Source organism: Bacillus sp. SRB_8 (assembly GCF_003264205.1).
In the GTDB taxonomy this organism is placed as follows: Bacteria; Bacillota; Bacilli; order Bacillales; family Bacillaceae_G; genus Bacillus_A; species Bacillus_A mycoides.
Genome location: NZ_NADT01000018.1, coordinates 712,651 through 770,321, shown reverse-complemented (window position 1 = coordinate 770,321; position 57,671 = coordinate 712,651). Strand labels below are relative to the sequence as shown.

The window sequence follows — 57,671 nt, the reverse complement described above, 5'->3', positions numbered from 1 at the left end:
TAAGAATTCCACTAAGATCAATTATAATTATCGGGATCTGTTCAGCAGCTGTAATGCTCGTTTCCATGGGAATTGGACATATGATCGCGAAAATATTTTCACCTGTTATCGCAACGCGTATCGGCGGATTTGTTCTTATTGGAATAGGTATTTGGGTATTATATCAATTTTTTCGAAGTGATAAAAAAGAAGAACCGAAGCAAGAGGAGAAGGTTTGGAAACTAGAAATTGCTTCGCTAGGGTTAGTGATTCAAATTTTGCGGAAGCCGACTGTTGCGGATTTTGATAAATCAGGAACTATCTCTGCAGGAGAAGCGTTACTTCTTGGTATTGCTCTTTCTATAGATTCGTTTGGTGCTGGAATTGGTGCATCTTTATTAGGTTATGCACCCGCGATGATGGCGGCATTAGTCGCGGTTATGAGTTCTTTATTTTTATTTATTGGAATGAAGCTCGGTACGATTTTATCAAATATGAAATGGTTACAAAAATTTACATTTCTGCCTGGGGTATTACTCATTATTATTGGAATTTGGAAAATGTAAGTATGGGCGTGGAACATTAGTTTCGCGCCTTTAATATTGTGAGGAGGATTATTATGACAGTAGTAATTGGATTAACAGGAGGCATTGCAAGCGGAAAAAGTACGGTATCAGAAATGTTTCGTGAAATGAGTATACCGGTTATTGATGCAGATATTATTGCGCGAGAAGTTGTAGAACGAGGAAAACCGGCATATAACAAAATTGTAGAGGTGTTCGGAACGGAAGTGTTACAAAAAGATGGAGAGCTTGATCGACCAAAGCTTGGGAGTGTCGTTTTTTATAATGAAGAAAAACGATTGCAGTTAAACGAAATTGTTCATCCTGCAGTGCGTGAAGAAATGAATGCACAAAAGGAGATGTACATAAAAGAAAGTATGCAAGCGGTTGTGTTAGATATCCCTCTTTTGTTTGAAAGTAAATTAACAAATCTCGTTGATCGTGTTTTAGTTGTAGCAGTCACACCGAATACGCAATTGGAACGTTTAATGAAACGAAATAACTTTTCAGAAGAAGAAGCAACGGCTCGTATTCAATCTCAAATGCCATTAGAAGAAAAAGTAAAGAAGGCAGATGAGGTAATTTATAATGATGGCACAATTACTGGAACGAAAACACAATTAGCTTCTATTTTGAAAGAATGGAACATTATTGATTAAAAAATTGTGAAATTAATGAAAATGCTTAGTGACATATCTCCTTTTTGTGTTATACTATTATTGGGATTGGAGATAAATAGTATAACGCATTCAAGGGGGATAACATATTATGACTCGTGTGGCAATTAATGGATTTGGACGTATCGGGAGAATGGTATTTCGTCAAGCAATAAAAGAAAGCGCATTCAAAATTGTAGCAATAAATGCAAGCTATCCATCAGAAACGTTAGCGCATTTAATTAAATATGATACAGTTCATGGAAAGTTTGACGGAACAGTGGAAGCATTTGAAGATCACTTACTAGTTGATGGGAAAATGATTCGCCTTTTAAACAACCGCGATCCAAAGGAGTTGCCTTGGAAAGATCTAGGTGTTGAAGTTGTAATTGAAGCAACTGGTAAATTTAACTCGAAAGAAAAAGCAATTCTTCATGTTGAAGCTGGAGCGAAAAAAGTTATTTTAACAGCACCTGGTAAAAATGAAGATGTAACAATCGTAGTTGGTGTGAACGAAGACCAATTAGATATTACAAAGCATACTGTTATTTCAAATGCATCTTGTACAACAAACTGTTTAGCGCCTGTTGTAAAGGTGTTAGATGAGCAGTTCGGAATTGAAAACGGTTTAATGACAACTGTTCATGCTTATACAAATGACCAAAAAAATATTGATAACCCACATAAAGATTTAAGAAGAGCGCGTGCTTGCGGACAGTCTATCATTCCAACAACGACGGGTGCTGCAAAAGCGCTAGCAAAAGTTCTTCCACACTTAAACGGAAAACTTCATGGTATGGCACTTCGTGTACCAACACCAAACGTGTCTCTTGTTGACCTAGTAGTAGACGTAAAACGTGATGTAACAGTTGAAGATATTAATGAAGCGTTCAAAACTGTTGCAAACGGTGCATTAAAAGGAATTGTAGAATTCAGCGAAGAGCCTTTAGTGTCTATCGATTTTAATACAAATACACACTCAGCTATTATTGATGGTTTGTCTACAATGGTAATGGGTGATCGTAAAGTGAAAGTACTTGCTTGGTATGATAACGAGTGGGGCTACTCTCGTCGTGTTGTAGATCTTGTAACGTTAGTTGTTGATGAATTAGCGAAACAAAAAAATGTGCAACATATTTAAGTGAACGAGAGAGGGCAAGTGAAAATTTGCCCTCTTTTTTATTTTTTTCTGAAAAGGAAAAAAATTATATAAGTATATTTTTAAATAGTGGACATACCACGAAACGTTGGGATTACTGTATTCGTGAATCATTAATCTTTTTTAGGGAAAAGTAAAGAGGAAAATATGACAGAAAATCGAAAAAACTGTTGTTGCAAAATGAAAATAAACAAAGTATACTAACACTCGTAAACTTAAGAGCTGAGGTACGTAGTCACTACTTAAAGGGTTAGGACCTCTCTGGACTAACTTTCCCCCGTGGTAGTGGAGCAAGCCAAATTGCAAATTAGTTTTCAATTCGAACAGTTAGAATAAATTTACAAGGGGGAACTGTAGAATGGATACTATGGATACGATGGGTCGTCACGTGATTGCTGAACTTTGGGATTGCGATTTCGACAAGCTTAATGACATGCCGTATATTGAACAATTATTTGTGGATGCAGCACTAAGAGCTGGTGCTGAAGTACGTGAGGTTGCTTTTCATAAATTTGCACCGCAAGGTGTAAGTGGAGTAGTAATTATCTCGGAATCACATTTAACAATTCATAGCTTTCCGGAGCACGGTTACGCAAGTATTGATGTTTATACTTGTGGGGATCGTATTGATCCAAATGTTGCTGCAGAATATATTGCAGAAGGTTTAAACGCGAAAACGCGTGAGAGCATCGAGCTTCCTCGAGGCACTGGTAGCTTCGAAATTAAGCAGAGAGAAACAAAAGCTCTTTAAAAAAGAACATAATTGATTTAAAATGTAAAGAGGTGTATAATGCACCTCTTTTTTAGTTTATATAAAATAGGATCACGATATGTAATAACTTAGAGTGGTCATTGTAGAAGAATGAGTTATATAATATTGTATATATATTTTCACATGTAGGTGAGTAGCGAAAGAATAAAGATTATAGTGTAAAGGAGTGAATGAATTGCGTTGTCCATCCTGTTTTCATAATGGAACAAGAGTGTTAGATTCGCGTCCGGTAGACGAGGGGCGCTCTATTCGAAGAAGAAGAGAGTGTGAAAGTTGTTTAAGTCGCTTTACGACATTTGAAAGAGTAGAAGAATCACCTCTTATCGTTGTTAAAAAAGAAGGAACACGAGAAGAGTTTAATAAAGAGAAAATTTTACGCGGTTTAATTAAAGCGTGTGAAAAAAGACCTGTATCTTTAAGGCAGTTAGAGGAAGTAACACAAAGTGTGGAGCGTGAACTTCGTAACTTAGGTATATCAGAAGTGAAAAGTGATATGATTGGTGAAATTGTTATGGAAGAACTTCGTGATATTGATGATGTTGCTTACGTACGTTTTGCTTCTGTGTATCGTCAATTTAAAGATTTAAATGTATTTATTGAAGAATTAAAAGATATACTGCAAAAAGAGAGAGAGTAGAAGGAATCTCTTTATATACTGTAAGTAAACGAGATAAGAGAGCTAGAAGCGGAAGCTAATAGCTCTTTTTCGCTAATAAATTATATAATAAAGATAGAACGAGTGAAATGTAGGCTAGATTGGATGAGAGAAAGGAAAAGCAAGAATGGAAAAACAGTCATGGATGGAGCTATTGCCGATTGATCGTTATAAAGTAAGTGCGAAAGGGTTGTTACATAATTACGACCGGAAAGTATTAACGATGTTGTATCAGCCGTTAATAGGTAGTAGAGCTTTTAGCTTATACATGACACTATGGGGAGAGTTAGAGCAAGATCGTGTGTTTGGAAAAGAGAATACACATCACTCCCTTATGGTGACTATGCAAATGCAACTTCCTGAAATATATGGGGAACGAGTAAAGTTAGAAGCGATTGGTCTTTTAAATGTATATATTAAGAAAGAAAAAGATATTCGGATGTTTATATATGAATTGCAACCACCTTTATCTCCGAAGCAGTTTTTTGATGATATTGTTTTAAGTATCTTTTTATATAATCGCTTGAGTCGGACAAAATACAACCAAGTAAAGCAATATTTCTTAGAAGAAGAATTCGATTTTGCTTCTTATGAAAATGTTACGCGCTCCTTCAACGATATATTTGATTCGTTTAACCCAGGTCAGTTTGAATATGCGCAAGAAGAACTGCGTATCCCGAAAACGACAATTATGCCAAGTAACGAGAATGGGGATGCTCCGAAAGTTTGGAACGATTTCTTTGATTTCTCGTTATTTGTAGACGGACTATCAGCCCTTGTTCCTAAAAAGGCGATTACAGATCAAGTGAGAGAATGTGTTATTACACTCGCTTATGTGTACGGTGTGGATGTGTTATCGATGCAAAATATCGTTCTTGGCGCAGTGACAGAAGTGCAAACAATTGATATCGAAAGGCTTCGGAAGGGAGCACGCGATTGGTATCAATTCGAAAATGGTCAAGCGTTACCTGTATTAAGTGAAAGAGTGCAACCTCATGCTGCTCGTACAATGAAAGAGAAAGAGCCATCTACGCAAGAAGAGATGCTAATGAAACAGTTAGAGGAAATCTCGCCAAAACAACTATTGAAAGAGATTTCAGGCGGTGCAGAGGCGACGAAAGCGGACTTGCAAATCGTTGAGGATGTAATGATAAATCAAAAGTTAACGCCAGGGGTTGTGAATGTACTTATTTATTACGTTATGCTACGCTCAGATATGAAGCTTGCTAAAACGTATGTCGAGAAGATTGCTGGACATTGGGCGCGAAAAAAGGTCGGTACAGTAGGCGAGGCGATGGCGCTAGCGAAAGAAGAGAATCGTCAATATCAAGAGTGGGCTGAGACGAAGAAAAAAGGTCGTACAGCGAAGAAAACAGTGCGAAAAGAAATGGTGCCAGATTGGCTTAAAGAAGAGTCGAAAGAAGAAGAGAAAGAACCTGCAAAAAATGACGTAAGTGCGAAAAAAGATGCAAGTACGTTAGAAGATGAACGGAAACGATTAGAAGAAGTATTGAAAAAATATAAGCGTGATTAATAAAAGAAAATGAACGCTCTTTGAGGTGAGAAAATGGAGCATATTCAAAATTCATTTACGAAATTAATGGAAAATAAAAACTTTAAAAATAGATATGAAGTCTTAAAGGCAGAAGTGATGGCGCACCCTCGTGTGAAAGAATTTATAGACGAACATAAAGGTGAAGTAACGACTTCTATGATTGAACGAAGTCTTGTGAAGTTATATGAATATATTGGACAAAGTGTAGGGTGTGCGGATTGTCCAGATTTAGGGTCATGTAAAAATATGCTACAAGGATATGAGCCGAAGCTCGTCATTCAAGGTAAGATGATTGATATTCAATACGATCGTTGTATTAGAAAAGTAGCATATGATGAGAGAAAAAAATATGAAAAACTCGTTCAAAGTGTATATATGCCAGTTGACATTTTGCAGGCAACTATGGAAAATTTAGACCCTTCAGATTTAGATGCACGTATTGATGCAATAGGTGCAACGAATGAATTTTTAAACACATACGAACCAGGTAAAAAAGCACAAGGTTTATATTTGTACGGTAAATTTGGTGTAGGGAAAACGTATCTTTTAGGGGCAATTGCAAATGAGCTTGCGCGAAAGAAAATTAGTTCGATGCTCGTATACTTCCCTGAATTTTTACGTGAAATCAAAAGTTCGATTCAAGATAATTCGATTAGCGGAAAGATTGATGCTGTCAAACGTGTACAAGTATTAATGTTAGATGATATCGGGGCAGAAGCGATGTCAAGTTTTGTACGTGATGATGTACTCGGTGCAATCTTGCAATTCCGTATGTTGGAAAACTTACCGACGTTCTTTACATCTAACTTTGATTTCAAACAGTTGGAACATCATTTAACGTATACACAGCGCGGTGAAGCAGAAGAGATGAAAGCGGCCCGTATTATGGAACGAATTAAATATTTAGCGAAGCCAATCCCAATTGGCGGGAAAAATCGTCGTAATAAGTAAAGAGCGAGCTGAGAAGCTTGCTCTTTTTTATCCCGCTATTGGCGGGCAGTAAGACTCCCACCTCAAAATTCGGCTGTAAAGCAAAGAAGTTAGGTGGGAGCCCTGCTGCCCGTAAAAGCCCGATTGGTGCGGGCTAATAATCAGTGGAGGATGGACAAAACCTCCACTGATTAAAGTTTCACTTTATTTTAATCATTTTTTCAGAGTAGCTTGTATCATTTTTTTCTCCCTCCCTTAATATATATAAAATTAGCAAGCCATATCGAGTGGATGTTCTAACGATGGGAGATAGGTTTCTACTAAGAGTGAACTTCCATAGATCGGACTCTTATAGGATTTGTAACGTATAGATGCAATCCTTTAGAGCGGGGATAAAAGGGGGGACAAAAGTGATTGAAATTTGCTTCGAAGAAAAAAATGATGCTGTGTACGTATACAGACAACTAACGAAAAGAACAGAATCCTTATATAAGGAAACAAGTGTATATTTAAATGAACAAAAGGTTGTTATTCATATACCATTATGTGAATCAAATTATATTGAAAAGATTTTATTGCCAGTATTACTATATTTCATTATGAATGTGAAACAAAATGAATGGATTCATACCATTTTAAAGGAAAAGTTTTTTTATGAAGAACAAGAAGAGTGTCATCAAATATTGCATATGGCACATGAGATTTTAAAGGAAAGAAGAAAAGGAGTAGCTAGTGATTTAACACGTCAAAAATTTGAATCTTATATTGCGTCGTCTTTGAATGATTGGCTTTGTGATCCGCTCTCATTCTCGTTTTCATCATACGTTCGTTTTCGTCTTCGTACATATAGGGAAATGGTAACTAAGCTTGCTGAAGTTGCAATTGATGAGTATAAGATGGAGCAGGAATACCAAATATTCATTGAGACACTTCGCCAACAAGTAAGTAGCCGGAAATCACGTTTGTCCTGTGTACATCTTATTTTTGATGAAAGTTTTATTTTCTATGATGATAAAGGTAGGCGTTTAAAACAGGAGAAATTGGTTCAATATATAGATGAAGAATTATTAAAGAAACAGGATGTATATATCGATACGAAAGTAATTGCACCACTTCTTTCTATTTCGCCGAAAAAGATTTATTTATATACGAAAGAACAAGATCATAACATGATTGTTACTTTGCGAAATGTATTTCAGGAACGGGTCCAATTACATGGTTTGCATGAGTTTGAGCGCAATGTGAAAAATTTAAAAAATAAAGGTAACGCCCTTGATTTTCTAAGTTTTTGAGCATATAATTACCTACATAAATGAAATATATTGAAATGTCATGATGAGGACATGAGTAGTTATCTACGATTTTCAGAGAGGGAAGCCTTAGGGTGCGAGCTTCCTAGTACGGGATTATTACTTACCACCTCTAAACTTTAGCAGTGAACGTTTTTCTAGTAATTGCTAACGGACAACACCGTTATGTTGAACTTGAGCAATTAACAATAAGGTTAATTGGAACAAGGGTGGAACCACGAATTCAACACTCGTCCCTTTTTATGGGATGAGTGTTTTTTATTTTGAAAAAAAAGAGGAGTGACCAGTGATGGCAGATGTAGTTAAAATTACTTTCCCTGATGGAGCTGTGAAGGAGTTTCCAAAAGGAGTAACAACTGAAGAAATCGCAGCTTCTATTAGCCCAGGCTTAAAGAAAAAAGCTGTGGCTGGAAAATTAAACGATGAGATGATCGATCTTGTTACACCAATCGAAGAAGATGGTGCAGTTTCTATTATTACATTAGATTCTGAAGATGGCTTATATATTTTACGCCACTCAACAGCTCACCTTTTAGCACAAGCGTTAAAACGTTTATATAAAGATGTTAAGCTTGAGCTTGGCATTGGTCCAGTAATCGAAAATGGCTTCTACTACGATATTGATATGGAAGAAGCAATTACAGTTGAGGACTTCAAGAAAATCGAAAAAGAAATGCAAAAAATCGTGAACGAAAACTTAGAAATCGTTCGTCATGAAGTACCACGTGCAGAAGCACTTCGTCGCTTTGAAGAAATCGGCGATGAGTTAAAATTAGATTTAATTAACGATCTTCCAGAAGATGCAGTTATTTCAATTTATGAGCAAGGCGAATTCTTCGACCTATGCCGTGGTGTTCATCTTCCATCTACAGGGAAAATTAAAGTATTTAAATTATTAAGTGTTGCAGGTGCTTACTGGCGCGGCGACAGCAATAATAAAATGTTACAACGTATTTACGGTACTGCATTCGTTAAGAAAGCAGAATTAGATGAGCACTTACGTATGCTTGAAGAAGCGAAAGAGCGCGATCACCGTAAATTAGGTAAAGAGTTAAAACTATTTACTAATAGCCAAAAAGTAGGACAAGGGTTACCACTTTGGTTACCAAAAGGTGCAACAATTCGCCGTATTATCGAGCGTTACATCGTTGATAAAGAAGCAAGCTTAGGCTATGATCACGTATACACTCCAGTATTAGGAAGTAGAGAGCTTTATGAAACTTCTGGTCACTGGAACCATTACCGTGATGGCATGTTCCCATCAATGGAAATGGATAATGAAGAGTTAGTTCTTCGTCCAATGAACTGCCCTCACCATATGATGGTTTATAAAAATGATATTCACAGCTACCGTGAATTACCAATCCGTATTGCGGAACTTGGAACAATGCACCGCTATGAAATGTCTGGAGCATTATCTGGATTACAACGTGTACGCGGAATGACTTTAAATGATGCGCACATTTTCGTTCGTCCAGATCAAATTAAAGAAGAATTAAAACGTGTTGTAAACTTAACGTTAGAAGTGTACAAAGATTTTGGTTTAGAAAACTATTCATTCCGTCTATCTTATCGTGACCCAGCAGATACTAAAAAGTATTATGCTGATGATGAGATGTGGGAAAAAGCACAAGGTATGTTAAAAGAAGCTATGGATGAAATGGGTCTTGATTACTATGAAGCTGAAGGTGAAGCGGCATTCTATGGTCCGAAACTTGACGTTCAAGTTCGTACTGCTCTTGGAAAAGACGAAACACTTTCAACTGTACAATTAGACTTCTTACTTCCAGAACGCTTTGAATTAACTTACGTTGGTGAAGACGGTAAACAACATCGTCCAGTTGTAATTCACCGTGGTGTTGTATCAACTATGGAACGTTTCGTAGCCTTCTTAATTGAAGAATACAAAGGCGCATTCCCAACTTGGTTAGCTCCAGTTCAGGCGCAAGTAATTCCAGTTTCTCCGCAAGTACATTTAGACTATGCGAAGAAAGTACAAGATGAATTACGACGTGCTGGTATCCGTGTTGAATTAGACACTCGTGAAGAGAAAATTGGTTACAAAATCCGTGAAGCACAAATGCAAAAGATTCCGTACATGCTTGTAGTAGGTGACAATGAAGTTACTGAAAATGGCGTTAACGTACGTAAATATGGTGAACAAAAATCAGAAACAATCGCATTAGATGCGTTTGTTGACATGATTAAGGTAGAAGGAAAACGATAAGAAAGAGCCGCGGTATACCGCGGCTTTTTTATGTATTATAAAAAAGAAAATCTAGAAAAAATAACCAAACAATACTTATCATAAAAAAGTATTGCAAGTATGCTGGTTGTTTGTTACAATATTTCTTGTTGTTAGTAAAACACATCGCGTCTTCTTGACAGACGTCATGTCCTATGATAAACTCATCAAGGATAATAGAATATGGTTTTGACAAGTAGAAGCACCCGCTTCTCACCTGATGGACGCATTCGCAGTTAGCAGGTAAATGTATTTCTTACTAAAGATATTACAAGTGTGGGTGCCGTGTGCCCGCACTTTTTTTGTTCGGGTTCTACAATTGCAAAACGTATTCTAAGAAAACCTTGGAGGTGGCTTACTATTAGCAAGGATATGATGATTAACGAGCAAATTCGTGCACGTGAAGTACGCTTAGTTGGCGCAAACGGCGATCAACTTGGAATCAAGTCTCGTAATGACGCTTTAGACTTAGCTGCAGGTCTTAATCTTGATTTAGTATTGGTTGCTCCAAATGCGAAACCACCAGTATGCCGCATTATGGACTACGGTAAATTCCGCTTTGAGCAACAGAAGAAAGAAAAAGAACAGCGCAAAAATCAAAAAGTAATTAGCATGAAAGAAGTTCGTTTAAGTCCAACAATTGATGAACATGACTTTAACACAAAACTTCGTAATGCTGTCAAGTTTTTAGAGAAAGGCGACAAGGTTAAAGCGTCAATTCGCTTTAAAGGACGTGCCATTACTCATAAAGAAATCGGTCAACGTGTTTTAGATCGCTTCTCAGAAGCTTGTGCTGAAGTTAGTACAATTGAATCTAAGCCTAAAATGGAAGGACGTAGTATGTTCTTAGTTTTAGCACCGAAAAACGATAAGTAATAGATAGAGGAGGAAATACCTATGCCTAAACAAAAAACTCATCGCGGCGCTGCAAAGCGTTTCAAAAAGACTGGATCTGGTAAACTGAAGCGTTCTCACGCTTACACAAGCCATTTATTCGCTAACAAATCTACAAAAGCTAAACGTAAACTACGTAAAGCTGGTGTAGTTAGCGCTGGTGACTTCAAACGCATTCGTCAAATGCTTGACAACTTAAAATAAGTTCGGCTGATATATAGAACAAACTAGGAGGTAATATTATGCCAAGAGTAAAAGGTGGTACAGTTACTCGTCAACGTCGTAAAAAAGTTATAAAATTAGCAAAAGGTTACTACGGTTCTAAGAGTACATTATTTAAGGTTGCTAACCAACAGGTTATGAAATCTCTAATGTATGCATTCCGTGACCGTCGTCAAAAGAAACGTGACTTCCGTAAATTATGGATTACACGTATCAACGCAGCAGCTCGTATGAATGGTCTTTCTTACAGCCGCTTAATGCACGGTTTAAAAAATGCTGGCATCGAAGTTAACCGCAAGATGCTTGCTGACTTAGCTGTTCATGACGAAAAAGCTTTCGCTGAATTAGCAACAGTTGCAAAAAACAACATTAACTAATTGTTTAAAACCTTAGAAGATTTTCTTCTAAGGTTTTTTTATTTGTATTTATTGTAAAATCAGCCACTTATTATCGTTATTTCTTGCTCAAGTATATTAAGATGTGCTTGTAAGAATTTTTGTAACGATAACGTGGAGACTTTTACATGAAAGTAGGAAAGATTAACGGACGTGTCGTTATCGATATGACAAAATCAATATAAAAGCTATAGCGATATAAAAGAATATATATATAAAGTCAGGAGAATCCTCCTGACTTTTTTTATCCCGCATTAACGGGCAGTAAAACTCCCACCTCAAAATTCAGCTGGAGCAAAGAAGTTAGGTGGGAGATCAACTGCCCGTAAAAGCCCGATTGGTGAAGGCTAATAATAAGTGGGGATGAACAAAACCCCCCACTTATTAAAGTTTCACTTTATTTGAACTCATTCGTGAGAAGTGCATCTTTCCTAGCAGAAACGACACTGCTATAATGGAAAGATGATATGGAACTTTCATCAAGTGAACAATATATGAGTGATGATTGAAACGTATTTGCAAATTAAGGACAAGCTATCTTTATAAAGATGTAGGTAGCTGACTTGTTAATAAGAAACGAAAAATAATAATGAACTTTGAGATGAAACAACATTGTTGCGGAAAATGCGATGTTGGAGGAGGACAATAGAATGGACTTACTACAACTATTTAAATTACAAAAAGAATTAGATGACCGTATTGTGAAAGAACATGACTTACAACCGAAAAAATTGTTAAAAGAAAAAATGTTAGCTCTTCTTGTAGAAATTGGAGAACTTGCAAATGAAACACGTTGTTTTAAATATTGGAGCAATAAACCAGCTTCAGAACGTGAAGTAATATTAGAAGAATACGTAGATGGTTTACATTTTATTTTATCAATCGGAATCGATTTAGGAATTGATAAAAACTTCTTATTCTATAAATGTGCGCAAACGAATAAAACACAAGTGGAAATTTTCTTAGACACATATGCGAAAGTAATTCGTTTTACAGATCAACCTTCTATTACGAACTATATTGAACTATTTACAAGCTATCTTCGCCTTGGACAAGCGCTTGAATTTGAACAAGATGAAATTGAAAAAGCATATTTAGATAAAAATGAAGTAAATCATCAGCGTCAAACACAAGGATACTAATTTAATTTTTGAATATTTCAATTTCCTTTTGTATAATAAAGTGACTGAAGAAAAAGGAGGGTGTTGGCAATGATAAAATTAGACGAGACATTGACAATGCTAAAAGAATTAACAGACGCACGCGGTATTGCGGGTAACGAGCGCGAACCACGTGAAGTAATGAAGAAATATATTGAGCCGTTTGCAGATGAACTTTCTACTGACAATTTAGGAAGTTTAGTTGCGAAAAAAGTTGGGGAAGAAAACGGCCCGAAAATTATGGTTGCAGGTCATTTAGATGAAGTCGGCTTTATGATTACGCAAATTGATGACAAAGGCTTCCTTCGTTTCCAAACGGTGGGTGGCTGGTGGTCGCAAGTTATGCTTGCACAGCGCGTAACGATTGTAACGCGTAAAGGAGATGTAACAGGTGTAATTGGTTCAAAACCACCGCACATTTTACCTCCAGAAGCTCGTAAAAAGCCAGTTGAAATTAAAGACATGTTCATCGATATTGGTGCTTCTAGCCAAGAAGAAGCGATGGAGTGGGGCATCCGACCAGGGGATCAAGTTGTACCGTACTTCGAATTCCAAGTGATGAAGAATGAAAAGATGTTACTTGCAAAAGCATGGGATAACCGAATTGGTTGTGCAATTGCAATTGACGTATTAAAACAATTAAAAGATGAAAAGCATCCAAACGTTGTATACGGCGTTGGGACTGTACAAGAAGAAGTTGGTCTTCGTGGTGCGAAAACATCTGCAAACTATATTAAGCCAGATATCGCATTCGCAGTAGATGTAGGTATTGCTGGTGATACACCAGGTGTAACGGCAAAAGAAGCACAAAGTAAAATGGGTGATGGTCCGCAGATCATTCTATATGATGCTTCTGTTATTGGTCATACAGGTTTACGTGATTTCGTTGTTGATGTTGCGGATGAATTACAAATTCCATATCAGTATGATTCTGTAGCGGGCGGGGGAACGGACGCAGGAGCAATTCACATTTCTGTAAATGGTATCCCATCTATGGCAATTACGATTGCGACACGCTACATTCATTCTCATGCAGCGATGTTACATCGTGATGATTATGAAAACGCAGTGAAGTTAATTGTAGAAGTTATTAAACGTCTTGATAAAGAGGCTGTACATAACATTACATTTAATTAATAGAAAAAAGCGAAGGATAACCTCCTTCGCTTTTTCCATTTTTAAAACGGTCTTTCTAATCCTGCTGCAGTATGAGCTCCTAAAATAATTAAGCGAGTTAATTGCATTGCCATGAAATGTGGGGTATAAATCATGCCTCTTTTTAACCATGACATAATCATTCCGATATGAGCGCCTGTAACATAACTAATAAGAATATCACGAGGGACCATAAGGTCTTCATCATCTGGCTGGGAAATAGATAGGCTTAATGTTAAATGTGTTTGAATTGTTTTCATCATTTTATAAGAATAGTTTCCAGCTGCCTTATCGCCGAGCATAACGTTATAGAAATTAGTATTGTCTGCAATATGCTCAAACAAAGCTAAAAAAGTTGGATGCGGTGAATCAAAAGTGAGCTGAAAATCTTCTTTATTTCGATTTTGTGGTTTAATTACTGCAGCTAGTTTTTCTAACATTTCTTCTATGCTTTTTTCTAATAAATCATATTTATCATGGTAATGGCTATAAAATGTAGCACGATTTACAGGAGCGCGTTCCGCGATATGTTGCACAGTTACATTTTCGAAGCCCTTTTCGCCTACTAAAGCGACAAAAGCATCCTGTATGAGTTGTCTCGTTCGTTTTACACGTGGATCATTTGTATTTTTAATAGACATTTTTACTTCACCTCGTTTAATTTTTTAACCTTAAACAACACATGTATAGTGTAATGTTGTTTAAACAACATATAGGTTTAAATTGTTGGTTGTAGATTCGGGATAATTATTTATAATTATAAACGATAGTCCTTTAGAAATCAGCACCGCTAGGATGCAGACAAAACATAGTTTGCGTCGTAAAAGGTGTGCTTTTTTTGTTTAAAGGTTAATATAATTAACAATTAAACAATATAAACACTAAGGATGTAAATAGTTTAGGAAAAAATTATATGCGATATAAGGAGAGGAATGCAATGAATCAGTTTCGAAGAATGGTAATTATCAACATTATCACATTAATTGTATTAGTTGGCGGCGGTATTGGCGGTTATTACTATTACAATCAAGCGGAAAACTATTTAAAAACAGAAAATGCAAAGATTGATGGGAAAGTAATCCCAATTGCATCACCAGTAGCAGGTAAATTAACAGACTGGAAAGCTGAAGTCGGAAAAAATTACAATGAGAACGATAAATTAGGTGCGGTTACTGTAGCAGGAGCAAATGGTGAGCAAACAGTAGATGTAACAATTCCGCAAAATGCAACAGTTGTACAGTCAAATGCAACAACTAATGCGTTCGTTGGGGCAGGTAGCCCAATTGCTTATGCATTTGATATGAGCAATTTATGGGTAACAGCAAATATTGAAGAAACAAATATTGATGATGTTCAAAAAGGTCAAACAGTAGATGTGTATGTAGACGCATACCCAGATACAACGTTAACGGGAAAAGTAGAACAAGTTGGATTAACAACAGCGAATACATTCTCGATGTTACCATCAAGTAACGCAACAGCGAACTATACGAAAGTAAAGCAAGTTGTACCAGTTAAAGTTTCTTTAGATCATAGTAAATCAGTAAATATTGTTCCTGGAATGAATGTGTCAGTTCGTATTCATAAGTAAGGGGGAGATGAGATGTCCTCAATTACAATTGTAGGATATGCACTATTTTGTATAATCGTCTTCTTCCTTGTAAATCGTCTTTTACGAAAGAAAAAAACGAATGTGGGAGAAGAACAAGTCCCAGCCGTAAGTAAGATAGAAGTAAGTCAAGCAGAAACAGTAGAGAAAGAACTTGAACAAAAACAAGAAACAGAAGCTTCTAACGTAGTGGAATTAGAAACAGGGAAGCAAGAGCAAGTAAAACGGGAAAAAGAAATGCTGAAGAGACAATTGCCGGTAGAGAATGTGAATGTAAAGGCAGTTGTAGCTGTATTAATTCTCGGTATGTTCGTTTCTATTTTAAACCAAACGATCATTAATGTTGCACTGCCTCCATTAATGAATGAATTTAACGTATCAACTTCAACAGCACAATGGTTAATTACAGGCTTCATGCTTGTAAACGGGATTTTAGTACCAATCAGTGCATTTTTAGTTTCACGATTTACGTATCGTAAATTATTCATAGCAGCAATGTTATTCTTCACTGTAGGGTCTATCATTTGTGCTACATCAGGAAACTTTACAATGATGATGACAGGCCGTGTTGTTCAAGCGGTTGGCGCAGGTATTTTAATGCCAGTTGGTATGAATATCTTCATGACATTATTCCCGCCTAATAAACGCGGAGCAGCTATGGGGTTACTTGGGGTAGCGATGATTTTAGCACCAGCTATCGGACCAACTGTAACAGGTTGGGTAATTGAAAACTATAGCTGGAACTTAATGTTCTATGGGATGTTTGTTATCGGTTTAATTATTACGTTCTTATCTTTTAAATTCTTTACACTAGCTCAGCCAGTGTCTAAAACAAAGTTAGATGTATTCGGTGTTATTAGTTCAAGTATTGGACTAGGTAGCTTACTGTACGGATTTAGTGAAGCTGGAAATAATGGCTGGACTAGTGCAGAAGTTGTTATAACACTTATCATCGGTGTCGTTGGTTTAGCTGTATTTATTTGGAGAGAGTTAACAACAGACAATAAAATGCTTGATTTACAAGTGTTTAAATATCCGACGTTCACTTTCACATTAGTAATTAACGCGATTGTAACGATGGCCTTATTCGGAGGTATGTTATTACTTCCAGTATACTTGCAAAACATTCGCGGTTTTACACCGATGGAATCTGGTTTATTATTACTTCCAGGATCATTAATTATGGGGATCATGGGACCAGTTGCAGGTAAACTATTTGATAAGTATGGTATTCGTCCGTTAGCAATTGTCGGATTAGCCATTACAACATTTGCGACATATAAATTTACAACGTTATCGATGGATACACCGTATAGCGTTATTATGACGGATTATATTATACGCTCAATTGGTATGTCATTCATTATGATGCCAATTATGACAGCTGGTATGAATGCACTGCCGATGAAATTAATTTCTCACGGTACAGCAACGCAAAATACGTCAAGACAAGTAGCTGGTTCAATTGGAACAGCGATATTAATCACGCTTATGACGCAACAAACTACTGCTCACGTAGCGGATTACGGCAATATGTTAACAACGTCAAACCCGATTTTAGTTGATAAAGTACATGGTATGGGCCAAAGCTTAGCGGCATTAGCCGGATCAGCTCAAGCAGGAGATGCGATGAGTACACAACTATTATTTGGACAAATTTCAAAACTATCTGCAATTAACGGTATTAACGATGCCTTCTTAATTGCAACTATATTAGCCGGTATTGCTTGGGTGTTATCGTTCTTCTTACCATCAGGCAATAAACCAAATAGAAAAGCAGGGAATTAATTTCCCTGCTTTTTTGTCTTTTTAAAGAGTGAGATATAAAAAATGATAACCAGCTACGGAGCACAGCCCTGTTATAAACAAAATTGTTCCCATAGCACGAATGCTGGATATTTGTCTTCCACTTATAATAGCTAGTAGTCCAGCTAAAGAGAAGAAACACCAATATAAAGTTCCTGAAATTGGAACCATCCCCTCTAAATCTATTCCAAAACCTATACAAATGATAGGAACAAAGATAAGCGATATACTAATCAAACCAGCTATAATAGTAAGTGATTTACGATATTTAATGCCAGCAATAATTAAAAAAATGCCAACGATGAATTGGCATAACATCAAAGTAAGAGCCAAAACCATCCAAGTTAATATTCCAAACACTTCTGTATTACCTCCGATAAAATATTATATATAGAATGAATCCCCTACAGACATAAGTACCCAGAAAATAACCCCTAATATGCCAGCGATAAAAATAATGAATCCCATATTACGTATACTTTTAATCTTTGCCTGTAATCCATTTAATCCTGCCAATAATCCAGTTAAAGAAAACAGTATCCAATATAAAGTAGTTGAAATAGGGAGGATCGTATCGCTATTCACCCCCATGCCCCAAAAAACAAAAGGTAGTGTGACAAAAGATAGGCTAAGTAGCCCCATTAAACCCACAAATAATTTAAGATGTTTAATGCTAGTAATAATTAAAAAAATACCACCGAAAAATCCGCATAAAACAAGAAGTGGCATATAAAAAATCCAAAGTAAGCTCGACATAAATAATCTCCTTCTATGGTGATGAGTTATATTTTACTACATGAGGTTTATTTTGGATATTATTAATAAATATGTATAAATTGATAGAAATGAGAAGTGATGATACCTCTTTTTAACTCAAGAATGCCAACATATTATTCATAATATGAAATAACATAGCTGGAATAATGGATTTTGTTTTTTTACATAAAATAGCCATTAATAATCCCATGAAGAAAGTAATTACCATTACTCCCAGTGAGTATGTATGAGCGATACCGAAGAAGAAGCTTGTTATGATGGCTGCAATCCAAAATGGAAAGCGCTCTGAGAAGAAGCGAAGTATAAAGCCACGGAAAATAAGTTCTTCAAAAATTGGTGTGAGTATAGCGAAGCCGAGAAGTAATAATATTTGATACTGCTTAAAAACGTCTAAGTTTAGTGCGGAAGATTGCTGCTTTGTTGCGTCTTGGAACACATAATTTAACAAGATGTAATTGAGTATAATGTTTATAGCGAAGAAAAGAAGTAAGTATACGTATGTACGCCATTCTTTAAGTGCTTTAAAGTTAAAAGATTTTAGCAGTAATTTTTTTGCAGGTTCAAATTTGAAAATGAAGAATAACAACACGGCTAGTTGTAATACGATACTTGCAGTATTTGCAATAGATTCATACAGGGCAATTTGTTTTTTATCTGTAAGACCGGCTGTATAAATGGTTAAGGGCATTGCGAGGAACACAGTAATAAGTCCGGTTCCGAAAAAAGCGAATAAAACGGAGCTAATAAATTGTCCCCATGACATAGAGTATTTCTGTTCATTAGAAAGTTGTGTAGCGGGTTGCATTTGTAAAATCACCTCTTTATATTTGTATATCTAATTATAAAGTATTTTGCTTTTGGGTGTAACATTTAAATATTACATACAAAGGTGTATTTTTCGCAAAATAATAAAAGAGGTATCACCCTATAGTGATGCCTCTTTCTCATTGATAACTATGTTCTGCCTTGTCATTCAATTTCTTTTGCTCTATTTGTAATTCACGCTCTACCAATCGGTCTAATTGCTGAATTGCTTTCAATGCTTTTTCATAAGAAATAGTTCTATAATGGTGTGCGCCACCTGGTTCTTCATCGGCTTCATCCGCCCACTTAATAACATTTTGTAGAGGTGTTCTTTCAAGTGTTTGTTCTAGTAGGAAAGAATCAGTGTGCAGAAGAATTGCAACAGAAATTTCTTTTGCTAGTTTGGGATGTTCTCCTAATCTAATAAGCAATTTATGAGATCTTTCTGCTCCTTTAATCGCATGTATATCATTCTTTTTATACAAGTCATAGTCCCATTCGCCGCCTGTGTACCACGTATGATGTCCGATATCATGAAGGAAGCCAGCCTTTGTCGCAGCATCGACTGAGGCGTGATGCTTTTTGGCTAAGTGAAACGCATGATAAGCGACAGCAATCGCGTGGACCATTCCAGAACGGTTTACATATTTTTGTGTAATGTGATGTTTAAAAACTTGTTCAAGCGTAATACGTTGCATAAAACATTCACTCCTTTTATCTAATGATGTACATGAAGAAAAATCGATCGGTTTAAATGTATTTTGAACATTGTACTCCATCGGGGTAGCGTTAGTAAAGTAGAAATGTTTAGGAGAAGAAAAATTTTATAGACATAAAAGGTCACCTTAGTTTTTTTTCTAAGGTGACCTTTTATTGCTTATTTTTTTAATCCTTGCTCCAGTGTTCCTAACATTTCGTGTTTTTCATTTTCATCAGCATTTTTCCAAATGACTTCGAATAAAACGCCAAGACCTGGAAGCATTTTTTCTTCACCGCTTTGAATTGCATCGACAATCGTTTCTTGTAATTGGTCTTGTGAATTTCCAGATACATTCGCTAATACCGCGCCGCGTAAATTAAAACTCATTATCTTCACCTCTTCTTCAGAATTGAAACTGACGTTAGTTTTTGTTCTTTTTTATGTAAATATGTATGAAAAATAGGCTATAATGATAAGACAAGAAGAGAGGGAAATACATATTATGAAAAACATTGATTCAGTACAAAACCCGCGTGTGAAGCAGTGGAAAAAGCTGCAGACGAAAAAAGAGCGCGATAACAAAGCTTTATTTTTTGTAGAAGGATTCCATTTAGTAGAGGAAGCGTTAAAGGCAGGAGTTGTAACAGAACTTATCGTTTCAGATCAGACAGATCTTCCGAAAGATTGGACAGTTAATGATGTTGAAATGTATATTGTGCCTGAAGCAATTGTAAAAGTACTTCGCGAAACAGAAACAACGCAAGGTGTATTTGCTGTTTGTGAGAAACATGAGAAAGAAGTAGCTCTTACTGATGGGAAATTTCTTTTATTAGACGGCCTTCAAGACCCAGGTAATTTGGGAACGATTATTCGTACAGCGGATGCAGCGGGTATTCATGCCGTTGTGCTTGGAGAAGGGTGCGTTGATGTTTATAATAGTAAAGTACTACGATCTACACAAGGTTCTATTTTCCACTTACCGGTTGTGAAAGGGAACTTAGAAGAATGGGTAGACAAGTTAAAAGAAAATAACGTCCCTGTATATGGAACAGCTCTTGAAAATGGAGTTCCATTTGGTGAAGTAACCCCGGCTGGAAGTTTTGCATTAATTGTAGGGAATGAAGGAAGCGGCGTACGCCAAGAAATTCTTGCGAAAAGTGATCAAAACTTGTATATTCCGATTTACGGCGGGGCAGAATCATTAAATGTTGCGGTTGCAGCAGGGATTTTAACGTATTATTTACAAAGCCCAGTTGCGAATCGATAAAAAACTTCTTATAATAAGTTGAAGTGCATGTTCATAAAAAAGTGGTGAAATGAGTATCGAACTTTTTTGAACATATAATAAAAGTATATTAATGAAAAACGTTGATAGAGAAGAGTAGCTTACAAAATCGCCATATAGGGAGAGAGTGCCGTAGACTGAAAGCATTCTTATGGTAGATGGAAGTGAATTCACCTCTGGAGTTGGCGCCAGGACCATTTATATGTAAAGGCGTTCCGGTCAGAATTGATCGTTATAACTAATGAGTGGGCAGACTTGTTCTGTCAATTTAGGGTGGTACCGCGAATTTACCTCGTCCCTTTTTGGGAGCGGGGTTTTTTTATTTTTAAAATTAGGAGGGTTCCAAATGGAAGCACGTTTAAAAGAGCTAAAGCAAAAAGCGTTAGAGCTTATTGAAGAAGCGAAAGAGCTAAAGGGCTTAAACGACGTACGCGTAGCGTATTTAGGGAAAAAAGGTCCAATTACAGAAGTATTACGCGGCATGGGAAAATTATCAGCAGAAGAGCGTCCACGTATGGGAGCATTAGTAAATGAAGTACGTGAAGCGATTCAAACGCGTCTAGAAGACAAAATTGGTAACTTAGAAAAAGCAGTAATTGAGGCGAAATTAGCTACTGAAACAATTGATGTTACACTGCCAGGTCGTCCTGTTGAAACAGGTTGTCACCATCCGTTAACAGCAGTTGTTGAACAAATTGAAGATGTATTCATCGGTATGGGTTATGAAGTAGCTGAAGGAACAGAAGTAGAAAAAGACTACTACAACTTCGAAGCATTAAACTTACCGAAAGATCACCCAGCGCGTGATATGCAAGATACATTCTACATTACAGAAGAAACGTTACTACGTACACATACATCTTCTGTGCAAGCACGTACGATGGAAAAGAATAAAGAAAAAGGCCCGATTAAAATTATTTGTCCTGGTAAAGTGTATCGCCGCGATGACGATGATGCAACGCATTCACACCAATTCATGCAAATTGAAGGTCTTGTAATTGATAAAAATATTCGTATGAGTGACTTAAAAGGTACACTGCAAGTATTCGTGAAAAAGATGTTCGGTGAAGATCGTGAAATCCGTCTTCGTCCAAGTTTCTTCCCATTCACAGAGCCGTCTGTAGAGATGGATATTTCTTGTATGATGTGTCACGGTAAAGGTTGTGGCACTTGTAAAGGGACTGGCTGGATCGAAATTTTAGGAGCAGGTATGGTTCACCCGAACGTACTTGAAATGGCTGGTTATGATTCAAAAGAATATCAAGGTTTCGCATTCGGTATGGGCGCAGAGCGTATCGCAATGTTGAAATACGGCGTAGATGACATTCGTCATTTCTATACAAATGATGTACGTTTCTTACAACAATTCAAACGAGCGTAAGGGAAGGAGAGGATAAATATGTTCGTATCATATCGTTGGTTACAAGAGTATGTAGATATTAAAGATGTAACAGCACAAGAACTAGCAGACAAAATCACGAAAAGTGGTATTGAAGTAGAAGGTGTTGAAGTATTAAATAAAGGTGTAAAGGGTGTTGTAGTTGGTCACGTATTAGAATGTGAAAAACACCCAGAAGCTGATAAATTAAGCAAATGCTTAATCGATATCGGTGAAGAAGAGCCGGTTCAAATTATTTGTGGAGCTGCTAACATTGCAAAAGGTTTAAAAGTACCAGTTGCAAAAGTTGGCGCTGTACTTCCTGGTAACTTCAAAATTAAAAAAGCAAAACTACGCGGGGAAGCTTCTCACGGTATGGTTTGTGCTCTTCAAGAGCTTGGTATTGATGGGAAATTCGTTGCGAAAGAATATGCAGACGGTATCTTCATCTTCCCAAGTGATGCTGAAGTTGGTGCAGATGCACTTGAAATTTTAAATTTACATGATGAAGTACTTGAGCTTGGTTTAACACCAAACCGTGCAGATTGCTTAAACATGTTAGGTGTTGCATATGAAGTAGCTGCTATTTACGGCCGTGAAGTAAAACTTCCAGCTATCGACTTACAAGAAACAGAAGAAAAAACTTCTGATTACATTTCTGTAAGTGTAGAAGCGAAAGAAGAAAACCCATTATATATTGCAAAAATGGTGAAGAACGTAAAGATTGGTCCATCACCAATGTGGATGCAAACTCGTCTTATGGCAGCTGGCATTCGTCCAATTAGTAATGTAGTTGATATTACAAACTACATTTTAATGGAATACGGTCAACCGTTACATGCATTCGATTACGATAAATTAGGTTCAAAAGAAATCGTTGTTCGTCTTGCAAAAGAAGGCGAAAAGATTCAAACATTAGATGCTCAAGAACGTACGTTACAAAGCCACCACCTTGTTATTACAAACGGTGAAAAAGCGTTAGCTGTTGCTGGTGTAATGGGCGGAGCGGATTCTGAAGTTGATAGCGAGACAGTAAACGTTCTAATTGAGTCTGCATACTTTGCAGGTCAAACAGTGCGTCGTACATCAAAAGACTTAGGTCTTCGTAGCGAATCAAGTGCACGTTTTGAAAAAGGAATCGACCCAACACGTACATTTGAAGCAATTCAACATGCAGCTGCTTTAATGGCAAAATACGCTGGTGGAGAAGCACTTGAAGGTGTAGTAGAAGCTGATAACTTACAAGTAGAAGAACGTACAGTATCTGTTACAGCTGAAAAAGTAAACCGTGTATTAGGTACAGATATTTCTGCGAGTGAAATGGGTACAATGTTCACAAACTTAAAATTCCCATTCACAGAAGTAGAAGGAACATTCCATGTAAATGTACCAGCACGTCGTCCTGACATTACAATTTCAGAAGACTTAGTAGAAGAAGTAGGTCGTCTGTATGGTTATGATCACATTCCAGTTACATTACCATCTGGAACAATGACACGTGGTAAATTAACATCAGCACAAACGAAACGTCGTAAAGTACGCCGCTTCCTAGAAGGTGCTGGTTTATATGAAGCAATCACATATTCATTAACAAGCGCTGACAAAGCGAAACAATATATGGTTGAGCCGAACGAAAAAGCTCCTGTAAATCTTGCGCTTCCAATGAGCGAAGAGCGTAGCCAACTTCGTTTAAGCTTAGTGCCACAATTGTTAGAAGCAGTTTCATACAATGTTGCACGTAAAAACGACAGCGTTGCATTATATGAAGTAGGTTCTATCTTCTTACCAACAGAAGCAGGAGAACTTCCGAAAGAAGAACAACATCTTGCAGGTGTTATGACAGGTCTTGCTCTTCACCATGCATGGCAAGGTGAGAAGAAAGTTGTAGACTTCTTCGTTGTTAAAGGTGTATTAGAAGGATTATTCGACGTACTTGGCGTGGCAAATCAAATCACTTATGCACCAGCAAAACGTGAAGGTATGCACCCAGGCCGTACTGCTGACATCGTATTAGATGGTGAAGCAATCGGATTCATCGGTCAATTGCACCCGGAAACAGAAAAACAATTAGATGTGAAAAATACATTCGTATTCGAATTATCTCTTGCAAAAGTATTCGGTGCAGACGCTGAGGGAACTTACTACTCAGCAATTCCACGTTTCCCATCTATGACACGTGATATGGCTGTTGTAGTAACAACAGAAACAAAAGCTGGTGAAATGAAGCAAGTCATTGCTGAAGCTGGCGGAGAACTTCTGAAAGACGTAGCACTATTCGACTTATACGAAGGTGAAAAAATGGAAGAAGGCAAGAAATCAATTGCATTCTCTATGAACTACTTCGATGCAGAACGTACATTAACAGACGAAGAAGTAACAGAAGCACATAACCGTGTATTAACAGCGGTAGAAGAGAAATTTGGTGCGGAGTTACGTAAGTAATAAAAAATTGCCGGATTAAGTCCGGCAATTTTTTTATGGCACGATTGTCGGTAAGTCGATATATTGCGAAAATCGCTGATATATTTTCTGGCATCTTGCATCTTTCTCTCGAATGTAGTACATTAATTTTAGTTTAACAAAACGAAAGACGATGATAAGGAAAAGTAGTATATACTATAATCCAAAGCGAGTCAGGGACGGTGAGAGCCTGATGAGGCGGTATATGTGAAGAACACCTTGGAGTTGCTAACCGAAATTGAAACTTGTATTCAAGAGTAGACTTAGACGGGAATCCGGCCTGTTACAAACCGGGAAGTATGTATTACATACGAGTTAAAGTTGGTCTTTATGACAAATTGGGTGGTACCGCGAAGTTTAACCTTTCGTCCCTTTATGGATGAAAGGTTTTTTTGTATTTAAATATATGAGTAAAGGAGAATTTTACTATGGAAAACACATTAGTAAAAAGTCTGTATAGAGATACAGATAAATACGCAGATCAAACAGTACAAGTATCAGGTTGGATTCGTAACTTACGTGATTCAAAAGCATTTGGTTTCATCGAATTAAACGACGGTAGCTTCTTCAAAGGTGTTCAAATCGTTTTCGATACAGAATTAGAGAACTTCAAAGAAATTGCAAAGCTTCCACTTAGCTCTTCAGTTAAAGTAGAAGGTAAAGTAATTGCAACGCCTGGAGCGAAGCAACCATTTGAAATTAAAGCAGAAAAAATTGATATCGAGGGCTTATCAGATTCTGATTACCCACTTCAAAAGAAGCGTCATACGTTTGAATATTTACGTACAATCGCTCACTTACGTCCAAGAACAAATGCATTCTCTGCAACGTTCCGTGTGCGTTCTATCGCAGCATTTGCGATTCACCAGTTCTTCCAAGAGCGTGGATTCGTACATGTTCACACACCAATCATCACTGGTAGTGATACAGAAGGTGCAGGCGAAATGTTCCGCGTAACAACGCAAGATTTAAACAACGTACCTAAAGGTGAAGACGGACAAGTTGACGAATCAAAAGACTTCTTCGGTAAAGAAACAAACTTAACAGTAAGTGGACAGCTTAATGCTGAAGCTTATGCGTTAGCATTCCGTGATGTGTACACATTCGGTCCTACATTCCGTGCAGAAAACTCAAACACAACTCGCCACGCAGCTGAGTTCTGGATGGTTGAGCCTGAGATTGCATTCGCTGAGTTAGGCGATGTAATGGATCTTACAGAAGATATGCTGAAATATGCAATGAAATACGTACTAGAGCATGCACCAGAAGAAATGGACTTCTTCAACAGCTTCGTTGATAAAACAGTTCTAGAGCGCATGAACAACGTGATCAACTCTGACTTCGGTCGCATCACTTATACAGAAGCAATTAAAGTACTTCAAGAATCAGGTGCTGAATTTAAATACCCAGTAGAATGGGGTATTGACTTACAAACAGAGCACGAAAGATACTTATCAGAAGAAATCTTCAAACGCCCTGTATTCGTAACTGACTATCCGAAAGACATTAAAGCATTCTACATGCGTATGAACGAAGATGGTAAAACAGTAGCAGCTACTGACCTTCTAGTTCCTGGCATCGGCGAATTAATCGGCGGAAGTCAACGTGAAGAAAGAATGGACGTTTTAGTAGACAGAATTAAAGAATTAGGTATGAACGAAGAGGACTACTGGTGGTACTTAGAACTTAGAAAATACGGCGGTACAAAACACGCTGGATTCGGTCTAGGTTTCGAGCGCTTCCTAATGTACATTACTGGCATGGCTAACATCCGTGACGTAATTCCATTCCCAAGAACTCCAGGTTCTTCTGAGTTCTAAAATATGAAAAAAGCGAGAGGGTTTCCTCTCGCTTTTTATTTTGAATAGTTTATTACCTCGTAGCAAAAAGTAACGCGAAGGGGTGAATATAAATGAGTAAAAAAGTGAAAAAAGATCATTCAAGATCAAGCCTAGGTTCTCCAGAAGTAGAAGGACAAGGAACGACGACACATGAAACAGGTTCTCATAAAGTATCTTCATCAAATAAGAAGCAGAAACGAAGCTAACATAAAAAAGGAGAGTCTTGGCGGCTCTCCTTTTTTTATGTATTACATCTTATTATCATTAATCTCTTTTGTAATTTTATCTACATCTTTGTCTAATCGATCTAAATAGAAAAACCACAGTAAGCTCATGAGAACGTAATAGATGGCCATAACACAAAGATTATCAGATATATTTTCGAATGTGGATTTGGAAGTGAAAAAAGCTCCCCAAATGATAGAGATTGTAAGGTAAGAGAGAGGGAACACGAGGTGTACTAAAATATATAATATCTTTTTAACTTTAACAGAGTTCATATGAATTACCTCCTTATTTAAACAATCCTCTTTTTCTAATCATAAATTCAAGTTCCTCACAGAAGTGTTGCAGCTTTACTGGATTATGTATTAACAAGCGGGCATCGTGTTTCCCGATAAATCTTCGAATCCGAAAGTTTAATAAGAAAGATCGGCCATAGCGCTCTATTAAATCGTTGAACACGGGTTGTTCACTTAGTAGCTGAATGTTTTCTCTAATTTCGAACTGTCTTTCGTGTGGATCACCTAGTAAAATATCTAGAATCATTTGTAGAAGTAGTAATAGGAACTCATATGTTTGAAAAATATGTATATTTTAATTATAACAAAAATACACAGGCGATAGTAGAGTGGACTAAAGCGAAACAAAAAACAGGAGTTTGTAGGCTCCTGTTTTTGTCGATACTATTTTAATAAGCGAAACGCCTTCTCTGTATTAGCAAAATGCACTTTTACAAATTCAGGTAGTCTTTCTTTACCGACTTTTTGAATTAATTTAGCAGCGGCAATATCAACTTGTTTACCAGCACCTTTCGGAAGTTGCATACCAGCTTTTTTGCTTAGTTCGTCAAATTGTTTTACGAATGAGTAACGAGCTAAAATGGAAGCGGCGGCTACTGCTAAATGGACACTTTCACCTTTTGTAGCGAAGTAAACATTTTCACGCTGTACCTGTTTTTGTTTCGCTAAATATTTATAGTATGTATCAGGCTGTGTAAATTGGTCGATTAAGATGCCTTCTGGTTTTGTAGGCGCGATTTTTGCCAATAAGTTTGTGATGGCTTTGTTATGTAGTAAAGCTTTTAGTTTACCTTGGTTGTTTCCTTTATCAAATAGCTCGTTATATTTTTCATTATGGAGAACGAGGGAGCTGTAAGGAACAACGTGAAGGAGTTGTTTTGCAATCTCAGCAATTTGAGCATCATTTAAGTTTTTGGAGTCTTTTACACCGAGTTCTTTTAAAAGTGGAATTTGCTTCGCATCCACATATACAGCAACTACTGTCATCGGTCCGAAGTAATCACCAGTACCTACTTCGTCTGATCCTAGAATAGACATTGTGCCGATGGAAGCGGGCGGCGCATAACGATGTGAATTGACCGATTTTTTTACAGCTGATTTTGGTGTTTGAGAGACAGTTTGCCAACGAGAAGCCTCTGCTTCAGCACGTCCACCTTGAAACATCACTTTCCCTGATTTATAAGCTGTAATTGTGCAAGATGGAACCTTTGCCATAAAGATACCGCCTTGCGGAATTTTGGGGCTAAGTGCTTGTTTGTATTGTTGTTTCATGTCTTCAATTACTGTAGAACTTGTTTGTATTACGATAGAATTTGACAAAATGGTCGCTCCTTTTTTATGTTGTTATTTTTATCATATCGGATTGTTCTTTCTGTTTCCATATTATGATGGTTCATGGTATGATAAACTTTAGGATTCTGTACGTGATTGGAGGCCGGTGAGTTGTCACAACAAAAGGGAAATAAAAGTCGAATTAATGTAGAAATATATGGCCAACAGTATTCAGTTGTTGGCGATGAAAGTACAAGTCATATCCGCATGGTAGCAGCGATTGTGGATGATAAAATGCGCGAACTCAATGCCAAGAATCCTTCGCTTGATACGAGTAGACTAGCGGTATTGACGGCGGTAAACGTCATACACGATTACATAAAATTAAAAGAAGAACATGAGAAGTTGAAAGAAAGTATGACACAAAAAGGAATGGAATAAACATGATTGATATTATTATCATTTTATTGCTTGTTATGGGATTTTTCCTCGGTTTACGCAGAGGATTTATTTTGCAACTTGTAAAGTTAACAAGCTTTATTATCGCATACCTCGTTGCATACTGGTACTGTAAAGATTTAGCGCCAACGCTTGCGAAATTTATTCCGTATCCATTCGATAAGAATGTATCTGTTCCAGAATGGATAGATGCGAATAATATTGAGGGTGTCTTCTATCAAGCAATTGCGTTTATTGTATTATTTATTATTACAAAAATCGCACTTTCACTACTTGGTAATTTACTGAATATGTTTGCAGAAATCCCAGTTTTAAAGCAAGTCAATGCGGTTGCTGGGGCACTTCTTGGCTTTTTAGAAGTGTATATCATTCTGTTTGTCTTAATTATTGTTGGAACAATTCTTCCAATTGAACAAATACAAACACCATTACAAAAATCATCAATTAGCAAAATAATTGTAGACGATACACCGATTCTTTCTGAAAAGGTGAAGGAACTATGGCAGACAGGTAGCAGAGTGTAACTTCTCTTTTTTCGGAAAGAGAAGTTTTTTTCTATGAAAGAAAGGCGGGGCAATGATGAAAGTGAATAAAAAACAAGTTATCAAATTACTAGAGACAATCGGCCTATTTATGGAACTAAAGGGCGCGAATCCATTTAAAATATCTGCATTCCGTAAAGCGGCGGCAGCACTAGAAAGTGATGACCGTAGTCTTTCTGAAATTGAAGATTTCACAAAGATTCCAGGTATCGGAAAAGGAACGGCAGCAGTTATTCAAGAATATATAGAATCGGGAACATCTGAAGTACTACAAGAACTTGAAAAAGAAGTACCAAGCAGTTTATTACCACTATTAAAACTACCAGGCCTTGGTGGTAAGAAGGTGGCCAAGTTATACAAAGAACTTGGTGTTGTTGATATGGAAACGTTAAAAGCTGTTTGTGAAGAAAATAAAGTACAAGCTTTAGCTGGATTCGGTAAGAAAACAGAAGAGAAAATATTAGAAGCAATTGATCAAGTAGGCTCTCGTCCAGAGCGTTTACCAATTGCGATGGTATTGCCTATTGCCGGGGAAATAGAGGAGAAATTGTCGAATGTTGCTGAAATAATTCGTTTCTCACGCGCTGGTAGTTTACGCCGTGTTCGTGAGACAGTGAAGGACTTAGATTTCATCATTGCAACGACAGAGCCAGCAGTAGTGCGTGAACATTTACTACAATTTGATAATATGATTGAAGTGATTGCAAGTGGAGATACGAAAGTATCTGTTCGTCTTCAATATGAATATGATATTTCAATTGACTTCCGCTTAGTAAAACCAGAAGAATTTATTACAACTCTTCACCATTTCACAGGATCAAAAGACCATAACGTAAAAATGCGCCAAATTGCGAAAGATAGAGGCGAGAAAATTAGTGAATACGGTGTGGAAATCTTAGAGACAGGTGAAGTGAAAACATTCGAAACAGAAGAAGCATTCTTCGCCCACTTTGGCCTTCCATTCATCCCACCAGAAGTGCGTGAAGATGGAAAAGAAATTGAATTAATTAAAGAGTATCCCAACTTAATTCAGTTCTCTGATATACAGGGTGATTTACATATGCATACAACGTGGAGTGACGGTGCTTTTTCAATTGAAGAAATGGTGCAAGCGTGCCGCGCTCGTGGATATAAATTTATGGCAATTACTGATCACTCGCAATACTTGAAAGTAGCAAACGGTTTAACGAAAGAGCGTCTTCGTGAACAAGCGAAAGAAATTGAACGTATGAATGAAAAGTATCCAGACATTACAATTTTGCGCGGGATTGAAATGGACATTTTACCAGATGCGACACTTGATTTTGACGATGAAGTATTAGCAGAACTAGATTATGTCATTGGAGCTATTCACTCTAGCTTCTCACAAGACCGTGAAACGATTATGAAGCGTCTTCGCACTGCACTTGAGAATAAGCATGTCACAATGATTGCCCATCCGACAGGACGTCTTCTTGGGCGCCGTGAGGGTTACGATGTAGATACAGATTTATTAATCCAGCTCGCAAAAGAAACAAATACAGTTTTAGAATTAAATGCAAATCCAAACCGTCTAGATTTAAGCGCGAAATTATTAAAACAAGCACAAGATGCTGGTGTAAAAGTAGCGATTAATACGGATGCCCATACACTTGAAATGTTAGAAGATATGGAAACAGGTGTAGCAGCAGCGCGTAAAGGTTGGATTCAAAAAGATAACGTGATTAACACATGGGATATTGAACGTTTATTAGACTATATTAAACGTAATAAGTAATACAGGGGGGACCTGCAACATGTTAGAACGAACGTTGCGTGTATTAGAATACAATAAAGTAAAAGAACAATTACTTGAACATACAGCATCTTCACTTGGTCGTGATAAAGTGAAGAATTTAGTGCCAAGCACAGATTTTGAAGAAATTGTGGAATTGCAAGAAACAACGGATGAGGCAGCGAAAGTCATCCGTTTAAAAGGACATGTACCACTTGGAGGGATTTCTGATATTCGTTCAAATATTAAGCGTGCGAAAATTGGAAGTATGTTAAGTCCTTATGAATTAATTGAAATCGCAAGTACGATGTACGGTAGTCGCCAAATGAAACGTTTCATTGACGATATGATTGACAACGGTGTTGAGCTTCCAATTTTAGAAACACATGTCGCGCAAATTGTGTCTTTATATGATTTAGAAAAGAAGATTACAAATTGTATTGGTGACGGCGGTGAAGTAGTCGATAGCGCAAGTGACAAATTGCGTGGTATTCGTAATCAAATTCGTACTGCGGAAAGCCGTATTCGTGAGAAATTAGAAAACATGACGCGTTCTTCAAACGCGCAAAAAATGTTATCAGATGCAATTGTAACGATTCGTAACGAACGCTACGTAATCCCGGTAAAACAAGAATACCGCGGCGTATATGGTGGTATTGTTCACGATCAATCTGCTTCTGGACAAACATTATTTATCGAACCGCAAGTAATCGTGGAATTAAATAACGCACTTCAAGAAGCACGTGTGAAAGAAAAACAAGAAGTAGAACGCATTTTAATGATGTTAACGGAAGAAGTAGCAGTGGAAGCTGATATTGTTTTATCAAACGTAGAAGTAGTTGCAAATCTTGATTTTATTTTTGCGAAAGCTCTTTATGCGAAGCGAATTAAAGCGACGAAGCCAATCGTAAATAATGAACGCTACATGGATTTAAAACAAGCACGCCATCCGCTTATTGATCCGGAAATTATCGTGCCAAATAACATTATGCTTGGTAAAGACTTTACAACAATCGTTATTACAGGACCGAATACAGGTGGTAAAACAGTTACACTTAAAACAGTCGGTATTTGTGTCTTAATGGCGCAATCTGGTCTTCATATTCCAGTAATGGATGAATCAGAGATATGTGTATTTAAAAACATCTTTGCTGATATCGGTGATGAGCAATCGATTGAACAAAATTTAAGTACATTCTCTTCTCATATGGTAAACATTGTAGATATTTTAGAAAAAGCTGATTTTGAAAGTTTAGTCCTCTTTGATGAATTAGGTGCTGGGACAGATCCGCAAGAAGGGGCTGCACTAGCGATTTCTATTTTAGATGAAGTATGTAACCGTGGTGCTCGCGTTGTTGCAACGACGCATTACCCAGAATTAAAAGCATATGGATACAATCGTGAGCAAGTTATTAATGCGAGCGTTGAGTTCGATGTGAATACATTAAGCCCAACGTACAAATTATTAATCGGTGTACCAGGACGTAGTAACGCCTTTGAAATTTCGAAGCGTCTTGGTTTGTCTGATCGCGTTATTGATCGCGCTCGTAACCATATTAGTACAGATACGAACAAAATCGAAAATATGATTGCAAAGCTAGAAGAAAGCCAAAAAAATGCAGAGCGCGAACGAAAAGAAGCGGAAGAGCATCGTAAGCAATCTGAAAAACTTCATCGTGAATTACAACGTCAAATTATTGAATTTAACGATGAGCGCGATGAAAAATTATTAAAAGCGCAAAAAGAAGGGGAAGAAAAAGTCGAAGCTGCAAAGCAAGAAGCAGAAGGCATTATTCAAGAACTTCGTCAATTGCGTAAAGCACAGCTTATAAACGTGAAAGACCATGAGCTTATTGAAGCGAAGAGCCGTCTAGAAGGTGCGGCGCCAGAGCTTGTGAAGAAACAAAAAGTAAACGTGAAAAACACAGCGCCAAAACAACAATTACGCGCAGGTGATGAAGTAAAAGTGTTAACGTTCGGTCAAAAAGGTCAATTGCTTAAAAAAGTAAGTGATACAGAGTGGAGCGTACAAATTGGTATTCTGAAGATGAAAGTGAAAGAATCCAATATGGAATACATTAATACACCGAAGCAAACTGAGAAAAAAGCAGTCGCAAGTGTGAAGGGTAGAGATTATCACGTGTCGTTAGAGCTAGACCTTCGCGGCGAACGTTATGAAGATGCAATGATGCGCGTTGAAAAATATTTAGACGATGCACAGCTTGCAAGCTATCCTCGTGTATCAATTATTCACGGCAAAGGAACAGGAGCGCTTCGCCAAGGTGTACAAGATTACTTGAAGAAACATCGCGGTGTGAAAACCTACCGCTACGGTGACATGGGCGAGGGAGGCCTAGGCGTAACAGTTGTCGAATTAAAATAGCAAACAACCAAACAAAAGGGGAAACCATTATATGTTTATGGACAAACTTGCAAAAGTATTGTTAGCTTGTTGCGGAATATTTTTGGTAATTGGGGTTATTTATTTAGTTGTTTTTGCGAAGTAAAGGAGCGTCAATCTTGGCATAATGATATCGCCATGGATTGACGCTTTTAATCTATAAGAAAAGGAACAAAACATGAAAATCAACCAATACATAAGCGAAGCAAAATCCTGCTCAAGACGTGAAACAGACCGTCTCATTAAAGCAGGACGTGCCTGTATTAACGGTGAAGTATGTACGCACGGTGCACTCGTTAATGAAGGTGATATTGTAACGATTGATGGGCAAGTTATTGTAAAAGAAGAGAAAGAAAAGGTGTATATTGCCTTCCATAAACCAGTCGGAATTACTTGTACAGCAGCTGAACATATTGAAGATAATATTATTGATTATATCGATTATCCAGAACGAATCTTTCCTGTTGGACGATTAGATAAAGCATCGGAAGGACTCATCTTATTAACGAATGACGGTGCGATTGCGAATCAAATTTTGCACGGTGATCATGAGCATGAGAAAGAATATGTTGTCACTGTTGATAAGCCGTTTACAGATTGGTTTATTGATGAGATGTCCAGCGGTGTAAAGATTAAAGATGGAATGACGAAGCCATGTAAAGTGACGAGAGTTAACCAGTCTACATTCCGCATCGTTTTAACGCAAGGAATGAATAGGCAAATTCGTAGAATGAGTCGTGCTTTCGGATTTACTGTAACAAAGCTAAAGCGAGTACGCATTATGAATATAGAGCTAAATGAGCTTGAAGCTGGAAAATGGCGAGACATTACACCTAAGGAATTAGAAATATTAATAGGGCAGTTATAGGGAGGAAAGTTTTCTCCCTATATTTTTTTGTCAGAAAAAATAAAACTATTGATTTTTTAAAAAATAGCCCATATAATAAAAAACAACAAGTTTCGACAACATATTTTATAAAAGTAATGATGAGGACATGAGTTGTTTTTGACGATTCTCAGAGAGGGAAGCCTTAGGCTGTGAGCTTCCTAATACGGAAAGACAAACTTACCACCTCTAAACTTCAAGAGTGAACTGCAGATGCATTGTAATTCTTGGCGGATAAAACCGTTATCAATTTACACGAGCTATAAAATGAGCTTATTTCGTTATAAATTCATTTTATTAGAATAAGGGTGGAACCACGATTTCAACACTCGTCCCTTTGTTAGGGACGGGTGTTTTTTGCGTTCTTTTACGGGGAAGTATGCTTGAAAGAGGATATGTGACGGATTTTAATTCAGAATATTTTGTCAATAAAATAATTAGGAGGTAGTAGAAATGAAGTCATCTTTAAAGTTTTCTGAGATGTTTGCAATAAGCTTAATGTTATTTGCACTGTTTTTCGGTGCCGGTAATATGATTTTTCCACCAGCGTTAGGGCAAGGTGCTGGAACAGATGTATGGATCGCGTTATTTGGCTTTATCGTAACAGGTGTAGGACTGCCTTTATTAGGAGTTATTGTTATAGCTCTAAAGGGAGATATTAATGAATTAGCAAGACGTGTACATCCTGTATTCGCGCTAATTTTCATTACTGCAATTTATTTATGTTTAGGCGTATTTGTTAGTGTGCCACGTACAGGGACTGTTGCTTATGAAATGAGCATTGCACCATTTTTACCAAGTGAGGTAGCTAGTCAGGCTTATCCACTTGTCATCTTTACATTTATTTTCTTTGCGGTAACTTTCTATTTAGCATTAAACCCATCGAAATTAGTGGGGCGCATTGGTAAAGTGTTAACTCCAATTTTATTAGCTGTTATTGCAATTATTGTAGCGAAAGCAATTATGACTCCAATGGGAGAGTTTGGTGCCCCTACAGAAGCGTATAGTGCCCCGCTCTTTAAAGGTTTTATTGATGGATATTTAACTTTAGATGGACTTGCAGCACTTGTTTTCGGAAATGTTGTGATCAATGCTTTAAAAGCAAAAGGCATTACAAATAAGAACAGTATTGCGAAAGTAACAATCTTTGCAGGATTTATTGCAGCACTTGGCTTACTTCTTGTTTATTTAGCACTTGCTTACCTTGGAGCTTCAAGTGTTTCACTTGGAATGGGAGCAAACGGCGGAATTATTTTAACAAACGTCGTGAATCATTTATTTGGTAGCTACGGAACATTATTACTAGGTATCGCAATTACAGCAGCATGCTTAACAACTTCTGTCGGTATTGTAGCAGCTTGTGGAGAATATTTTTCTTCGTTATTACCAAAGCTTTCTTATCAAAAAGTCATTTTTATTTTCTCTGTATTAGCATTTATGGTAGCAAATCTTGGTTTAACTCAGTTAAACGCATTAGCATTGCCGATTTTAATTGCAATTTACCCAATTGGTATCGTACTGATCGTATTATCACTTGTTGAAAACTATATTCGTCTTCCATTAGCTATGTATGTAGGCGGTATTGTAGGCGCATTTGCAATTAGCTTCTTTGATGGATTGCATAATGCAAATCTTCAAGTAGCGGCCCTTGCTCCTATTTTAGATAAAATTCCATTATATAGTGTAGGGATTGGTTGGCTAGTTCCGGGTATCATTGGAATTGCAATTGGATATGTAGTTTCTTTATTTCAAAAGCAAGAAATTGCTGTAGAAAAATAAGGGAAAGAGGCTTTCTTTAAAAGAAAGCCTCTTTTTTTGTAGAAAAATTATATATAGAAGAATTCAGATATTAAAAATTTTATACGTAATATAGTTGACAAAAAAATTACCAGTAGGCTAAGATTGACTTAGTTGTGGAAATATTGGAAGGGAAGAGGTTTTCTATGACTATATCATTTTTGTAAGAAGAGGTGATAGAACGATAGAATTAGGCGGTTTATTTTTTTTGAAATTCGTTGAGAATGATAATCAATAAAATGATGAAAGAGTTTTATGTTTATTCTTATAGGAAAAATTGGTGGGATTATTTTTTTGTCTATCAATGAGAATGATAATCAATATATTTCTAACTACATAGTGTTACTCGTTATAAAATAGAGATAGAAAGATTATTTTTTTTCTTATATATTGAGAATAATTATCATTTTCAAAAAAGAAAAACAAGGAGGCAGTAAGGTAAATGAGAAAGTTTTCGGTATTACCCGCTTTTATTATGACATTCGTATGTATGCTAGCTTTTCTCGTAGTGCCATTCGGACAAGCTTCGGCAAATGTAGCTGACGGTACTTACGATATTAACTATGTCATACAAAAAGCAGAAAATGATTCAGCTTCAATGGCAAATGATTATTTTGAAAAACCAGCTAAGTTAATTGTAAAAAATGGTGAGATGAGAGTACAAATTCCTATGAATCATAGTGCTTGGATTACAGAATTTAAAGCACCAGAGAACGGGAACTTTGTTGATGCAAAAGTTGTTAGTAAAGATGAATCTGCAGATAAAAGAACTGTAGAGTTTAAAATAGACGACTTATCTAAACCAGCAGCTGTAAAAATTCATGTTGTTGTACCGAACGTAAATTATGACCATAACTACACAATTCGCTTTGCGTTTGATGCAAATGTAAAAGCAGTAGGTGGAGAGAATAAGGCAACTGCTGCAATAAAAAATGAAGATCAAACTCAAAAAAATACACAAGTAAAAGAAGAAGTGAAGAAAGAAGAGAGCAAAGAAACAAACAAAGAAACAAACAAAGATGTAAATAAAGGAACAAATGAAAGTGGGAAAGCTGAAAAAACAGATAACCCAAAAACAAGTGATGAAGCACGTATCGGATTATTTGCAGCATTACTTCTTATTTCAGGTGTTTTCTTAGTTCGTAAAGTGAAGTTAGGTAAATAAATCTTTGGAAGGGCGATGAATATATGTTTAAACAATTTAAAATGATTATTGCCGTATTTGCTGTCTTACTTACGTTTATAGCAACACTAGGGTTACAAGATGCAAAAGCTGCTACACAACTAGCTGATGGAAAATATAATATTGCTTTTACTGTATGGAAAGGCGATAAAGATGAATCATCTAGAATGAATAGTTATTTTGAAAGTCCAGCAACATTAACAGTTAAAAATGGAAAACAATACGTTTCATTGAAAGTGAAAGATAGTGTTTCTATTAAAAGTTTCCAAGTAGAAAAAGATGGTCAATTTTTAGAAACAACAGTCTTAAGTGAAAACAAAAAAGAGAATACTAGAGTAGTAGAATTTGAAGTTGCTGACTTGTCAGAAAAACTAAAAGGAAAGGTGAAAATTAACATCCCAATTATTAATTATAACGCTTCATATGATATTCGTTTTGTATTTGATGGGAACAGCATTAAATAATTGGAAATTTTTTAAAAAGGAGAGTCATTCTATTGAACAGGTATTTTAAAATTGTTGTTGCAATGTTTCTAACGATTTTCACATTCGTATCAACGCTACAACCACTTGCAGTTCAAGCTGCTAGTCAACTAGCTGACGGTGAATACTCAATCGGTTTCAAAGTTCTTAAAGACACATCAGATGAAGAATCTATGATGAATCAATACTCTGTAAGTCCAGGAACTTTAAAAGTGAAGAATGGGAAAAAGAAAGTATCCTTTACGTTAGAACATAGTTCATGGATTACAAAGTTTGAAACGGAAAAAAGTGGTCAGTTTGTTGCGACAAATGTAATTAGTGAAGATCAAGAAAAAGATACAAGAGTCGTAGAATTCGATGTGGACGATGTAGAGAAGGTATTAAATGCGAAAGTAAAAGTAGACATTGATTTTTTAAATTATCATCATGACTATGATGTGCGTATTGCATTTGATCAAAATAGTATTACACCGATTCATGTAGAACAACCAAATGAAAAAGAGGACCCAGCTAATAAGCCAGATCCAAATGAAAATCCGGATCCGAGTCAGAAGCCCGACCAAAAGCCTGACCCAGATCAACAACCAAATTCTAACACAATTAAAGATGGAGAGTACAGCATTCCATTTAAAGTGTTAAAAGATCAAACAGATGAAGAATCTAAGATGAATACTTACATGGTAAATCCAGGGGTATTAAAAGTAGAAAACGGTAAGGAAAAAGCAATTGTAACGTTAAAAAATAGCTCATTAATTAAAAATTTCCAAACGGAAAAAGATGGCGCATTTGCTGATGCAAAAGTAGTGAGTGAAGATAAAGAAAAAGATACAAGAGTAGTAGAATTTGAAGTAGACGATTTATCTAAAAAACTAAATACAAAAGTATTTATTGAAGTGGCATCACAAGGTTACAAGCAAACACATAATGTACAACTTTTATTTGAACAAGATAAACTTGAACAAATTAAAAATGAAGAGAAACAACCGGAAGTAGAAAAACCAGATACTGAAACAATTAAAGATGGTGAGTACAGCGTTCCGTTTAAAGTGTTAAAAGATCAAACAGATGAAGAATCTAAGATGAATACTTACATGGTAAATCCAGGGGTATTAAAAGTAGAAAATGGTAAGAAAAAAGCAATTGTAACACTAAAAAGTAGCTCATTAATTAAAAATTTCCAAACGGAAAAAGATGGTGCGTTTGTTGATGCAAAAGTAGTGAGTGAAGATAAAGAAAAAGATACAAGAGTAGTAGAGTTTGAAGTAAACGACTTATCTAAAAAACTAAATACAAAAGTATTTATCGAAATGGCATCAAGAAACTATAAGCAAACACATGATGTGCAACTTTTATTTGAACAAGATAAGCTTGAACAAATTAAAAATGAAGAGAAACCAGAAGTAGAAAAACCAGATGGAAACAAAAATCCAGATGCTGAAACAATTAAAGATGGTGAATACAGTATCAATTTCAAAGCTTTAAAAGATCAAACAGAAGAAATTTCAATGATGAACACGTATACAAAGAGTCCAGGCGTGTTAAAAGTGAAAGATGGTAAAAAATATGTATCATTCACATTAACGAATAGCGCTTGGATTACAAAGTTTGAATTTGATAAAAATGGTTCGTTTGTTGATGCGAGTGTATTGAGTGAAGATACGAAAGCTGATACGCGTGTAGTGGAAGTGGAAGTAGCAGATTTATCGAAAAAATTAAACGCAAAAGTAAAAGTCGACATCGATTCAATGAATTATCATCATTTCTATGATATTCAATTTGCATTTGATAAAGATAGCATTAAACCGTTAGATAACCAAGGCGGAAATGATAACCAAGGTGGAAACGACAACCAAGGCGGAAATGATAACCAAGGTGGAAACAACAACCAAGGCGGAAACGACAACCAAGGTGGAAACAACAACCAAGGCGGAAACGACAACCAAGGTGGAAACAACAACCAAGGCGGAAACAACAACCAAGGCAATAATACAACAATTGATCCAAACGCTCTTAAAGACGGTGAATACAGCATTGGCTTTAAAGTATTAAAAGATCAAACAGATGAAATATCAATGATGAATACATACACAAAAAGCCCAGGTGTATTGAAAGTAAAAGATGGTAAGAAATATGTATCGTTTACATTAACAAATAGTACATGGATTACAAAGTTTGATTTTGAGAAGAATGGCTCGTTCGTTAATGCAAAAGTATTAAGTGAAAATAAAGAGCAAAATACAAGAGTAGTAGAAGTAGAAGTAAATGATTTGTCTAAAAAATTAAATGCAAAAGTAAAAGTAGATATTGATTCAATGAATTATCACCATTTCTACGATGTTCAATTTGTATTTGATCAAGATAGTATCAAAGCTTTAGGGAACCAAGGTGGAAACGATAACCAAGGTGGAAACGATAACCAAGGCGGAAATGATAACCAAGGTGGAAACGACAACCAAGGCGGAAATGACAATCAAGGTGGAAATAATACACCGAAAGTAATAGTTGATCCGAAAAATTTAGTAGATGGTCAATATGATATTACATTTAAAGTGTTAAAAGACAAAACAGAAGAACTTTCAAAGATGCATGACTATACTGTAAATCCAGCAAAATTAATCGTTAAAGATGGTAAAAAGTACATTGAGATGACGCTGAAAAATAGTGCGTGGATTACGAAATTCCAAACAGAAAACAATAGTCTTTTTGCTGATGCAAAAGTAGTAAGTGAAGATAAAAATGCAAATACGCGAGTAGTACAATTTGAAGTAGAAGATTTATTTAAAAAATTAAATGCAAAAGTGAAAGTAGACATTGATGAGATGAACTACCACCACTTCTACGATGTCCAAATTCAATTTGATACAAATAATATTGGTGCGTTAGGGACTATTAAAGATGATCCAAAAAAAGATCCGAAAAATGATCCGAACAATCCAGTGATTACACCGAAAGTAGATAATGTAAAAAAAGTAGATAATCCTGATTTTAACCGAAATGCAGATGATAAGAAGAAAAAAGAAGATCAAAAAAATGATTCGAAAAAAGAGAAAAACTCAAAAACGGCAGATACAGCACAACTAGGTTTATACATGGTGCTATTGCTTGGGTCACTTGCTTTACTAGTTCGTAAATATAGAGCAGGTAGATTGTAATTTTTGGAGTCTTGATGCATGTTTGCATGCATCAAGACTTGTTTCATATTGTTTGGAAAGGAGTGGTGATTAAGAGTGAAGAAAATTGTAAGTGTACTAATGGCTATCATTTTATTAGTGAGTATAGCTGGATGCCAGGCGCCCCAAAAAGAAACAGCGAAGCAGGTAAAGAGTGAGGGTAAAGAGAGGATTGTCGCAACGACAGTTGCTGTTACTGAAATTATGGATGCGTTAGAAGTAGATTTAATTGGTGTACCAACAAGTACTAAAGATTTACCAAAGAGATATAAAGGTTTACCTGAAGTTGGGAATCCGATGAGTCCTGATATGGAAAAGGTAAAATCATTAAAGCCGTCAGAAGTATTATCCGTGACAACACTTGAATATGAATTAAAGCCAGTTTTTGATGGTGTAGGTATGAAAGCAAACTTTTTAGATCTAACAAGTTTAAAGAATATGCAAAATTCCATTAGTAATTTAGGTAAGCAATATGGACGTGAAAAGCAGGCTGAAGCAGTTGTAACTAAGTTAGATAACAAGGTTGCAGAGATTCAAAAAGCAGTAAAGGGAAAGAAAGAACCGACAGTGCTTATTTTATTAGGTGTACCGGGGAGTTATTTAGTAGCAACAGAGCATTCTTATATTGGAGATTTAGTGAAACAATTAGGTGGTAAAAACATTGTACAAGGTGAACAAGTAGAGTATTTAGCTTCTAATACAGAGTATTTAAAAAAATCTGATCCAGACATTATTTTACGAGCGGCACATGGTATGCCTGATGAAGTTGTAAAAATGTTTGATAAAGAATTTAAAACAAATGATATTTGGAAACACTTCGCTGCAGTTAAAAATAATCGTGTTTACGATTTAGAAGAGCGTTTATTTGGAACGACAGGAAATTTAGCAGCGACTGAAGCGCTAGATGAATTGAAAAAAATGATGTATCCGTGATGCATTTTAATATAAAGGAAGATTAGCATGAATAAAAAATTTTGGAGTTTCTTTATTGTTACTGTATTACTCATCATTATGACTTTGTTGTCAGCGACGAAAGGTAGTTTAGAAGTAGGTATTATTGACCTTGTACAAGGAATATTTACAGGGGCAAATGAAGATGTTGAAGTGATTAAAGATTTACGTTTCCCACGTATTATTATTGCACTATTTACTGGAGCAGCTCTTGCTGTTTCGGGCGTGCTCTTCCAAGCTGTCATGAAAAATCCACTTGCTGATGCTGGGGTAATCGGGATATCTTCAGGAGCAAGTTTTATGACACTTGTTATTATTACGCTATTCCCGCAATTCTTTTTCTGGACGCCGGTATTCGCCTTTCTAGGTGGTGCGTTTGCATGTTATCTCGTTTATTCGTTTTCATGGAAATCAGGATTAAGTCCGCTTCGCATTATTTTAATTGGTATTGCCATTAATGCGATGTTCACTGGATTAAATGAATCGTTCATTACGATTTGTGGATACTTCATTAAGAGTATTAAGCAAACGACGACTTCTAATATAACGATGAAGACGTGGGGCGATGTAGAAATAATGGTTATTTATGGAACAATTGGTCTTATTCTTGCACTGTTTGTCGGAGCTTGGTGTAACTTATTATCTCTACAAGATAAGACTGCAAAAAACTTAGGCTTGCACGTGACGAGAGTTCGTCTTATTATTTCTGCCATTGCAGTACTCTTAGCGGCAGTATCAACAGCAATTGCAGGTGTTATCGCTTTCGTAGGATTACTCGTTCCGCACATTTCAAGACAACTAGTTGGTTCAGACCATAAAGCATTAATTCCATTTTCTGCTCTTGCAGGGGCGTTATTAATTTTGACGGCGGATACGATTGGAAGGTTAATTGTGCCACCTAACGAAATTCCAGCAGCGACGATTATGGCAGTTATTGGTGGCCCATTCTTAATATTCTTGCTTAGAAAGAGTGATAAAGTTCATGGAAATTAAAAATGTAACCTTTTCGTACGATAATGTAACGGATCGATTAAAGTCGGTTAGTAGTGAAATAGAGATTGGTAAAATTACAACAATTATTGGACCAAACGGTTGCGGGAAATCAACATTACTTGGTGTGATGTCAAGAAATCACGATCCTCGTAGTGGAGAGGTAATACTTGATGGGAAGGCAATTAGCCAATATAAACCGAAAGAATTTGCTAGAAAGTTAGCCGTTGTCCATCAACAAAATGAAGCACCGGCAGATATGACGGTAGAGAAATTAACAAGCTTTGGCCGTATGCCTCATAAAAATATATTTTCTTCGCAAACTGATGAAGATAGAGAAGCAATAGAAAGGGCTTTAGCATGTACGAATTTGCTAAGTAAACGTGATAAGGAAATTCATGCTTTATCTGGTGGAGAAAGACAGCGTGTTTGGATTGCCATGACGTTAGCTCAGAAGACGCCAATGCTCTTTTTAGATGAACCGACAACATATTTAGATATTTATTATCAACTTGAAATATTAGAGTTAGTAAAAGAATTAAATGAAGCACAAGGATTGACAATCGTTATGGTATTACACGATATTAATCAGGCGATTCGCTATAGTGATCATATCATTGTTATGAAAGACGGCGAAATTGTTACAAAAGGCAAGCCGAATGATGTTGTGACAGAAAGTATGATAAAGACGATATACGGTGTAGATGTCGTTGTAAAGCAAGATGAAGATACAGGATTGTATATGGTCCCAATGGGTATTTAAACATGCGAACAATCCGTTTTGAGGTGATAATTTGAGTAGCAAAAAAGAAAGGAAGAAGAATTCTTTTTTTCAACGAATACTTACAGTTGTTTTTTTAGGTACCTTTTTCTATTCAGTATATGAATTAGGTGATATTTTCATGGATTACTATGAAAATCGTAAAGTAATGGCCGAAGCACAAAACATTTATGAAAAAAGTCCGATGGAAGAGCAATCACAAGACGGGGAAGTACGTAAACAGTTCAAAGTTCTGCAGCAAATTAACCAAGAAATAGTTGGATGGATTACGATGGATGATACACAAATTAATTATCCAATCGTTCAAGCAAAAGACAATGATTACTATTTATTTCGAAATTATAAAGGTGAAGATATGAGAGCAGGAAGCATTTTTATGGACTATCGTAATGATGTGAAATCTCAAAATCGAAATACTATTTTATATGGTCACCGTATGAAAGATGGTTCTATGTTTGGAAGTTTAAAGAAAATGTTGGATGAAGATTTCTTCATGTCGCATCGTAAATTATATTACGATACATTATTTGAAGGATATGATCTTGAAGTGTTTTCGGTGTATACAACAACAACTGATTTTTATTACATTGAAACGGATTTTAGTAGTGATACGGAATACACATCATTTTTGGAGAAAATTCAAGGGAAATCGCTGTACAAAACGGATACAAAAGTGACAGAAAGTGATCAAATCGTAACACTTTCGACGTGTGACTATGCACTTGATCCAGAAGCGGGAAGATTAGTAGTACATGCGAAACTAGTAAAAAGACATTAAATAAAAAAAGTATAGAATATGAGAAGTGGTAACACTCTTCATATTCTATACTTTAAAAAAGAAATATGCTTACTGTGCTGCAGCCATTGGCATACGTACAACTTTTACATCATAGTAAGCAATTTTATTATCAAGAATATAGTCTGGCATCCCGCCTTGATGTGAGTGAGCATCTTTAAATGCTGAGCTCTTTGTCCAACCTTGGAAATCTTCTTTTGCATTCCAGCGAGTGCTAATTGTTACTTCATCATAATCAACTGTATTTTGCGTTAAAAGAACTTCTAATCCTAAAAATCCTGACATTGTTTCGACTTTACCTACTTTATTAAAACGCTCAATTAATTTATGGCCATTTCCCTTTGTAATTTTAGTTGTATTTGTAACAATAATCATGTTTATTCCTCCTATAAATGTAGCCTTTATTTTCAAGAACTCATATACATTAAATGATAATGAAAATCATTATCATTGTCAATAGTAATTTTCATATAAATGTAGAATTAAGGATGAATTTACTATTATATAAATAATTTGACCATATAGTTAATGAAGTTATATATTATTAAAATAAAACAAAATAAGAAATATACATAAGCAAAGTATGGTTTATACCTTGCTTTCGCAATACTATGAACAAGGAGGGTATTATGGTCGAATCACTGTTACTTAGTATCGTTATTATTATTACACTAGGCATCACCTCACAATGGATTGCATGGCGCTTCCAGCTCCCTGCTATTGTTGTTATGGCAGTTGCCGGATTATTAATTGGTCCAGTTTTCGGTATTATTAATCCAAAAGAGGTGCTTGGAGATGTTTTTAGTCCACTCGTATCACTTTCTGTTGCCATTATATTGTTTGAGGGTAGTTTAAGTTTAGATGTACGTGAACTGAGGGGACTATCAAAACCAGTATTTCGTATTGTTACGTTTGGTGCGTTTATTGCTTGGATTGCTGGCTCACTTGCAGCTCATTACGTCGCTGGATTAGATTGGGCGGTTGCATTTATTATTGGAGGACTTTTTATTGTGACAGGTCCAACTGTAATTATTCCGTTGTTACGCCAAGCACGATTAAAGCCAAGGACAGCTGCAATTTTAAAGTGGGAAGGGATTATCGTTGATCCGTTTGGAGCATTACTTGCTGTATTCGCCTTTCAAATTGTAAATTTCTTAACGAAAGAAAATGTACACTTACATACGTTACTATATTTCTTTGCAGGTTCGTTATTTGCAATGGTACTTGGGTATGCGTTTAGTATTTTTATGAGTTATATGATTTTAAAAGGGAAAGTACCAGAATATTAAAGGCACCGATTTTGCTCGTTACGGTATTACTATGCTTCGGCATTGCAGATGAAGTCATGCATGAAACAGGTATGCTAGCCGTAACAGTAATGGGGATTACACTTGCACGGATGAAGAAATATATTTCTTCTATCGGTGATATTCGTCATTTTAACGAAAATATTTCCGTACTATTAACATCGACTGTTTTCATCATCTTAACAGCATCACTTCCAAGAACGACGATTATGGAGATTTTTAGCTGGCCTATTATTAGCTTCGTACTTATGATGATATTTGTTGTTCGTCCTTTATCAATTTGGGTATCGACAATCGGAACAGAGTTAACAAGATCAGAAAGGGCGCTAGTTGGTTGGATTGCGCCGCGAGGTATTGTTGCATTAACGGTTTCAAGTTACTTTGCGACGGAGTTATTACAAGAAGGGTATAAAGATGCTTCTATATTAACAGCACTTACATTTGCACTCGTAATTACGACCGTTTGTGCTCATGGATTTTCAATTGGATTTTTAGCAAAAAAATTAGGATTAGCGAATACACAGCCACCAGGTATTTTAATTTCAGGAGCTAGTACATTCTCAACTGCATTCGCTATGCATTGTAAAGAGATGGGGATTCCGAGCTTAATCGTAGATGTATCGGAAGAACATTTGCAATGCGCAAAGGTGAAAGGGCTTAATACATATAACGGCCAAGTACTCTCAGAGCAGTTGCAATTTGAAGTAGATATGAATCAGTATGAATACTTAATTTCAGTTACAGATACGGATTCTTACAATGTATTAGTCGCAAACACATATGTACCGCAGTTTGGACATCATAATACATTTTTACTTCCGATTCATGATGTGGAAAAGATTGAGCAAGAACGCATCTCTCTTTCGAAAAAAGCTCATTTACTGTTTGGTCAAAATGAAATTTATGAAGAGTTAGATAGAAAAATTGAAGAGGGTTATACATTTAAAACGATACAAGTTGAGGAAGAACAAAAAATTAATAAAGAAGAGAGCGATTCAGAGGATGTAATATTATTTATTCGTCACGATGATGGTAGTCTTACTTTTTCAACATTGTATAAATATATAGCGGTTATACCAGGAGATGAGCTAGTTGTACTAGCAAAGCAATAATATGGTATAGTGAAACGAGGCTTTTTTCAGCCTCGTTTTTTACATTGCTTCCTACTAATTAGAAAGCATTCAAATGGAAAGGAAGACATTACATGCGATCTGAAGTAACTATAAAAATAAAACCGAAGTTTATAAAAGAAATTAAAAGTGGATATCCACTTATTTTAAAAGATGCTATTCAAAATTTAAATGATGTACGTGAAGAAGGAACAATCATCAACGTAGTAGATGAGAAGAACCAATTCATCGGAAAAGGCTATTATGGAAAACAAAATAAAGGATATGGATGGATTTTAACGAGAAAAGAGAAAGAGCAAATTAATCAACCTTTCTTTGAAAGTAAAATCAAATCTGCTTTACATAAACGAAAAGATTTTTATAAATCAAATGATACAACAGCATTTCGTGCCCTGAATGGTGAGGGCGATGGCCTTGGTGGTTTAATCATCGATTATTATGACGGCTATTACGTAATAAGTTGGTATAGTGAAGGGGTTTATACTTTCCGCGATGAGATTATAGCAGCACTTCAAAAAGTAGCAAATTTCAAAGGGATTTATGAGAAAAAGCGTTTTGATACGAAAGGGAAATACATTGAAGGTGATGATTTTGTCGCAGGAGAGCGCGGTGAGTTCCCACTTATCGTAAAAGAGAACGGTGTAAACTTTGCTGTATATTTAAATGACGGGGCGATGGTTGGTGTGTTTTTAGATCAGCGTAACGTTCGAAAACAAATTCGTGATAAATATGCAAAAGGAAGAACGGTTTTAAATATGTTCTCTTATACTGGGGCTTTCTCTGTATTTGCAGCGCTTGGCGGTGCAAGTAAAACAACAAGTGTGGACCTTGCAAATCGTAGTTTAAGTAAAACGATTGAGCAGTTTAGTGTAAATGAAATTGATTATGAAGCACAAGATATTATTGTAGAAGATGTATTTCTGTATTTCAAATATGCAGCTAAGAAAAAGATGAAATTTGATATGGTTGTACTTGATCCCCCAAGCTTTGCACGCTCGAAAAAATATACGTTCAGTGCGGCGAAAGATTATAAAAACTTATTAAAAGAAACAATTGCCATTACAGAAAATAACGGTATTATCGTTGCTTCTACAAATTGTAGCGCATTCGATATGAAAAAGTTTAATGGCTTTATCGATACAGCATTTAAAGAAATGAACGGTAAATATAAAATATTAGAAGAACATTCTTTACCAGAAGATTTCCGTACAATTGATCAATTTAAAGAGGGAGACTATTTAAAAGTAGTTTTCATCGAAAAAATTAAGGGTTAATGAAAATAAGAAAAGGAGCTCAAGTTTAAATGAGCTCCTTTTCTTATTGAATAATATTTTGTACTCTGCCAACCTGTCCGTCTTGCAATCTTACTTTAATGCCGTGCGGATGTGAAGGTGAGTTCGTTAAAATATCTTTTACAATTCCTTTTGTTAGCTTACCTGTACGTTGATCTTGTTTTAATACAATATCGACTTCAAGACCTGATGAAATGTTAGATCGTTTTTGCCCGTTCATTTATACACCTGTACGTCTACGTTGGTTGTTTGTTTTCTTCGTTTGTTGGTTTTGTAATTTTTTCGTTTCTTGACTTTGACTTCCATTATTTGAGCCGTTTCCATTTCCTTGCTTTTTCTTCGCAAGTTGTTCGCGCATTAAATCAGCTAAGCTTACTTTTTTGTTTTCTGACATGATAAGTCTCCTTTATATAAAGTTAATTATGAACAATCGTAGTGAATTTCATCATATCATTGTTAAGGAAGGAAGGGAAGTTGGTTTGAAAATTCATATAATTCTTTCCAGCATTCATTCGTTACGATACAATTAAATTGTTAATGTTTGTTAAAAAAGGGGATAGAAATATGTCACATCATATTTTATTAGTTGAAGATGACATCTCAATTCAAGAGATGGTTGAAACATATTTAGTAAAAGAAGGTTTTCAAGTTACAATCGCATCTGATGGAGAAGAAGGAGTTAACGCATTTTTAAAAGGTTCATTTGATTTGATTATCCTCGATATTATGATGCCAAAGTTAGATGGCTTAGAGGTTGTGCGAATCATTCGAGAAAAAAGTGCCGTTCCGATTTTAATGATGTCAGCGAAAGATACAGATGTTGATAAAGCTGTTGGATTAGGACTTGGAGCAGATGATTACATTTGTAAGCCGTTTTCTATGATTGAACTAGCTGCACGTGTAAAAGCGGGTATTCGGAGGTCTACAAAGTATTCGGCTGTGGAATCAAAAGATGAGGCGATTCAGATTGGTGATTTAATAATTGACCCAATTAATTTTACTGTGGAGAAAAAGGGAAGACAGCTTAAACTTACTTTAAAAGAATTTGAGATTTTAAAGCTATTCGTGAAGAATCAAAATCGTGTTTTTACGAAAGCACAAATATATACGCTTGTTTGGAATGAAGAATATTATGGTGATGATAATGTTATTAATGTTCATATGAGAAGATTACGTGAGAAAATTGAAAGTGATCCATCTAATCCAGAATATATTAAAACATTATGGGGCATCGGCTATAAGTTGGAAGTGATGTAGTATGGTTGTATTTTTAACAGTGGTGATTATTATATTGCTTATCGTTATTTACGTGCAATATAAAATTAGGAAAAATAGTAGTAGGAATTTACGCTACACGTATGAGAAGTTAAATCGAATTGTAAAAGAACAAACTGGTGAGAAGCTATTAATTATGACAGATGATCTAGAATTGCAAAAGTTATTAGTGGCGATTAATCATTTATTAGATGCAAAACAGAAAACGAATGCAGATCATGCGAAAGTGGAAATTTCGATGAGAAAAATGCTTTCAAATATTTCACATGATTTGAAAACACCACTAACAGTTATTCTTGGATATACCGAAATGTTAAATAAGGATAAAACGATAAATGAGAAAGAGCAGCAAATATTATTCGAAAAGGTGCATGTAAAAACACTAGAAGTGATGGAACTGATTCATAAGTTTTTTGATTTAGCAAAATTAGAATCCGGTGACAAAGCAATCGAGATGACAAAAGTAAATATGAATGAAGTTTGCCGAGAGAAGATTTTATCTTTTTATGATTTAGTGACGACGAAAGGTTTTCATGTCCATATTGATATAGCAGAAAGAAATATATATGCACTTGGAAATGTAGAAGTATTAGGCAGGGTATTGAATAATTTAATATCAAATGCGATTACATATGGGGACGATGGAAAGACAATTGGTATGACTTTAAGAGATGATGAAACGAGTGTGTATATAGACGTATGGGATAAAGGAAAAGGAATTGATGAATCTCATATTGATAAAGTGTTTGAGCGTATGTACACACTTGAAGATTCAAGAAATAGATTGTACCAAGGAAGTGGTCTAGGGTTAACGATTACGAAAAGGCTTGTGGAAGCGATGGATGGAGAAATTTATCTTTCTAGTAAGCCGTATGAAAAAACGGTTTTTACAGTTGTATTAACAAAGATGCAGTTTTAGCTTGTAGAGAAGTAGATTCTACAAGCTTTTTTGAACGTAAGGAATTTGTAAGGAACGGGTAAGAAAAAAGAGATTTCCGTTGTCTATTATAGAAATATAGAGCAGTGCGAAAGGGGAAAGTGACATGACATATATATTAAAAACGAACCAGTTAACGAAAGTGTTTAAAGGGAAAGAAGTTATTTCTAGTGTTAATATGCATGTGAAAAAAGGAGAGATTTACGGCTTTTTAGGACCGAACGGCGCGGGTAAAACAACGATTATGAAAATGATTACAAATTTAATAAAACCGACGAGCGGTGATATTGAAATTTTCGGTGAGAAGTTAACAGACACATCTTATGAAGTATTAAAAAGAATGGGGACAATTATTGAATATCCAATCTTTTATGATAAATTAACGGCGAAGGAAAACTTAGAATTACATTGTGAATATATGGGATATTACGATAAAAACGCAATTGATCATGCTTTAAATTTAGTGAAACTGCACGGTATAGATAATAAAAAAGTAAAAGATTTTTCATTAGGAATGAAACAACGACTTGGTATTGCAAGGGCGATCATGACAAAGCCAGAATTACTCATTTTAGATGAACCGATTAATGGTTTAGATCCAATTGGTATTAAAGAGTTACGAGACTTATTTAAAATGCTTTGCAAAGAATATGGCATTACGTTATTAATTTCTAGTCACATTTTAGGTGAGATGGAACAAATGGCAGATACAATTGGTGTGATTCAAAATGGAAAACTAATAAAAGAAGTTTCGATGAAGAGTATTAACGGAAAACAAACAGAGTACATTGAAATCACTGTTCCTGATGTGAAGCGTGCAGCTTATATTTTAGAAGATAAACTCGCTATAAAAAATTACAAAATAATGAGTGGAAACATGATTCGTGTGTATGAATTGAAGGCGACGCAGCAAGCCATTTCAAAAGCACTCATTATGAACGATGTAGAAATTGAAAGTATTAATAAGAAACATAGTTCTTTAGAGGAGTATTTCTTAAATGTAATGGATGGAGAGGGCATTCATGCTTAATGGATTGTTAGTGAATATAGTAAGTGGATTGATCGTAATGTTCATAAGTGGGATTTTATATTATAGAAAACCTGAGCGGAAATGGATTTTAATTTTATTAGTGATAGGAATGTTAAGCGTAGTTACTGCTGGAATTAGAATGTTAGTAGCGTAGAGGCAGTTATATAAGGAATGGAGGCATGGTTTACATGTTTAAATTAATGAAGCTTGAATGGAAGAAACATCAATTATCTAGTTATTTTAAAAGTGTAGCAATTTGTATTATAGCAATTTTCACCGTAGTAAACCTCATGGCGTTGGGAGCGAAAGACGAGGTAGATGGGCTATTCTCTGACTTCACGCAACAAATGGTTTTAATAAACACTGTTATTAGGATAACATTCATTATTTTTAGTTCGGTCATTTTATCACGTTTAATAATTGATGAGTATAAGAACAAAACAATACAACTATTGTTTATGTACCCACTGCAAAGAAAAATGCTAATGAGGGCGAAATTAACAATTGTTTTTTGTTTTTGTTTTGTGAGCACGATTATCGCTACTTTCAGTATTAGTTTACTCGTATATTTTGTGAGTCCAATGATGGGGCTGATTGAAACGCCAGCTACGATAGGTGAAATAATAGCTATCGTTCCAGCTACTTTTATAAATGCATTTATGATATCTGGTATAAGTTTAATTCCTTTATTTTTTGGGATGAGAAAGAAATCGACACCGACAACAATTACTTCTGCAGTAATAATTGGGATGCTAATTAGTAGTAACTTTGGTTCTGGAAACGGTCAAGTAAGTATGTTTAATTTTATCGCTATCCCAATAGTGCTCTGTTTATTAGGGATTTTTATTAGTTATCTTTCATATCGTAAAATCGACAAGATTGATGTGGCGTGAAGCAAGCTTAAAACAACAACGAACTGGGGTATGAATAGTGAAAAAATAATAGTAATTGCAATTTTAAGTTAATTTCAGTGGCTTACATGAAAGGAGGACTATCATGCTACGTCTTATGAAGCTAGAATTGAAGAAGTTTAAGCTCGGATGGTATGTGAAGAGAGCGGTTATTGCGAATATCGTTATACTGGCACTACTAATCTTCGTTAGTATCGTTGCTCAAATAGAAGGGGATCCAAAAATAAGGGATCCGCAGATAATTTTGTCGATGGCTAGTGCGTTAGTAAGAGCAACATTTATTATTTTTGGTGGCGTACTAATAGCCAAGTTAATAATTGATGAATATAAAAGTAAAACAATACTACTCATGTTTTCTTATCCAATTAACCGAAAGAAAATGATGGCTAGTAAGTTGGCTATTACAGCGACATTAACATTTATAACAGTTATTTTATCGAACATTTTAGTAGTAGGAATTTTCTTTGGGATAGATAGTTATTTTTCAATTCTTCCTAATTCATTCACAGTAGATCAATTGATTCAAGAAGGGATAAATCTTATTCCTTTAGCCATTGCCACGGCAGGAATAAGCTTAATTCCTCTATATTTCGGGATGCGTAAACGTTCTGTGCCAGCTACAATCGTTTCTTCTATTATCGTTGTATTAATCGCAATTAATAACCCGTCCATATTTCCTATAGCGACGTTTCTTCCTCTTCAATTCACATTTGCAGCGATTGGAGTTGCGATTGCATATTACGGAATTAAAAATATAGAGAAGGAAGATATAACAGTATGACAAGAATACGTAAAAAAGAGTTAGCGTTATACCAACTCTTTTTTGTATATGTATGCTTCGTTACTACTCTGTAAATTTGGAGTGTTTGCTTAAATACTCTTGCACTCCTGGAGAAATATTAAAGTTATTAGGACTTTTATATTCGATAGTAAACTCTCCATCTGCACTTGTTTCAAAGGAGATTGCATAGCTATCCATTTTAGCATCGTAAGAAGTATTTTTGACTTCCGCATCTAGATTAAAGTATTTTGTAATATAATTTTTTGATTCTGCAATTGCTGTTTGTTTTTCCCAAGGGGTACCATAATTTGTGAAGTAAAGAGATACACTGATAACTCCAATGATAGAAGTTAGTAAGAGAGTTCTTATTGTTATTTTTTTGTTTTTTGTATTCAATTTAGTTCCCTCCAATTAATATGAATTTATCTTAACGTATTTTCTCATAAAATACCATTTAGTAGAAAATAGTTTCACATGAAACAAGTTACAGAAAAAGACAAGGTGCATAAACACCTTGTCTTTTTCTGTCGTTACATTTGGGGAGCTTCCATTCCAGTAGCAGCCCATTCTTCTTTTGCAGGACCATAAACGCCAGGGACTGTTAAGCCAGCTTGACGCATTAAAACAGTCATCTGTCCGCGGTGGTGATTTTGATGATTGATGAGTGTCATTAAAAATATAGAATTCGGCATAGGACGACCAAAGAAGTTATTAATAGTAGCTAAGTCTTTATCAGTCCACTCACTTTGAAGTGCTTCAATAAAAGCCGTATTCACTTTGCGATACCCATCTGCAATTGTTTTTGCTGAAGTTGGTACAGGATAATCTTTCGTTTCTCCTTCAAACTTAAGTCCTGTCCCTGATAGCATAACAGGAAGTGCTGTAACGATATGCCAAGCGACTCTCCCTAAAGTCCAGTGCCCAGGTGCAATTTCCTGTGATAAAGATTCATCAGTTAATACATCGAGCATCTTTTGAGTAGACTCAGCCTCGTATGTCCATGATTGTAGAAAACCTTCAATAGTTTGGTACACATTTATCCCTCCTAGTTATGTTCATAGGTTACATTCGTGAAAAAAAGATAGTTTCCTTTTAACCTATCAGAACGAATAAAAAAGAGGCTTCTCATATTAAGAAGCCTCTTTTTTTAACCAACCTTCTTCCCACTCTTCCTCATCAACCATAAGAAATAAGGTGCTCCAAGTACAGCAACGACAAGGCCAGAAGGGATTTCTTTCGGATATGCAATCGTTCGTCCGAGTAAATCAGCAAGGGAAAGAAGGATTGCTCCAAACAGTGCTGAACAAACGAATAGTCTTTGATGATTCATACCAACGACGATTCGTGCTAAGTGAGGTGCAACAAGACCTAAAAAGGCAATTGTACCGACAGCAGCAATGTTAATTGATGCAAGTAGTGTCGCTAACACAATTAGAGCAAGACGCGTTTTATTTACAGGCTGCCCGAGTCCGGTTGCTAAATCATCTCCAAGTACAAGAACGTCAAGTTGTTTCATTAAGAAAAAGATAATTGGTATAAGAATAAGAGATGGATATAGAATGATATTTTCTAAGTGATTCCATCCTCTTGCATACGTACTGCCTGACAACCATGTTAAGGCCGCAGCAACATTCAAATTTGCTCTAACGATAAAGATTTGAATAATCGCTGAGCCGAGCGCGGAAATGCCAATTCCTATTAAAGCAAGAGCTGTTGGGCTAAATCCTGATTTCCATGAGAAGAAGAGGACAATTCCAACTGCAAGTAGTCCACCAATAAATGCACCAATTGGTAGGAAGAAACCAGGAAGTGCGGGAAAGACATACATAATAGTTAAAGCACCAACACCAGCTCCCGATGAAATACCAATAATAGAAGGATCGGCAAGTGGGTTTCGTAATATTCCTTGGAAAACAAGCCCGCTTATTGCAAGGCATGCTCCGGCAATAGCAGCAACGAGCATTCTTGGTAAACGAAGGTTCATCATCATATTTTTATCAAATTGTGTTAATTGTCCTGTTATGGCATTTGTAATGCTTTCGATATAAGAATTGCTACCGATTGTAACACCAAGAGCAATCGTCACAATGCAAAGTGTGATAGAGATAATGATTACCTTTTTATAAGAGTAATAACGAGAACTAGCTCCAGCTGCATTTGCGCCGTTATCATTCATATATTGTTTCGATTTCATCATGCGATACACTAAATAAATAAGCCAAGGTGATCCAATCATTGCTGTAACTGCCCCGACAGGTAATTCTGCACCAGTTGGATCTATTAATCTACCAACAACGTCTGCTCCTAGTAATAATATTGCTCCCCATAAGAAAGAGGAGAGAAGGAGGGTAAAGTGTTGTCGATAACCAATAAGGCGCATTAAGTGTGGTGCAACTAAGCCGACAAACCCAATCGGTCCAACAACAGTTACAATTACTGCTGTTAAAAAGATTGCGGCGATGAATGCAATAAACCGTGTTACTGCGGTTTTCTCTCCAAGTGAAACAGCTACATCATCGCCGAGTAAGAGGACATTAAGCTTACGTGACATGAATAGTAAAACTAGGAAAGAAATAATGATAAATGGAAAAGCGAATTGAACGCCATTCCAGTTATTTTGAATAAGAGATCCAGCTCCCCATAAAAATAAACCTGCTGTTTCATTTTCATAGAAAAGCTGCATCGTTCCGGTAAAGGCAGAAAGCATTAATGTAACAACCATACCAGCTAGTGCCATTCTAAGTGGGGTTCCCTTTTTTCCACCAGAAATACGGTATACAAATAAAGCAGTAATAGCACCGCCGATAAATGTGAAAAGAAGGGAGTTAACTTGCAGACCTTTCGGTAAGAAAATTGTAGCCGCTACTAGAAAGAAATATGCACCAGAATGAATACCCATTGTACTGGATTCAGCAAGTGGATTTTTCGTTAACGTTTGTAAAATGACCCCAGATGCAGCAAGAGCCCCTCCAGCTAAAATGGCGATTACAGCTCTAGGTAATCGAAGCATGATTAAAGTTTGATGCTCTAGCGATTGGTTCGGTGAGATAAGAGCATCGATAATCATACTATAGGAAATATTTGCTTGTCCTTGTCCAATATGAATAAAGAAAAGGAGGAGCAAGAGAGCTGCTCCTCCTCCGAATACAAGACTTGCTCGAAGTGTATGTTGTAAGCTATTCATCGTGTAATCACTTCTTCGCTGTCATTACATCAGCTACTTGTGTTGCTAAAGATTTTGCAGACTCAGGACCACCGAAAATCCAAGTGTCGCCTTTTAATTTATACATTTTGTCTTCTTTTTTGAAATTTAACCCTTCCCAAGCGGGGTTACCTTTTAGTTGCGTGTCAAAAATGTTATCATCATCCGCTACAATGTAAATGAAGTTTGAATCTTGTACACTTTGTAATGATTCTACAGTTGTTTGTTTGAAACCATCTGCCTCTGATTTCCCAGCTTCAAAAGTGTTTGTTAAACCTAATTTTTTTGTAACTTGTAAAGCTGTAGAATTGTCAGTCAATATACGGAATGTTGGTACGTTTTTAGCTGTAAATGCTTGTACCATTGCGATGTTTTTATCTTTTAAGTCTGCTTTGTCAATTTTCGCTTTTGCATCTGCAAATGTTTTATCCATATCAGCTAATACTTTTTTACCTTCTTCTTCTTTTCCAACTGCTTTTGCAATTTGTTTAAATGTCTCTGTCATTTCAGCAAAGTGATCGTTATTGCTTGTTGATGGATCGAACATAACTGTAGGAGCGATTTGCTCTAATTCGTTTTTAATAGCTTTACTACGGAATGAAGCTGTGATAATTAAATCTGGTTTTAGACGGCTAATTTCTTCTAAGTTTGGTTGTTGACGTGTTCCTACATCGACAACATCTTTACCTGGTTTTGTTGCTGTATTTACCCATTTATTATAATTCTTAATGTCTGCCATCCCTACTGGCTGAACACCAAGCGCTAATAAGTCTTCTGAATATACCCACTCAAGTACAACAACTTTTTTCGCTGGTTTATCTAACTTTGTTTCCCCTTCAGCGTGTTTAATTGTTATAGCTTGTTTCTTATCGTCTGTCTTTGTTTCTTTTTTCTCCTCTTTTTGCTGCCCGCATCCAACAGCGAATAGAAGAACTACTATGAAAATACTGAAAATTTTCTTCATCTTCTGCCCCAAAATAAAATGTTTTATTTGCAATATGTACGATATTGAAAATCGTTATCAATTACAACACCCAAATCATACTATGAGGGCGTTTTAAGTGTCAATATTTTTTTGAAATTTTGACTAAAAATAACGATTTATACGGATTTTAATATATCGTATTGAAATGCATACGTGTATCAAGGTTGAAGGAGCTGAAATTCCTTTAATGAGGAAGGCGAAAGTACAAGCGAAAGGAGAGCGTATTGCATGTAATATTTATTAGAATGTAAGGAAAAAAACTTTGTTTATAAAAGGTTTGTTCCAGAGCGGGTAGTTGATAAGGAAAATAAAAACTGATTTTTATTAGAAAAATATTTTTAATTAGTGGGCTTACTTAAAAGATCGAACACGAAGGAGGGTCAACATGTCTTTATGGAGTAATAATGCAAATGGATATTGTGGATGTAATAATCAAAATGGTTTACATGTTGATTCGTGCTGTTTTAGTTGCGATGGGACAGTTCCTAAGCTCGGTCCAACGGGTCCAACAGGAGCAACAGGAGCAA

Annotated in this window: 57 protein-coding genes, 2 pseudogenes and 5 other annotated features (1 of these 64 running past the window's edge); of the genes and pseudogenes, 43 read left to right on the top strand and 16 right to left on the bottom strand. The window is 36.1% G+C overall.

The window, feature by feature from the left end; all coding sequences use genetic code 11:
- The 14 genes from ytaF to B5P40_RS14035 form a co-directional block, all read left to right on the top strand.
- Positions 1-545: the 3' portion of a sporulation membrane protein YtaF gene (gene ytaF / locus B5P40_RS14105; RefSeq protein WP_002190849.1), read on the top strand. It extends 88 nt beyond the left edge of the window; only the last 545 of its 633 coding nucleotides appear in the window; the start codon falls outside the window, past its left edge; it ends in the stop codon at positions 543-545.
- 53 nt (positions 546-598) lie between these two features.
- Complete coding sequence (gene coaE / locus B5P40_RS14100; RefSeq protein ID WP_002129351.1) at positions 599-1,201, top strand: dephospho-CoA kinase; 603 nt, start codon at positions 599-601, stop codon at positions 1,199-1,201.
- Between the two features lie 109 nt (positions 1,202-1,310).
- A complete protein-coding gene (locus tag B5P40_RS14095; protein WP_002129350.1) occupies positions 1,311-2,339 on the top strand; it encodes a glyceraldehyde-3-phosphate dehydrogenase in 1,029 nt (342 codons plus the stop codon).
- Positions 2,340-2,724: 385 nt separating this feature from the next.
- Complete coding sequence (gene speD / locus B5P40_RS14090; protein ID WP_002003660.1) at positions 2,725-3,108, top strand: adenosylmethionine decarboxylase; 384 nt, start codon at positions 2,725-2,727, stop codon at positions 3,106-3,108.
- Between the two features lie 196 nt (positions 3,109-3,304).
- The gene (gene nrdR / locus B5P40_RS14085; RefSeq protein ID WP_001203686.1) at positions 3,305-3,766 is read left to right on the top strand and encodes a transcriptional regulator NrdR; all 462 of its coding nucleotides are present in this window, start codon (positions 3,305-3,307) and stop codon (positions 3,764-3,766) included.
- Positions 3,767-3,911: 145 nt separating this feature from the next.
- Positions 3,912-5,318, top strand: a complete 1,407-nt coding sequence (locus tag B5P40_RS14080) for a replication initiation and membrane attachment family protein (RefSeq protein ID WP_113709340.1) — start codon at positions 3,912-3,914, stop codon at positions 5,316-5,318.
- A 33-nt stretch (positions 5,319-5,351) separates the two neighbouring features.
- Positions 5,352-6,290 (top strand): primosomal protein DnaI, encoded by a 939-nt coding sequence (dnaI, locus tag B5P40_RS14075; RefSeq protein ID WP_002015473.1) that lies wholly within the window; start codon positions 5,352-5,354, stop codon positions 6,288-6,290.
- A 389-nt stretch (positions 6,291-6,679) separates the two neighbouring features.
- The gene (gene ytxC / locus B5P40_RS14070; protein ID WP_002190846.1) at positions 6,680-7,561 is read left to right on the top strand and encodes a putative sporulation protein YtxC; all 882 of its coding nucleotides are present in this window, start codon (positions 6,680-6,682) and stop codon (positions 7,559-7,561) included.
- Between the two features lie 31 nt (positions 7,562-7,592).
- Positions 7,593-7,820: a binding site (T-box leader), on the top strand.
- A gap of 48 nt (positions 7,821-7,868) precedes the next feature.
- Entirely contained in the window at positions 7,869-9,806 is a 1,938-nt protein-coding gene (gene thrS / locus B5P40_RS14065) for a threonine--tRNA ligase (protein WP_002190845.1), read from the top strand.
- A gap of 206 nt (positions 9,807-10,012) precedes the next feature.
- Positions 10,013-10,133 (top strand) — a sequence feature (ribosomal protein L20 leader region).
- Positions 10,134-10,196: 63 nt separating this feature from the next.
- Entirely contained in the window at positions 10,197-10,700 is a 504-nt protein-coding gene (gene infC, locus B5P40_RS14060; RefSeq protein ID WP_002015470.1) for a translation initiation factor IF-3, read from the top strand.
- 21 nt (positions 10,701-10,721) lie between these two features.
- Entirely contained in the window at positions 10,722-10,922 is a 201-nt protein-coding gene (rpmI, locus tag B5P40_RS14055; protein ID WP_001125945.1) for a 50S ribosomal protein L35, read from the top strand.
- 38 nt (positions 10,923-10,960) lie between these two features.
- Positions 10,961-11,317 carry a 50S ribosomal protein L20 gene (gene rplT / locus B5P40_RS14050; protein ID WP_001138364.1) on the top strand — a complete coding sequence of 119 codons (357 nt, stop codon included), beginning with the start codon at positions 10,961-10,963 and terminating at the stop codon, positions 11,315-11,317.
- 668 nt (positions 11,318-11,985) lie between these two features.
- Positions 11,986-12,477: a dUTP diphosphatase gene (locus B5P40_RS14040; RefSeq protein ID WP_002015469.1), complete on the top strand. Its 492-nt coding sequence runs from the start codon at positions 11,986-11,988 to the stop codon at positions 12,475-12,477.
- A gap of 69 nt (positions 12,478-12,546) precedes the next feature.
- Positions 12,547-13,632, top strand: a complete 1,086-nt coding sequence (locus B5P40_RS14035) for a M42 family metallopeptidase (RefSeq protein ID WP_002088917.1) — start codon at positions 12,547-12,549, stop codon at positions 13,630-13,632.
- 41 nt (positions 13,633-13,673) lie between these two features.
- On the opposite strand, the gene B5P40_RS14030 is transcribed toward B5P40_RS14035, so the two are convergent.
- On the bottom strand, positions 13,674-14,291 hold the full coding sequence (locus tag B5P40_RS14030; RefSeq protein WP_002015467.1) for a TetR/AcrR family transcriptional regulator: 618 nt from the start codon (positions 14,289-14,291) through the stop codon (positions 13,674-13,676).
- 296 nt (positions 14,292-14,587) lie between these two features.
- On the opposite strand from B5P40_RS14030, the gene B5P40_RS14025 reads away from it, so the two are divergent.
- Together B5P40_RS14025 and B5P40_RS14020 are read left to right on the top strand one after the other, a co-directional pair.
- Positions 14,588-15,241 (top strand): HlyD family secretion protein, encoded by a 654-nt coding sequence (locus B5P40_RS14025; RefSeq protein ID WP_002190842.1) that lies wholly within the window; start codon positions 14,588-14,590, stop codon positions 15,239-15,241.
- 12 nt (positions 15,242-15,253) lie between these two features.
- The gene (locus tag B5P40_RS14020; protein ID WP_113709339.1) at positions 15,254-17,047 is read left to right on the top strand and encodes a DHA2 family efflux MFS transporter permease subunit; all 1,794 of its coding nucleotides are present in this window, start codon (positions 15,254-15,256) and stop codon (positions 17,045-17,047) included.
- Between the two features lie 21 nt (positions 17,048-17,068).
- On the opposite strand, the gene B5P40_RS14015 is transcribed toward B5P40_RS14020, so the two are convergent.
- The 5 genes from B5P40_RS14015 to sspI all read right to left on the bottom strand — a co-directional run bounded on the left by B5P40_RS14015 (position 17,069) and on the right by sspI (position 19,733).
- Complete coding sequence (locus tag B5P40_RS14015; protein WP_016092408.1) at positions 17,069-17,425, bottom strand: hypothetical protein; 357 nt, start codon at positions 17,423-17,425, stop codon at positions 17,069-17,071.
- A gap of 24 nt (positions 17,426-17,449) precedes the next feature.
- A complete protein-coding gene (locus B5P40_RS14010; protein WP_002165001.1) occupies positions 17,450-17,821 on the bottom strand; it encodes a hypothetical protein in 372 nt (123 codons plus the stop codon).
- A 112-nt stretch (positions 17,822-17,933) separates the two neighbouring features.
- A complete protein-coding gene (locus tag B5P40_RS14005) occupies positions 17,934-18,647 on the bottom strand; it encodes a CPBP family intramembrane glutamic endopeptidase (protein ID WP_076540591.1) in 714 nt (237 codons plus the stop codon).
- 139 nt (positions 18,648-18,786) lie between these two features.
- A complete protein-coding gene (locus B5P40_RS14000; RefSeq protein ID WP_002067431.1) occupies positions 18,787-19,344 on the bottom strand; it encodes an HD domain-containing protein in 558 nt (185 codons plus the stop codon).
- A gap of 179 nt (positions 19,345-19,523) precedes the next feature.
- Positions 19,524-19,733, bottom strand: a complete 210-nt coding sequence (gene sspI / locus B5P40_RS13995) for a small acid-soluble spore protein SspI (protein WP_000009511.1) — start codon at positions 19,731-19,733, stop codon at positions 19,524-19,526.
- Between the two features lie 82 nt (positions 19,734-19,815).
- On the opposite strand from sspI, the gene B5P40_RS13990 reads away from it, so the two are divergent.
- The 5 genes from B5P40_RS13990 to B5P40_RS13970 all read left to right on the top strand — a co-directional run bounded on the left by B5P40_RS13990 (position 19,816) and on the right by B5P40_RS13970 (position 26,516).
- Positions 19,816-20,613: a TrmH family RNA methyltransferase gene (locus B5P40_RS13990; protein WP_002015458.1), complete on the top strand. Its 798-nt coding sequence runs from the start codon at positions 19,816-19,818 to the stop codon at positions 20,611-20,613.
- 92 nt (positions 20,614-20,705) lie between these two features.
- Positions 20,706-20,934 (top strand) — a binding site (T-box leader).
- A 43-nt stretch (positions 20,935-20,977) separates the two neighbouring features.
- Positions 20,978-22,012 (top strand): phenylalanine--tRNA ligase subunit alpha, encoded by a 1,035-nt coding sequence (gene pheS / locus B5P40_RS13985; protein WP_002015457.1) that lies wholly within the window; start codon positions 20,978-20,980, stop codon positions 22,010-22,012.
- Between the two features lie 18 nt (positions 22,013-22,030).
- Complete coding sequence (gene pheT, locus B5P40_RS13980) at positions 22,031-24,451, top strand: phenylalanine--tRNA ligase subunit beta (RefSeq protein ID WP_113709338.1); 2,421 nt, start codon at positions 22,031-22,033, stop codon at positions 24,449-24,451.
- Between the two features lie 142 nt (positions 24,452-24,593).
- Positions 24,594-24,845, top strand: a binding site (T-box leader).
- Between the two features lie 52 nt (positions 24,846-24,897).
- Complete coding sequence (gene asnS, locus B5P40_RS13975; protein WP_002034242.1) at positions 24,898-26,289, top strand: asparagine--tRNA ligase; 1,392 nt, start codon at positions 24,898-24,900, stop codon at positions 26,287-26,289.
- Positions 26,290-26,381: 92 nt separating this feature from the next.
- Positions 26,382-26,516 carry a YuzL family protein gene (locus tag B5P40_RS13970; RefSeq protein ID WP_000039594.1) on the top strand — a complete coding sequence of 45 codons (135 nt, stop codon included), beginning with the start codon at positions 26,382-26,384 and terminating at the stop codon, positions 26,514-26,516.
- 42 nt (positions 26,517-26,558) lie between these two features.
- On the opposite strand, the gene B5P40_RS13965 is transcribed toward B5P40_RS13970, so the two are convergent.
- From B5P40_RS13965 to rnhC, 3 genes are all read right to left on the bottom strand, one after another.
- Entirely contained in the window at positions 26,559-26,810 is a 252-nt protein-coding gene (locus tag B5P40_RS13965; RefSeq protein ID WP_002143326.1) for a hypothetical protein, read from the bottom strand.
- A 13-nt stretch (positions 26,811-26,823) separates the two neighbouring features.
- A complete protein-coding gene (locus B5P40_RS13960; RefSeq protein WP_078175945.1) occupies positions 26,824-27,078 on the bottom strand; it encodes a hypothetical protein in 255 nt (84 codons plus the stop codon).
- 137 nt (positions 27,079-27,215) lie between these two features.
- A complete protein-coding gene (gene rnhC / locus B5P40_RS13955) occupies positions 27,216-28,151 on the bottom strand; it encodes a ribonuclease HIII (protein ID WP_078175944.1) in 936 nt (311 codons plus the stop codon).
- A gap of 123 nt (positions 28,152-28,274) precedes the next feature.
- Between rnhC and zapA the strand changes: the two genes are divergently transcribed.
- The 13 genes from zapA (at position 28,275) to srtB (ending at position 44,276) form a co-directional block, all read left to right on the top strand.
- A complete protein-coding gene (gene zapA, locus B5P40_RS13950; protein WP_002088902.1) occupies positions 28,275-28,544 on the top strand; it encodes a cell division protein ZapA in 270 nt (89 codons plus the stop codon).
- A 2-nt stretch (positions 28,545-28,546) separates the two neighbouring features.
- Positions 28,547-29,086 carry a CvpA family protein gene (locus B5P40_RS13945; RefSeq protein WP_002034246.1) on the top strand — a complete coding sequence of 180 codons (540 nt, stop codon included), beginning with the start codon at positions 28,547-28,549 and terminating at the stop codon, positions 29,084-29,086.
- Positions 29,087-29,141: 55 nt separating this feature from the next.
- On the top strand, positions 29,142-30,860 hold the full coding sequence (polX, locus tag B5P40_RS13940; protein WP_002088901.1) for a DNA polymerase/3'-5' exonuclease PolX: 1,719 nt from the start codon (positions 29,142-29,144) through the stop codon (positions 30,858-30,860).
- A 19-nt stretch (positions 30,861-30,879) separates the two neighbouring features.
- Complete coding sequence (locus B5P40_RS13935; protein WP_078213675.1) at positions 30,880-33,240, top strand: endonuclease MutS2; 2,361 nt, start codon at positions 30,880-30,882, stop codon at positions 33,238-33,240.
- Positions 33,241-33,436: 196 nt separating this feature from the next.
- Complete coding sequence (locus B5P40_RS13930) at positions 33,437-34,126, top strand: 23S rRNA pseudouridine(2604) synthase RluF (protein WP_033731387.1); 690 nt, start codon at positions 33,437-33,439, stop codon at positions 34,124-34,126.
- Between the two features lie 107 nt (positions 34,127-34,233).
- Positions 34,234-34,484: a binding site (T-box leader), on the top strand.
- A 113-nt stretch (positions 34,485-34,597) separates the two neighbouring features.
- A complete protein-coding gene (gene brnQ6 / locus B5P40_RS13925) occupies positions 34,598-35,923 on the top strand; it encodes a branched-chain amino acid transport system II carrier protein BrnQ6 (protein ID WP_061673924.1) in 1,326 nt (441 codons plus the stop codon).
- 460 nt (positions 35,924-36,383) lie between these two features.
- Complete coding sequence (gene isdC / locus B5P40_RS13920; protein ID WP_113709337.1) at positions 36,384-37,106, top strand: heme uptake protein IsdC; 723 nt, start codon at positions 36,384-36,386, stop codon at positions 37,104-37,106.
- 23 nt (positions 37,107-37,129) lie between these two features.
- On the top strand, positions 37,130-37,588 hold the full coding sequence (locus tag B5P40_RS13915; RefSeq protein ID WP_016102985.1) for an NEAT domain-containing protein: 459 nt from the start codon (positions 37,130-37,132) through the stop codon (positions 37,586-37,588).
- 32 nt (positions 37,589-37,620) lie between these two features.
- Positions 37,621-40,758: an NEAT domain-containing protein gene (locus B5P40_RS13910; RefSeq protein WP_113709336.1), complete on the top strand. Its 3,138-nt coding sequence runs from the start codon at positions 37,621-37,623 to the stop codon at positions 40,756-40,758.
- Positions 40,759-40,833: 75 nt separating this feature from the next.
- On the top strand, positions 40,834-41,709 hold the full coding sequence (gene isdE, locus B5P40_RS13905) for a heme ABC transporter substrate-binding protein IsdE (RefSeq protein WP_113709335.1): 876 nt from the start codon (positions 40,834-40,836) through the stop codon (positions 41,707-41,709).
- 27 nt (positions 41,710-41,736) lie between these two features.
- Positions 41,737-42,720, top strand: a complete 984-nt coding sequence (locus tag B5P40_RS13900) for a FecCD family ABC transporter permease (protein WP_002015421.1) — start codon at positions 41,737-41,739, stop codon at positions 42,718-42,720.
- Positions 42,710-43,480 (top strand): ABC transporter ATP-binding protein, encoded by a 771-nt coding sequence (locus tag B5P40_RS13895; RefSeq protein WP_002088890.1) that lies wholly within the window; start codon positions 42,710-42,712, stop codon positions 43,478-43,480. The genes B5P40_RS13900 and B5P40_RS13895 overlap by 11 nt, the downstream gene beginning before the upstream one ends.
- 31 nt (positions 43,481-43,511) lie before the next feature.
- Positions 43,512-44,276 carry a class B sortase gene (gene srtB, locus B5P40_RS13890; protein ID WP_002088889.1) on the top strand — a complete coding sequence of 255 codons (765 nt, stop codon included), beginning with the start codon at positions 43,512-43,514 and terminating at the stop codon, positions 44,274-44,276.
- 69 nt (positions 44,277-44,345) lie between these two features.
- Here srtB and isdG read toward each other — a convergent pair whose 3' ends face one another.
- Positions 44,346-44,669, bottom strand: a complete 324-nt coding sequence (gene isdG / locus B5P40_RS13885; RefSeq protein ID WP_002015426.1) for a heme oxygenase — start codon at positions 44,667-44,669, stop codon at positions 44,346-44,348.
- Positions 44,670-44,923: 254 nt separating this feature from the next.
- Here isdG and B5P40_RS13880 point away from each other — a divergent pair.
- Both B5P40_RS13880 and B5P40_RS13875 read left to right on the top strand, forming a co-directional pair.
- Positions 44,924-46,713 (top strand): annotated as a pseudogene (locus B5P40_RS13880) (cation:proton antiporter).
- Positions 46,714-46,805: 92 nt separating this feature from the next.
- The gene (locus tag B5P40_RS13875) at positions 46,806-48,005 is read left to right on the top strand and encodes a class I SAM-dependent rRNA methyltransferase (RefSeq protein ID WP_002067464.1); all 1,200 of its coding nucleotides are present in this window, start codon (positions 46,806-46,808) and stop codon (positions 48,003-48,005) included.
- Between the two features lie 43 nt (positions 48,006-48,048).
- Here the strand turns inward: B5P40_RS13875 and B5P40_RS13870 are convergent, their stop codons facing one another.
- Entirely contained in the window at positions 48,049-48,243 is a 195-nt protein-coding gene (locus B5P40_RS13870) for a YwbE family protein (RefSeq protein WP_113709334.1), read from the bottom strand.
- Positions 48,244-48,417, bottom strand: a complete 174-nt coding sequence (locus B5P40_RS32775) for a hypothetical protein (RefSeq protein ID WP_002015431.1) — start codon at positions 48,415-48,417, stop codon at positions 48,244-48,246. It abuts the gene before it with no gap.
- A gap of 170 nt (positions 48,418-48,587) precedes the next feature.
- On the opposite strand from B5P40_RS32775, the gene B5P40_RS13865 reads away from it, so the two are divergent.
- The 6 genes from B5P40_RS13865 to B5P40_RS13845 all read left to right on the top strand — a co-directional run bounded on the left by B5P40_RS13865 (position 48,588) and on the right by B5P40_RS13845 (position 52,957).
- Positions 48,588-49,280 carry a response regulator transcription factor gene (locus B5P40_RS13865; RefSeq protein WP_002088884.1) on the top strand — a complete coding sequence of 231 codons (693 nt, stop codon included), beginning with the start codon at positions 48,588-48,590 and terminating at the stop codon, positions 49,278-49,280.
- A gap of 1 nt (position 49,281) precedes the next feature.
- On the top strand, positions 49,282-50,217 hold the full coding sequence (locus B5P40_RS13860) for a HAMP domain-containing histidine kinase (protein WP_078175937.1): 936 nt from the start codon (positions 49,282-49,284) through the stop codon (positions 50,215-50,217).
- A gap of 124 nt (positions 50,218-50,341) precedes the next feature.
- Entirely contained in the window at positions 50,342-51,265 is a 924-nt protein-coding gene (locus B5P40_RS13855; RefSeq protein ID WP_113709333.1) for an ABC transporter ATP-binding protein, read from the top strand.
- Positions 51,258-51,419, top strand: coding sequence for a hypothetical protein (locus tag B5P40_RS32770; RefSeq protein WP_002143307.1), 162 nt, complete (start codon positions 51,258-51,260; stop codon positions 51,417-51,419). The genes B5P40_RS13855 and B5P40_RS32770 overlap by 8 nt, the downstream gene beginning before the upstream one ends.
- A gap of 34 nt (positions 51,420-51,453) precedes the next feature.
- A complete protein-coding gene (locus B5P40_RS13850; RefSeq protein WP_002165013.1) occupies positions 51,454-52,158 on the top strand; it encodes an ABC transporter permease in 705 nt (234 codons plus the stop codon).
- A gap of 103 nt (positions 52,159-52,261) precedes the next feature.
- Positions 52,262-52,957: an ABC transporter permease gene (locus tag B5P40_RS13845; protein ID WP_113709332.1), complete on the top strand. Its 696-nt coding sequence runs from the start codon at positions 52,262-52,264 to the stop codon at positions 52,955-52,957.
- A gap of 63 nt (positions 52,958-53,020) precedes the next feature.
- Here the strand turns inward: B5P40_RS13845 and B5P40_RS13840 are convergent, their stop codons facing one another.
- The 4 genes from B5P40_RS13840 to B5P40_RS13825 form a co-directional block, all read right to left on the bottom strand.
- Positions 53,021-53,353, bottom strand: a complete 333-nt coding sequence (locus B5P40_RS13840) for a YfjL-like protein (protein ID WP_078175934.1) — start codon at positions 53,351-53,353, stop codon at positions 53,021-53,023.
- Between the two features lie 134 nt (positions 53,354-53,487).
- Positions 53,488-53,991, bottom strand: coding sequence for a DinB family protein (locus B5P40_RS13835; RefSeq protein ID WP_016120862.1), 504 nt, complete (start codon positions 53,989-53,991; stop codon positions 53,488-53,490).
- A gap of 113 nt (positions 53,992-54,104) precedes the next feature.
- A complete protein-coding gene (gene fhuB / locus B5P40_RS13830; protein ID WP_002129312.1) occupies positions 54,105-56,141 on the bottom strand; it encodes a Fe(3+)-hydroxamate ABC transporter permease FhuB in 2,037 nt (678 codons plus the stop codon).
- Between the two features lie 7 nt (positions 56,142-56,148).
- Positions 56,149-57,123, bottom strand: a complete 975-nt coding sequence (locus B5P40_RS13825; RefSeq protein WP_113709331.1) for an ABC transporter substrate-binding protein — start codon at positions 57,121-57,123, stop codon at positions 56,149-56,151.
- 406 nt (positions 57,124-57,529) lie between these two features.
- Here B5P40_RS13825 and B5P40_RS33440 point away from each other — a divergent pair.
- Positions 57,530-57,671 (top strand): annotated as a pseudogene (locus B5P40_RS33440) (BclA C-terminal domain-containing protein); the annotation flags it as partial.

Bases quoted from the DNA above. Each gene is read 5' to 3' on its own strand.
- coaE (WP_002129351.1), top strand. From the start codon at position 599: ATGACAGTAGTAATTGGATTAACAGGAGGCATTGCAAGCGGAAAAAGT.
- B5P40_RS14095 (WP_002129350.1), top strand. From the start codon at position 1,311: ATGACTCGTGTGGCAATTAATGGATTTGGACGTATCGGGAGAATGGTA.
- speD (WP_002003660.1), top strand. From the start codon at position 2,725: ATGGATACGATGGGTCGTCACGTGATTGCTGAACTTTGGGATTGCGAT.
- B5P40_RS14080 (WP_113709340.1), top strand. From the start codon at position 3,912: ATGGAAAAACAGTCATGGATGGAGCTATTGCCGATTGATCGTTATAAA.
- dnaI (WP_002015473.1), top strand. From the start codon at position 5,352: ATGGAGCATATTCAAAATTCATTTACGAAATTAATGGAAAATAAAAAC.
- thrS (WP_002190845.1), top strand. From the start codon at position 7,869: ATGGCAGATGTAGTTAAAATTACTTTCCCTGATGGAGCTGTGAAGGAG.
- infC (WP_002015470.1), top strand. From the start codon at position 10,197: ATGATGATTAACGAGCAAATTCGTGCACGTGAAGTACGCTTAGTTGGC.
- rpmI (WP_001125945.1), top strand. From the start codon at position 10,722: ATGCCTAAACAAAAAACTCATCGCGGCGCTGCAAAGCGTTTCAAAAAG.
- rplT (WP_001138364.1), top strand. From the start codon at position 10,961: ATGCCAAGAGTAAAAGGTGGTACAGTTACTCGTCAACGTCGTAAAAAA.
- B5P40_RS14040 (WP_002015469.1), top strand. From the start codon at position 11,986: ATGGACTTACTACAACTATTTAAATTACAAAAAGAATTAGATGACCGT.
- B5P40_RS14035 (WP_002088917.1), top strand. From the start codon at position 12,547: ATGATAAAATTAGACGAGACATTGACAATGCTAAAAGAATTAACAGAC.
- B5P40_RS14030 (WP_002015467.1), bottom strand. From the start codon at position 14,291: ATGTCTATTAAAAATACAAATGATCCACGTGTAAAACGAACGAGACAA.
- B5P40_RS14025 (WP_002190842.1), top strand. From the start codon at position 14,588: ATGAATCAGTTTCGAAGAATGGTAATTATCAACATTATCACATTAATT.
- B5P40_RS14020 (WP_113709339.1), top strand. From the start codon at position 15,254: ATGTCCTCAATTACAATTGTAGGATATGCACTATTTTGTATAATCGTC.
- B5P40_RS14010 (WP_002165001.1), bottom strand. From the start codon at position 17,821: ATGTCGAGCTTACTTTGGATTTTTTATATGCCACTTCTTGTTTTATGC.
- B5P40_RS14005 (WP_076540591.1), bottom strand. From the start codon at position 18,647: ATGCAACCCGCTACACAACTTTCTAATGAACAGAAATACTCTATGTCA.
- B5P40_RS14000 (WP_002067431.1), bottom strand. From the start codon at position 19,344: ATGCAACGTATTACGCTTGAACAAGTTTTTAAACATCACATTACACAA.
- sspI (WP_000009511.1), bottom strand. From the start codon at position 19,733: ATGAGTTTTAATTTACGCGGCGCGGTATTAGCGAATGTATCTGGAAAT.
- B5P40_RS13990 (WP_002015458.1), top strand. From the start codon at position 19,816: ATGATAAGACAAGAAGAGAGGGAAATACATATTATGAAAAACATTGAT.
- pheS (WP_002015457.1), top strand. From the start codon at position 20,978: ATGGAAGCACGTTTAAAAGAGCTAAAGCAAAAAGCGTTAGAGCTTATT.
- pheT (WP_113709338.1), top strand. From the start codon at position 22,031: ATGTTCGTATCATATCGTTGGTTACAAGAGTATGTAGATATTAAAGAT.
- asnS (WP_002034242.1), top strand. From the start codon at position 24,898: ATGGAAAACACATTAGTAAAAAGTCTGTATAGAGATACAGATAAATAC.
- B5P40_RS13970 (WP_000039594.1), top strand. From the start codon at position 26,382: ATGAGTAAAAAAGTGAAAAAAGATCATTCAAGATCAAGCCTAGGTTCT.
- B5P40_RS13965 (WP_002143326.1), bottom strand. From the start codon at position 26,810: ATGAACTCTGTTAAAGTTAAAAAGATATTATATATTTTAGTACACCTC.
- B5P40_RS13960 (WP_078175945.1), bottom strand. From the start codon at position 27,078: ATGATTCTAGATATTTTACTAGGTGATCCACACGAAAGACAGTTCGAA.
- B5P40_RS13945 (WP_002034246.1), top strand. From the start codon at position 28,547: ATGATTGATATTATTATCATTTTATTGCTTGTTATGGGATTTTTCCTC.
- polX (WP_002088901.1), top strand. From the start codon at position 29,142: ATGAAAGTGAATAAAAAACAAGTTATCAAATTACTAGAGACAATCGGC.
- B5P40_RS13935 (WP_078213675.1), top strand. From the start codon at position 30,880: ATGTTAGAACGAACGTTGCGTGTATTAGAATACAATAAAGTAAAAGAA.
- B5P40_RS13930 (WP_033731387.1), top strand. From the start codon at position 33,437: ATGAAAATCAACCAATACATAAGCGAAGCAAAATCCTGCTCAAGACGT.
- brnQ6 (WP_061673924.1), top strand. From the start codon at position 34,598: ATGAAGTCATCTTTAAAGTTTTCTGAGATGTTTGCAATAAGCTTAATG.
- isdC (WP_113709337.1), top strand. From the start codon at position 36,384: ATGAGAAAGTTTTCGGTATTACCCGCTTTTATTATGACATTCGTATGT.
- B5P40_RS13915 (WP_016102985.1), top strand. From the start codon at position 37,130: ATGTTTAAACAATTTAAAATGATTATTGCCGTATTTGCTGTCTTACTT.
- B5P40_RS13900 (WP_002015421.1), top strand. From the start codon at position 41,737: ATGAATAAAAAATTTTGGAGTTTCTTTATTGTTACTGTATTACTCATC.
- B5P40_RS13895 (WP_002088890.1), top strand. From the start codon at position 42,710: ATGGAAATTAAAAATGTAACCTTTTCGTACGATAATGTAACGGATCGA.
- isdG (WP_002015426.1), bottom strand. From the start codon at position 44,669: ATGATTATTGTTACAAATACAACTAAAATTACAAAGGGAAATGGCCAT.
- B5P40_RS13875 (WP_002067464.1), top strand. From the start codon at position 46,806: ATGCGATCTGAAGTAACTATAAAAATAAAACCGAAGTTTATAAAAGAA.
- B5P40_RS13870 (WP_113709334.1), bottom strand. From the start codon at position 48,243: ATGAACGGGCAAAAACGATCTAACATTTCATCAGGTCTTGAAGTCGAT.
- B5P40_RS32775 (WP_002015431.1), bottom strand. From the start codon at position 48,417: ATGTCAGAAAACAAAAAAGTAAGCTTAGCTGATTTAATGCGCGAACAA.
- B5P40_RS13865 (WP_002088884.1), top strand. From the start codon at position 48,588: ATGTCACATCATATTTTATTAGTTGAAGATGACATCTCAATTCAAGAG.
- B5P40_RS13860 (WP_078175937.1), top strand. From the start codon at position 49,282: ATGGTTGTATTTTTAACAGTGGTGATTATTATATTGCTTATCGTTATT.
- B5P40_RS13855 (WP_113709333.1), top strand. From the start codon at position 50,342: ATGACATATATATTAAAAACGAACCAGTTAACGAAAGTGTTTAAAGGG.
- B5P40_RS32770 (WP_002143307.1), top strand. From the start codon at position 51,258: ATGCTTAATGGATTGTTAGTGAATATAGTAAGTGGATTGATCGTAATG.
- B5P40_RS13850 (WP_002165013.1), top strand. From the start codon at position 51,454: ATGTTTAAATTAATGAAGCTTGAATGGAAGAAACATCAATTATCTAGT.
- B5P40_RS13845 (WP_113709332.1), top strand. From the start codon at position 52,262: ATGCTACGTCTTATGAAGCTAGAATTGAAGAAGTTTAAGCTCGGATGG.
- fhuB (WP_002129312.1), bottom strand. From the start codon at position 56,141: ATGAATAGCTTACAACATACACTTCGAGCAAGTCTTGTATTCGGAGGA.
- B5P40_RS13825 (WP_113709331.1), bottom strand. From the start codon at position 57,123: ATGAAGAAAATTTTCAGTATTTTCATAGTAGTTCTTCTATTCGCTGTT.